Source organism: Cognatishimia activa (genome assembly GCF_001458335.1).
Classification (GTDB): Bacteria; Pseudomonadota; Alphaproteobacteria; order Rhodobacterales; family Rhodobacteraceae; genus Cognatishimia; species Cognatishimia activa.
Window position 1 is genome coordinate 362,944 of sequence record NZ_CYTO01000024.1, and the last position, 57,671, is coordinate 420,614.

A 57,671-nucleotide genomic window follows, 5' to 3' on the forward strand; every position below is an offset into this window, starting at 1 on the left:
CCAAGAAGCGATTGCAACGGTCATCAACGCAGACGCACCCGCGGCCATGGCAGAAGCCTGCACAGCGCTCGACATACCCTTCGTTCACATTTCAACGGATTATGTGTTTGACGGCAGCGGTGACACGGCAAGGTCGCCAAAGGATGCGACGGCCCCCCTTGGGGCCTATGGGCGCTCTAAATTGGCAGGGGAGGCCGCTGTGGCCGCCGCAGGAGGGCGCTTTGCCATTCTTAGAACCTCTTGGGTCTTTTCCGCCCATGGCAATAATTTCGTAAAAACCATGCTGCGACTGGCCGAAACGCGGGACAGTTTGACAATTGTCGCTGACCAAATCGGTGGCCCAACGCCCGCAGCCGACATTGCAGCGACCTGCCTAAAAATCGCAGACGCGCTCCAATCCGGTCACGGCCCAACGGGTGTGTACCATTATGCAGGCGCGCCCGATGTCTCCTGGGCAGGCTTCGCAAGAGAGATCTTTGCGCAATCCGGACGTGAGGTGGCGGTGCAAGACATCCCCACATACGCCTACCCAACCCCCGCGAAACGCCCATTGAATTCTCGACTGGATTGTACAGAGTTAGAGACAGCATTCGGAATCCCGCGCCCCGACTGGCGTGCGGGCCTTTCAAAAGTTCTGACAGAGCTAGGAGCAGCGTCCTCATGACACAACGCAAAGGCATTATCTTGGCCGGGGGTTCAGGAACGCGGCTGTATCCGATTACAACGGGCGTCTCAAAACAGCTCTTACCGATCTATGACAAACCGATGGTCTACTACCCGCTCAGCGTTCTGATGCTTGCGGGAATCCGTGAGATCGCGGTGATCACCACCCCAGAAGACAGCGTACAATTTCAACGCGCGTTGGGCGATGGCAGCCAATGGGGGCTTTCGCTGACCTTTATTGAACAACCCAGCCCAGACGGTCTAGCGCAGGCTTATATTTTGGCGGAAGAGTTTTTGGATGGTGCACCCAGCGCCATGGTGCTGGGCGATAACATCTTCTTTGGCCACGGTCTGCCCGAACATCTCGCGGCCGCAGACAAACAGCCAGAAGGCGGAACCGTCTTTGGCTACCGCGTGGCAGACCCGGAACGCTATGGCGTCGTGGACTTCGCAGCGGACGGCTCGGTCCAAGGCATCATCGAAAAGCCAGAGGTTGCCCCCTCCCCTTTTGCCGTCACAGGATTGTACTTCTTAGACGCAACCGCGCCCGACCGCGCGCGCGCGGTCAAACCCTCTGCCCGCGGAGAGTTGGAAATCACCACTTTGCTGGAAACCTATCTGGAGGACGGGTCTCTGTCGGTGCAACAAATGGGCCGCGGATTTGCTTGGCTTGATACCGGCACCCATGCCAGCTTGCTAGATGCCGGGAATTTTGTACGGACATTGTCGGAACGCCAAGGATTGCAGGTAGGCAGCCCCGACGAAATCGCCTTTAACCTTGGATGGATTGACCGCACCGCACTATCAGAACGCGCAAAATTACTTTCGAAAAGCACTTACGGGCAGTATCTTCAGGACTTGGTTGCAAACAGCGCACCAGGCGCTTGAGCTCATTGAAAGGTCACCACTCGTGCTGGATGTGACCCGTTTGGGGGTAAGATGGCATCCTAAGCCCTGAGATTTCTGCATTGCTGAATATGTCTGCTCCGAGCCCATGTTGTCTAGTGCTGCAAAGAGCGCGAATGTCGGCATTGACGTATACTGCAGACACTGTTCTCAATCAATAGTTCGCAGTGCCAAAGCCCAGCCACCCGTAAGCGTCATCCAGAATTCGGGCTCACATAGATTGGGTTTCGGTCCTCCGCATTGAAGGTAATGTCCATCACGAACAATCCAAGATCTTCATCGGATGCTGTTGTCTCGTACTTATCTCGAGGTGGCATGGGGCGCTTTTCCCAGCTAGGCTGAAAAGCGAAGCTCGACACTTTTCGCCCATCGACCAGAGCACCATTTCCAGCGCCCAAAGCGTAATCATAGTAAAGCTTTACGATTTCTTCTTCTGTTACCTGATTAGTTGCGTCGTGAGCCATGCAGGCGGCCCGCCATTTTTTGACGCGCGCATAGTCAGAACCAACCGGCAATTCGAACCCCTCGTAATAGTCAAGAAACCAGAACCGCTTGAATACCGGGGTGAAAACAGCTTCTGCCAGGCCAAAACTTTCGAACAAGAAGGTACCCTCGGGGCTATGCTCCATCAGGAAATTATTGATGTCACGGTAGAGCGAAAGCAGTTTTTCATTCAAAGTCTCGCGTTGTGTCTTGTCCTGATTCATCACGTAGACATAGCCCGCCATTGTGATCGGCCCCTCCTTGGCTATGAGCATAGACTCCACAGCGTGTTCATACGGATCGCTGCGCCGTAGGCGCTCGCCTTCTAGAGCCTCGTCGAGATAACGCAGGATCACCAAACTCTCCTTGAGGATTTTGCCCTCGGGGGTTTCCAGAACTGGCAACGCAGTCGTCCCGCGAGTTTTTGCCAATAGTGCAGGGTCGCGGGGTTTGGTGATATCAACAACACGGAATTCGACCGCGTCCTGCTGGCCGCGAAGGGCCAACAGAATTTCCAATCGCTGCGAAAAGGGACAGACGGGTATGTGGTACACGATGGGCTTGGTCATGATGCTCAATCCAATGGAGGGCCGGTAAAGGTCATGTTGTGGCGTTCGCCAGATTCCACGATGGCGGGCATGTCATCAGGGATTGCGAACTGACCAGCAGCCATATCAACGAAAAAACCTTCGAAGCCGCCCGGGGTCAGGATCACAAGGTGGCGACAAGCTTCATTGCCGATGACCTTGAATGTATGTTCCGAGCCGCGCGGAATGAAGGCGCTTTCCCCGGCTTGCAGCACCTTTTCCTCTCCTTCCAGCCACACTCGGCAAGTGCCGGTCAGAACGACAAAGGCTTCATCCTCGTTGTGGTGAATATGGCGAGGTGGGCCGCTGCCAACAGGTGAGGTGCTGTCTACGATGGACATGGCCCCACCAGTATCTTCTGGCGCAAGAATGGTTTTGTAGGTCACACCCAGCCATTCCAACTCGGCGTTGGTGTTTTCAATGTCCTTCATCGTTTCTCTCCTTAAAATTTGGATTGAAACGAAAGCGCTTTCGTTGACAGGAAGGTAGCAAAGGGTCAACCTATCAGGCAAACCGCAAAATCTGATAATGGGTATCGATCAAGTGAATTTCGCGACACTCGACCTGAATCTTCTGCGCGTGCTGGACGCCCTTTTTAGCGAGGGGTCGACCGTCAAGGCGGCTAACCGACTGGCCATGTCGCAATCGGCTGTTTCCGGAGCGCTCTCCCGTCTGCGCCATGCATTGGGCGATCAACTTTTCATCCGGCAGGGGAACCGGTTGGTTGCTACTGATTACGCAGCGGGACTCGAAGCCGGGTTGAGAGAGGAACTGGTGCGCTTGGAGGCCTTGCTTGCCCCGCCGGCCGTCTTTGACCCGCAAACCGCCAAGGGCACTTTCAGGATTGCGGCCAGCGACTTCTTTGCCGAACTCTTGATGCCACCCTTGGCAGATCTCCTTCAGAAATCGGCGCCACACATCAGGGCGCAGCTGGTCGATCTTGTTCCCAATGATTACGCGGCAAGCTTGGAACGGCGAAACGCTGACATCGCGCTGATCCCCGACTTGGCGCTGCCGGACTGGGTCAACCGGGCGCCGCTATTTCACTCGCCATTCCACGTGATCGCACGCAAGGGCAATCAAGGCATCGCGGAACTAAAGGACGGGATGCAGATGCCAATGGAGGTCTTTTGCGCCCTTCATCACGTCCTGTTCTCGCCCGAAGGCAACCTCGCTGCAATGGGAGATGCTGCCCTTCACCGGGTCGGGAAAAGACGACAAGTTGCGATGACCGTTCCCGTCTTCAGCGGCGTCTGCCGAGCGGTGAGTGAAAGTGACCTCATCGCGCTGGTTCCTGCGCAGCTCGCGTCGAAGGTAGCCGAGACATTCGGACTGCGCGTGTACGAGCCGCCGATGGAGATTGATCCAGCGCTGATCATTGGCATCTGGCACAAGCGATCGGACAACGCCCCGATGGCCACTTGGATGCGGAGCCAAGTCTTCGGCCTCATGAAGGTACTGGATGTAGATTCATAGTCAATTTACTCAGTACGACCCCTGCTTGCCCATAAAGATAAGTGCGGCAGAACGCCCGATTTGGTCGGGGTCTATATGCCAATGCGGTCATTGGAGCAGGCACAGAAAATGGCAGCTTTGTCCGCAAAGCAGAAATAGCCCCAACCGACCCGTCCCTCAGTTGCTCTTCCGACCCGGGCGGAATGGCAGCGGGGCAACCGGTACACCATCCTCTATCAGGCTCTTGGCTTCTTCCAGATTTGCCTCGCCATAGATCGCTCGTTCCGGCGCGTCGCCGGTGTGCATGGCGCGCGCCTCTTGGGCGAACTTGTCGCCGACATAGTCTGAGGTTTCTTCGACCTTTTTCTTCAGCTCTGCCAGGGCCTGCTCTGCCGGGTTGGCAGGCGTTGATAGCATTGCTTCGGTTTTGGGCGCGGGAGGTGTGGGTGTCGCTTCGGGTCCCGGTTGAGGGGCCGCTGCAGAGCGAGACGGGCGCACGCGCGGGGCCATGATCGCCTTTTTGACGTCAGATGACCCGCAGCTTGGGCAGGTGACCATGCCAGCGGACTGCAGCTTTTCAAATGCCTCAGCATTCTGGAACCAGCTGTCAAAGCGGTTTCCGTCCGTGCAGCTGCTGCAATTTAATGAGTATTGGATCATCCAAACCTATCCGTGTTCGCCGAGACTACATATTCATGCAGCAACGCGGGATCAAGTAAATGTCGTTTAACTCAAACGACAGAGCTCAGATCAGATTGTCAGGATTAAAGGACTTGATGAGTTTGGCGAGCTCTCGCTCTTTCACCAATTTTGCGGCTTTCTTTTGTGGAAACCATTTCCGCCGCCGTTGACCCGCTTCGGGGTAGTTGTTTTTCACGCGGCGCGCCTTAACAGGATAGACATTTACCAAACAGGGCAGGGTGCCGTTCTTGGTGTCAGTCTTATAATACGAATAAACCCCGATACATTGGTCGGTGACTTTCCCTTTGACGCCAGCTTCTTCCCACGCTTCTTGTGCCGCCGCCTCCGCTGGGCGCATGCCAAGCATGGGCCACCCTTTCGGAATGATCCAACGGCCCGTACCTCGACTGGTGATCAATAGGATCTGCAGCTCACCGTCCTTGACGCGATAAACCAAAGACGCAAATTGAGTTCTCAGGCTGCGCTTCTTGGCCTTGGGCAATCTTATGGGAAGTTGCACTGTCATCCTAATGGGCCTGTTTACCGCTCGTTTTTTTGTTGTTTGTTTCATTTTTATATGGCGACAAGATATACGAATTCCCCGCTTTTGCAATGAAATGCGCCCCCCATAAGCCTGCAGGGGCCTTATTTTTTGCTGTTTCGCGCGATTGGGTGCGCGTGAAAGTGGTTATGATAATTCGCAAATAGACCGCGCGACCGGTGCCGGCTCTGGGCGTATTCCCTGTTCGTGGGAATTCATGGCCCTTGAATGGGATGAGGTTAGGGAAGGTCTATTTCCAAGGTGCTGAAGTAAGGTGTTCTTCTTCTGTGATGGCGCTATTTCGTTCATAATCGCAAAATTTAGAATTTTTTCTGGGATTTCGAGGGAAATTCTTGCGCTATGTGGGTTTTCGAATATTTTGTGTTTGTTGTGGATGCTTGATCTATATGTTGTTGTTTCGAGGTGGGTTTCACCCCTATTTACAACATTTAGATAGGTGGCTCTGTGGATAAATTCCCAACTTTTCCCCAAAATTCCCAAAATTCCTGTTGATTTCCATGAATTCCCATGTCATCCCTATATGCAGATGAGGACGGGAGTTAAGGGGCGCTCAAGACCCCAATAATAAAAAACTCCAAGTCAGGTTTCATACAGGCCCCGCTTTCATCGAACCAAGAGATCCGGCGCGCGGGCGAGCAGACATCCCCCCAGGTGGCGCGCGCAGCTGGACATACCCCCGCACTGCGGGACGAGGGCGGCGAATTGGGCAGTGGCAGCAGCTCAATTCGCCGTTTCGTTTCTGAGGGTGCGAAATGTGGACAGGACAACAGAAGGGCGGGTCATACCGTGGCACGCAGGTTCAGAGGTGAAAGCCACCATAAGGTGGATACGAAAGGCAGGGTGTCTATCCCCGCCTCTTTTCGCCGTGTGCTTGAAGCGTCTGATCCCAGCTGGAAATCCGGTGAAGCCCCAGAGCTTGTGATTGTCTACGGCGACCACCGTCGCAATTACCTAGAATGCTATACCATTGAGGCCATTGAAGAAGTCGATGATAAGATCGACGCGCTTCCGCGTGGCTCTATGGAACGTAAGATGCTGCAGCGCCTTTTCCACGGTCAGTCTTTCCCGACATCGGTAGATGAGACTGGACGCTTGGTTCTTCCTGCAAAGCTGCGCCAAAAGATCGATTTGGATAAAGAAGCTTTCTTTATCGCCGCCGGTGACACGTTCCAGATCTGGAAGCCGGAAACCTATGAAGCGGAAGAGCTGTCTGCCACAGAAGAATGGCTTGATGACCTTCCCGATGATTTTGATCCGCTGATCTATCTAGACCAGAAATCGGAGAGTTAAGGTATGGCTTCGAGTGCATCAAACACGTCCGATGCTCCTCACATTCCTGTTTTGCTGCGCCCGCTCTTGTCGGGCGTTTCGCCCGTTTCAGGGACCTGGCTCGATGGAACCTTCGGGGCCGGGGGCTACACTAAGGGTCTGTTAGAAGCAGGTGCGGATAAGGTGATCGGCGTTGATCGCGATCCGCTTGCATTCCAGATGGCTGCGGATTGGATCGGTGAATTTGACGACCGTATCGAATTGGTCGCCGGTGTCTTTTCCAAGATGGACGAATACGCGCAAGACCTGGACGGCGTGGTTCTTGATCTTGGTGTCAGCTCAATGCAGCTCGATCTAGCGGAACGCGGCTTTTCTTTTATGAAAGATGGACCGCTGGACATGCGGATGAGCCAGGATGGGCCTTCAGCGGCGGATATCGTGAATAACGCTGAAGAAGCCGAAATTGCCGATATCCTGTTTCACTATGGTGAAGAACGCGCGAGCCGTCGCATTGCCAAGGCAATCGTGAAGGCACGCGAAGTTGAACAGTTTAGCTCTACGCTGCAACTTGCTGACCTAATTGAGAAAAACCTCCCGCGTACCAAGCCCGGACAAAGCCATGCGGCCACCCGCAGCTTCCAAGGTCTGCGCATTGCAGTGAATGACGAATATGGCGAATTGTTCCGCGGTTTGATGGCCGCAGAACGCGCGCTGAAACCTGGCGGTCTGCTGGCGGTGGTGACGTTCCATTCCATCGAGGACCGTATGGTGAAGAAATATCTGCAAGCCCGCGCCGGACGGACCGGTGGTGGCTCTCGCTATGCGCCGGAAGTCGAAAAAGAGGCGCCGGCATTTGACTTGCTCACACGTAAGGCGGTCGGCCCGGATGAGCAGGAGCTGTCAGAAAACCCACGTTCGCGGTCTGCCAAACTGCGCATTGCTCGGCGCACCGATGCGCCGGCAGGGTCCGTGGACGGCAAAAAGATAGGCATGCCGATGTTATCGGCGCGTAAAGCTGGGGGACGTCGTTAATGCGCGGCTTGATGTATGTGTTGACCGTTGGTTTGGTCATTGGTCTGGCCTTCTGGGCCTATCGTGAAAACTATACAACGCAAACAGCGTTGGATGATGCAGAAGAATTGCAGATCCAAATCGGCGAAGCGCGAGATCGTCTGGCGATGCTGAAAGCCGAGTGGGCCTATCTGAACCGGCCCGACCGGTTGCGCGATCTTGCAGACCTGAACTTTGAGCGCTTGCAGCTTTTGCCGCTGCGCCCGGATCAATTTGGCCGGATCGAGCAGGTGGCCTACCCGCCGCTAGAAGGGGTTGAGCTAGAGGATATCACCGAAGTCTCCAATCAGGAGGGCCTCTAGATGATCCGCACGCCGCTTCGACCTCTTGCGACCATTATGAAAGCCCGCGAACAGGGCGAGAACCCTGACGCGATTGAAAAAGAGAATATCCGCCGGCGTCACGAAGAGATGCGCGACAAGGCGCGGTTGCGTGCCGAAGGCCGTTTGTTGGTGCTTGGCGTGGCCTTCTTGGCCGCGTTTTCCGTGATTGGCGTACGTATGGGCACTTTGGCAAGTTCCGAGGCCGCAGAGCCGCGTGCCAGCGCAAGCGGTGCACGCATTCTGGCGCAGCGGGCTGATATTGTTGACCGTCAGGGTCGCATTCTGGCGACCAATTTGGAAACCTTCAGCCTTTATGCACAACCGCAACACATGATCGATAAAGAAGGTGTTGCCGAGCGTTTGGTTGAGATTTTCCCTGATCTCAACAAACAACGTCTTATCAAAGACTTCACGGGCAAGCGTAAGTTCCTTTGGGTGCGCAAGAAGCTGTCTCCAGAGCAAAAGCAGTTGGTGCATGACATCGGCGATCCGGGCCTTCTGTTTGGCCCGCGCGAGATGCGCCTTTATCCCAACGGAAAGCTTGCGGCCCACGTATTGGGCGGCGCAGGCTTTGGTCGTGAAGGGGTGAATGCCGCCGAGGTGATTGGCGTCGCGGGCGTTGAAAAGACCTTTGATGAAGCCCTGCGGGACCCGGCGAATGGCGGCAAGGCCCTGACCTTGTCTTTGGACCTGACGGTTCAGACCGCGACTGAGCGTGTGCTTTACGGCGGCATGAAGCTTTTGAACGCCAAGGGTGCTGCTGCGGTCTTGATGGATGTTCATACGGGCGAGCTGCTTTCGCTCGTGAGCCTGCCTGACTTTGACCCAAATGACCGTCCACGCCCTCTGACCGAAGGGGATGCAGGCGATAGCCCGCTGTTTAACCGTGCGGTTCAAGGGGTTTACGAGCTTGGCTCTACCTACAAAATTTTTGCCGCTGCGCAGGCGATGGAACTCGGTTTGGTGAATGCAAACACGGTTATTGACACCAAAGGCCCGATGAAAGTTGGGGGCCACCGGATTGGTGAGTTCCAGAATAAGAATTACGGCAAACTGTCTGTCACTGATATTATCGTAAAGAGTTCAAACCGGGGCACAGGCCGTATGGCGTTGGACATCGGTCCAAAGCGCCAACAAGAATTCCTGAAAACTCTGGGTCTGTTTGAACCAACACCCGTTGAGATTGTCGAAGCCTCTGGCGGTAAGCCATTGCTTCCGGCGAAATGGACAGACCTGTCTGCGGTCACGGTGTCTTACGGTCACGGTATGTCCAGCACGCCCGTGCATCTGGCGGCGGCTTATGCCGCGCTGGCCAATGGCGGAACCATGGTGAAGCCAACGATTCTAAAGCGTGAAACGCCGCAAAACGGTCCGCGCGTGATCAGTGCGCGGGTTGCCGCCGAAAGCGTCAACATGCTGCGTAAAGTTGTGACCGAAGGCACAGCGAGTTTTGGCGAGGTTCCGGGCTATCACGTGGCGGGGAAAACCGGCACTGCTGATAAACCAAAACCGACCGGTGGGTATTACGATGACAAGGTTATCAATACCTTCGCATCTATTTTCCCGGCCCATGACCCGAAATACGTGCTGATCGTGACTTTGGATGAGCCAGTGGAAACCTCCGGCGACAAACCGCGCCGCACCGCGGGTTGGACCGCTGTTCCAGTTGCGGCAGAGATCATCGAACGGGTCGCGCCGCTGTTGGGACTGCGTCCGCAAGTTGAACCTGTCGCCCTGACTGGTATAACGCTGGCATCAAACTAAAAGCCAAATAAGGGCACCAAATGGCAGCGCAGGCAAAGGCACTTTCTGAATTAGGTCTGACCGCTGCGGCGGGTCGCAATCCAACCATCACAGGCGTCGCTGTTGACAGCCGAGAGGTGAAAGAGGGCTTTCTGTTTGCCGCTCTGCCGGGCACGCGGGTGCATGGGGCCACCTTCATTCAATTCGCCCTGCGCATGGGGGCAAGTGCGATCCTCACGGATGCCGAAGGCGCGCGTATTGCGTCTTCTGAACTAGAGGCGTCCGATGCGGCGCTGGTAATTTGCGAAGATCCGCGACAGGCATTGGCATACACCGCTGCACTTTGGTTTGGGAAACAGCCCTCTGTCGTAGCGGCCGTCACGGGCACCAATGGCAAAACATCCGTGTCGACGTTCCTGCGCATGATCTGGCAAGAGCTGGGACTGCCGTCTGTGAACCTCGGCACCACCGGAGTTGAAGGCGACTTCGAAGCGCCGCTCAAACACACCACACCGGAACCCATCACATTGCACCGCACCCTGCGCGATTGTGCGGAAGACGGCATAGAATGCGCGGCCATGGAAGCAAGTTCCCATGGTTTGGAACAACGGCGTTTGGACGGGGTTCAGCTCACGGCGGCTGGGTTCACCAATCTTAGCCAAGATCACCTCGATTATCACGCTAACTTCGATGACTACTTCGATGCCAAAGCGGGTCTCTTTGCGCGGGTACTGCCAGAGGATGGCGTTGCTGTTGTCAATATCGACGATATGCGCGGTGCCGACATGGCGGCGATTGCCAAGGGTCGCGGGCAGAGGGTGTTGACGGTTGGGCGTCATGGTGCCGAGCTAGAGTTGATCGCACAAAGATATGATGCCACCGGTCAGGACATCCGCTTTTCCTTTGACGGAGAGATTTATCAAACCCGTTTGAACCTCATTGGCGGGTTCCAAGCAGAGAATGTTCTATTGGCGTCAGGCATGGCGATTGCCTGCGGTGCCGATCCGAAACGGGTCTTTGAAATTCTACATGAACTCAAAACCGTACGCGGCCGGATGCAACTTGCTGCGACGCGTGAAAACGGGGCGGCGGTGTTTGTGGATTATGCCCACACGCCCGATGCGGTTGCGACCGCGCTGAAAGCGATGCGCCCTCATGTGATGGGTCGCCTTGTGGCGATTGTCGGCGCTGGCGGGGATCGTGATCAAGGCAAACGCCCATTGATGGGTTCAGCGGCGGCAGAGAATGCCGATATTGTTTTCGTGACCGACGATAACCCACGTTCCGAGGTGCCTGCGGACATTCGTTCCATGGTGATGGAAGGTGCCCCCGAAGCCATTGAAGTCGGCGACCGTGCAGAAGCGATCTTGCGCGGTGTGGATGCTTTGGGGCCGGGCGATGCATTGCTGATTGCAGGCAAAGGGCATGAGACAGGACAAATCGTTGGCGATGATGTGCTGCCTTTTGATGATGTAGAGCAAGCCAGCGTGGCTGTGATGGCGCTTGATGGAGGATTGGCATGAGCCTGTGGACAGCTGCAGAAGCGGCGAAAGCGACCTCTGGCCAAGCAATCGGTGAATGGACCTGTGAAGGGGTGTCCATTGATACCCGGACTATAGAGCAGGGTGATCTCTTTGTTGCGCTCAAAGCGGCGCGCGACGGTCATGACTTTGTCGCGCAGGCCTTGGAAAAAGGCGCGGGCGCGGCTTTGGTGACCCATCGCCCCGATGGGGTCAGCGAAGAGGCTCCTTTGCTTCTGGTCGACGATGTTCTGACCGCGCTTGAGAATCTCGGCAAAGCAGCACGGTCGCGCATGAAGGGTAAGGTCGTTGCGGTCACTGGCTCTGTTGGAAAAACATCTACCAAAGAAATGCTGCGCACTGTTCTAAGCGGGCAGGGCAAAACCCACGCGTCTGTTGCTAGCTATAACAACCACTGGGGCGTGCCGCTGACCTTAGCGCGTATGCCGGCGGACACCGACTTGGCAATCATTGAGATCGGCATGAACCACCCGGGTGAGATCGCGCCATTGGTGGCTTTTGCGCGGCCTCACGTGGCGGTCGTCACGACCGTGGCTCCGGCTCATTTGGCGGCGTTTGAAAACATCGAAGGCATCGCGAAAGAGAAAGGGTCGATCTATTCAGGGCTTGAAAATGGCGGTGTTGCGATTTTCAACAATGACTTGGAAGTCACTGAAATCTTAAAAGATATTGCGTCTCAATATGCGGATACCCTTGTCGGGTTTGGCGAGGCTGAGACATCCGATGTTTGCCTGAGCAATGTCACCATCAGTGATACGACCACCGTGGGCGCTGCACGCATTTTTGATGAGGGTTACCTGTTCAAAGTTGCGGTTCCTGGGCGCCACTACGCCATGAACGCCATGAGTGTTTTGGCGACTGTCAAAGCGCTCGATCTTGATATGGCCATTGCCATTGCGGATCTTGGCCAATGGGCACCAGGCGCGGGACGTGGTTTGCGCAAGGTGATCTCTTTAGATTTGGCGGACCCGAGCGCCACGATTGAGCTGATTGACGATGCCTACAATGCAAACCCTGCATCTATGGCGGCATCACTAGAGGTGCTCGCAGGTGCCGACGTGAAAAACGACCGTGGGCGAATTAGCCAAGGGCGGCGGATCGCTTATTTGGCTGATATGGGTGAGTTGGGGGAGACCGAGGTGCAAATCCATCAATCCCTCGCCAAGCTTCCGTCCATTGACGAAATCGACCGGGTGCATTGCATCGGGCCACTGATGCGCAACCTTTATGAGGCTCTTCCGCTGCAAAAACGTGGCCGTTGGACTGAAGATGCCGCCGAAATGGTCACTGGCATTGCCAAGGATCTGGACGCGGGTGACGTCATTATGGCCAAGGGATCATTGTCCATGGGAATGGCCCGCGTGGTTGACGCCATAGAAAAATTGGGCCATCCCGCCCCGAAAGTTAACGAGGGAACATCCTAAATGTTATATTGGCTCACGTCACTTTCCGATGGCGGTGACTTCTTCAACCTGTTCCGCTACATCACATTCCGCGCGGGCGGGGCCTTTATGACGGCGCTGTTCTTCGGTTTTATTTTTGGTCGCCCGTTGATCAATGTTCTGCGTCGAAAACAGGGCAAAGGCCAGCCGATCCGCGATGATGGCCCAGAGGGGCATTTCGTCAAAGCCGGTACCCCGACCATGGGTGGTTTGCTGATTGTGGGCGCGCTTTTGACCTCGACTTTGTTGTGGGCGCGGCTGGACAACGGTTTTGTTTGGCTGGTGCTGTTTGTCACCATGGCCTACGCGCTGATTGGGTTCGCTGATGATTTCGCAAAGGTCAGCAAGCAAAACACAAAGGGTGTTTCCAGCCGAGTACGCTTGTTGTTGGGCCTTTTGATTGCGGCGATTGCCAGTTATTGGGCCACAACTCTGCATCCAGAAGCGTTGCAATTCCGTGTGGCATTGCCGATTTTCAAAGACGTTTTGTTAAACTTCGGGTTCTTCTTCATTCCATTCGCAATGATCGTGATTGTCGGTTCCGCGAATGCTGTGAACCTGACAGACGGTCTTGATGGGTTGGCGATTATGCCGTCCATGATCGCCGCAGGCACATTGGGTGTAATTGCCTACGCTGTGGGCCGCGTCGACTTCACCGAATATCTGGACGTGCATTACGTGCCGGGCACCGGTGAAATCTTGATCTTCACCGCCGGTCTGATTGGCGGCGGTCTGGGTTTCCTTTGGTACAACGCCCCTCCAGCGGCGGTCTTTATGGGCGATACCGGGTCATTGGCTTTGGGTGGCGCATTGGGTGCCATCGCGGTTGCGACCAAACACGAGTTGGTTTTGGCCATCGTTGGCGGCGTATTCGTCGTGGAAGCGCTGTCCGTGATTATCCAGGTTCTGTACTTCAAACGCACCGGCAAACGGGTGTTCTTGATGGCGCCGATCCATCACCATTATGAGAAAAAGGGTTGGGCAGAGCCGCAGATCGTGATCCGGTTCTGGATCATCTCATTGATCCTCGCGATGATCGGTCTTGCCACGCTGAAAGTGCGCTAGGCAAACGTCTTAGAAAATCGACCAATCCATTTGTTGGGCCAGACGTTTCGTTGTTCTCGCTGCACACGGAGTTGAGCACATTGCGGCATCGCCGGCGATCAACCTGCTGCCAAAGTTAATCGCCGCTACGGCCAAGAGCGATGACAAAGGTTGCGCCCTTTTTTGGGGATGAATTTCGTGCGAATTGCTGGCACTCTCGCCCCAAACCCGCTTACTGCGGAGAAAGACTTTCGGAGGCAAAAGCATGATACCAGTTCAGGGATATTCAGGACAGCGCGTCGGTGTTTTGGGCCTTGGCCGTTCTGGTCTGACATCTGCTCGCGCGCTGCGGGAAGGCGGCGCGGTACCGCTTTGCTGGGACGATAACCCTGCGGCGCGTGAGGCGGCTGCAAGTGAAGGGTTTGAGATCGTCGAGCTTGGCAAGGCCGGAGCGATGGACGGCTTAGCTTGTTTGATTGTCTCACCCGGCATTCCACATCTTTATCCCAACCCAAATCCAGTTATCCGCGCGGCGATGGTTGCGGGCGTGCCTGTCGACAATGATATCAGCCTGTTCTTTGGTTCATTTGCCACCAGTGAATGGGACAATTTGGATGTGGTGCCAAAGATCGTCGCGGTCACCGGGTCGAACGGTAAATCGACGACATCTGCACTGATCCATCATGTTTTAAAAAGCGTCGGGCGCAACACGCAGTTGGCGGGTAATATTGGACGCGGTGTTTTGGACATCGATCCTGCAGCGGATGGGGACGTGGTGGTGTTGGAGCTGTCCAGCTATCAAACCGATCTGGCCCGTAACCTAACGCCGGATATTGCGGTGTTTACCAACCTGAGCCCAGACCATTTGGACCGCCACAATGGCATGGGGGGCTACTTTGCAGCCAAGCGTCGACTGTTTGCCGAAGGCGGCCCTGATCGCGCCATTGTTGGTATAGATGAGGATGAAGGCCTGTACCTCGCTGGCCAACTTTCGCAGACGGCAGCAGATGATCGGGTGATCCGCATCTCTGTGGAGCAGAAACTGACCGGTCCTGGCTGGCAGGTTTTTGCAAAGAAGGGCTTCTTGTCTGAATACCGTAAGGGCCGGCAGGTGGGTTCGATTGACCTGCGCCCAATCAAAGGGCTTCCCGGCGTGCACAATCACCAGAATGCCTGTGCTGCTTATGCGGTGTGCCGCACACTGGGTCTTGCGCCTAAGGTGATCGAACAAGGTTTTGCGAGCTTTGGTGGTTTGCCGCACCGGTCTCAGATCATCGCAGAAGCGGGTGGGGTGACCTATGTGAACGACTCCAAAGCCACCAATGTGGACGCAGCTGCCAAGGCGCTGAGTGCGTTTAAGAATATTCGCTGGATTTGCGGAGGCTTGGAAAAAGAAGGTGGGCTTGAGGCTTTGCAAAGCGCCACCGGTGATGTGCGCAAGGCCTATGTGATAGGCCGTGAGGCGGCGAATTTTGCCATGCAACTTGGGAGCGTGGAGGCAGAAGTCTGTACCTCCATGGAGAAGGCCGTCAAGCAGGCGATGGCTGAGGTGGAAGAGGGGGATACGGTCCTACTCGCGCCTGCTGCGGCGAGCTTTGACCAGTATGACAGCTTTGAAAAGCGCGGTGAGCATTTTGCAGATTTAGTGAAGGCGGCACTCGCAGAATAGGGGCTTCGCCCCCAAGTGAACTGCGTTCACTCTCCCCCAGAGTATTTTTGCAAAGAAGAAGGCTTAAAGGCTTTTCGCGCGGATCGCAGTTCCCGCCGCAAAACCTGACGACCATGCCCATTGGAAGTTGTAGCCGCCAAGCCAGCCGGTGACGTCAACAGCTTCTCCGATGGCGTAAAGGCCGGGCACGGTTTTGGCTTCCATGGTCTTGGATGACAGCGCGTCAGTGTCGATGCCACCCAAGGTGACTTCGGCGGTGCGATATCCTTCGGTGCCCGCAGGGGTCACTTGCCAATTTGTCAGCGCATCACTGAGGGCGCGCAATTGGGCATCAGACTGATCGGCGAGGTTACCAGTAAGCTTGAGCTCGCTTGCAAAATGGTCGGCCAATTTTGCCGGCAGCTCATAGCCCAAGACCGTTGCGATGTTCTTGCGCCCATCGGATTTGCGTCGGGCTTTGAGGGCTTCAAAAATGTCTTTCTCTGGGAAGAAATTCACCGCAATCGGCTGGCTTTCACGCCAGTAACTGGAGATCTGCAGCATCGAGGGACCGGACAGCCCGCGATGAGTGAAGAGGAGTGCTTCGTCAAAGCTGGTGTGGTTGGCAGTGGCGCGGACCGGGTGGGCGACGCCGGACAGCGGTTTGAAGCGGCCATCGGGGAAGGTGAAGGGCACGAGGCCTGCGCGGGTTTCTAAGACATTCAAGCCGAATTGCTGTGCTATGTCATAGGCCAGTCCGGTCGCGCCCATTTTGGGGATGGATTTGCCGCCTGTGGCTATGACGAGATTTCGGCAGTGTAATGTTTCTCTTTTGCCATCGCGCTCTGTTTCAACCGCAAATCCAGCATCGGTTTTGGATACGCTCTGGATCGATGTCTTCAAGCGCAGCTCTGCACCAGCATCGCGCATTTCCGCCAGAAGCATTTGGATGATGTCTTTAGAAGAGTTGTCGCAGAAAAGCTGGCCCAGTGTTTTCTCGTGATAAGGGATGCCGTGTTTTTGCACGAGCTCGATGAAATCCCATTGGGTATATCTGCTCAGCGCGCTTTTGCAGAAATGAGGGTTTTCCGAGAGGAAGTTTTCGGGGCTCGCGTAGATATTGGTGAAATTGCAGCGCCCCCCACCTGCGATGCGGATTTTTTCGCCCGGGTTTTTGGCGTGATCGAGCACCAGCGTGTCCGGACCCGCGTGGATCGCGCACATCATGCCTGCGGCACCTGCGCCTAAGATGATCGTATTCCAACTCATGCCAGCGCCTTGCCTGAGCGTTGCGTTCAGGTCAAGCGCATGACGGGTTACAGCCAGAAGACCTTGGTGAGAAATGACTTGCAGAAGGACAGCTTTCTTGCCCTAGTTGCTTTGATAAGCGCCGAGAAAGGCGCGATCAAAATCAATACGGGGAAGTGCAATGAACATTGCCATGTGGTCTGGGCCGCGCAATTTGTCGACGGCGATGATGTATAGCTTTGGCGCGCGCGCTGATTGCGCGGTCTGGGATGAGCCGTTCTATGCGGCCTATTTATCGCTCACGGGCATCGATCACCCGATGGCCGCGGAGACTTTGGCGGCCGGTGAGATTGATCCAGCGAAGGTTGCCGAGGCTTGCAAGACCGTGCACGCATCAGGAAAAGAGCATTTCTATCAAAAACATATGACGCATCACATGGTGGAGGGCGTGCCCCGGGATTGGGTGGATGCGGTCAGCAATGTGTTTCTCATCCGCCATCCGGCGCGCGTTTTGGCGAGCTATTCCAAGAAGCGGGAAAATCCCACTTTGGATGACATCGGGTTCCGTCAGCAGGTAGATCTGTTTGAACGGATGAAGGCGGATGGTTTGCCGGTTGTTGTTGTCGATAGTTTTGACATACGGCAGTCGCCGGAAGCGATGTTGAGAGAACTTTGCAAGCGCATCGGAATTGCCTTTGATCCCGCCATGTTAAGTTGGCCCGCCGGTGGCCATCTTGATGACGGCGCTTGGGCACCGCATTGGTATGGAGCTGTGCATCGATCGACCGGTTTTGCTGGGCCGGAAGGCGCATTGCCGGAGGTGGACGAGACCTCGCAGGACGTGTTTGACGCGGCCATTCCTTATTACGAAACCATGTTGGCGGAGGCGATTTCAGTATGAGCCAGAACAATCAAACGGATCGCAAAACCACCCATGATGCCGAAGCGGATCCCCGCAATGATGAAATCCTGATTTACGTCAACGGTGAGCTGCTGCCCAAACATGAAGCCAAAGTCTCGGTCTATGACTCTGGCTTCATGCTTGGGGACGGTATGTGGGAAGGCATGCGGCTTTACGATGGGCATTGGGCGTTTTTTGATGAGCATATGGATCGGCTGTTTAACTCACTAAAGTCGGTGTCTTTGGACATTGATGAAACCCCTGAGGATATCAAAACCATTCTCAATAAAACCGCAGAAGCGAATGGTATGACCGGTGACGCCCATTGCCGATTGATGATCACACGCGGCCCAAAGGCAAAGCCTTTCCAGCATCCGAGCCTTTCCAAATGGGGCCCGACAATTGTCGCGATCCTTGAACATTCAAAGCCGAGAGAGACGCTCGCCACCAAAGGCATTCGCCTCGCGACTGTGCCGCAGGTGCGCGGCTTGCCGATGAGCCAGGACGCGAAGTTTAACAGCCATTCCAAACTCAATTGCGTGATTGCGTGTTTGCAAGCCGAGCAGGCAGGCGCCGATGAGGCGTTGATGCTGGACCCGCATGGGTTTGTGAACACCACCAATGCCTGCAATTTCTTCATTGTGCGGCGGGAGGAGGTTTGGACCTCCACCGGGGATTACTGCATGAACGGTGTGACGCGGCAGAAGGTGATTGATCTGTGTCGGGCCAACGGCATCCCAGTGAAAGAAAAGAATTATTCTCTGTATGAGGCCTATGGCGCAGATGAAGCGTTTTTGACCGGGACATTTGGGGCGCAAACCCCTGTTTCCGAGATCGATGATAAAGCGATTGGTGATGGTCAAAGGCCAATAACTGAGAAAATTCGCGCTCTTTATAAAAGCCTCATTGCAGAAGACATTGCTGCGCAAAAAGCATCGATCTGAATGCTTCCCAAGTGAGTCGCGACCTGTTAGAATCGGTGCAATGACCCGGAGAACCGGGCGTTTGAGGCATATTGTGGCAGGTTACGATGACAGAAATGGTCTATGGCGCGCTTCCGGCGCGTGACGTTGAGCCGATTCTCCCGAAATGGTGGCGCACTCTGGATAAATGGACCATGTCCTGCATCCTGATGTTGTTTGGTGTTGGCATTTTGCTGGGTCTGGCTGCAAGCCCGCCTTTGGCCGAGAAAAACGGATTTGCCCATTTCCACTATGTGATGCGTCAGGCGGTGTTTGGCGGGGCGGCTTTGATGGCCATGTTCATGACCTCGATGATGAGCCCCAAACTCGTGCGCCGATTGGCGGTGCTTGGGTTTATAGCGGCGTTCATGGCCCTTCTTTTCTTGCCTTTCTTTGGCACGGATTTCGGCAAAGGCGCGACTCGGTGGTACTCGCTTGGCTTTGCATCCGTGCAGCCATCAGAGTTTCTCAAGCCCGGATTTATCGTTGTTGCTGCGTGGCTTATGGCTGCGAGCCAGGAGATCAACGGCCCTCCTGGCAAACTGTGGTCCTTTATGCTGACCGTCACCATCGCGTTGATCCTCGTCATGCAGCCTGATTTCGGTCAGGCCTGCCTGATCCTTTTTGCGTGGGGCGTAATGTATTTCATCGCGGGTGCGCCGATGACTCTGCTTGTCGCCATGATGTGTCTTGTGATCATTGGCGGGATGATTGCCTATAATGCCTCTGAACACTTTGCGCGCCGGATTGGTGGGTTCCTAAGCGCTGATGTCGATCCGACCACCCAGCTTGGTTACGCGACCAACGCGATCCGCGAAGGTGGGTTCTTTGGGGTCGGTGTCGGTGAAGGCCAGGTGAAGTGGAGCCTGCCGGATGCCCATACGGATTTCATCATTGCGGTGGCCGCAGAAGAATATGGATTGATCCTGGTGCTCGCGATCATCGCGCTTTACGCGATTGTGGTGGTGCGCAGCCTGCTGCGCCTGATGCGCGAGCGGGACACATTCATTCGTTTGGCGGGCACGGGCCTTGTGGCCATGTTCGGTGTTCAGGCGATGATTAACATGGGGGTGGCGGTTCGCCTCCTACCAGCCAAGGGCATGACATTGCCCTTTGTCAGCTATGGCGGTAGTTCATTGATTGCTGGCGGGATCGCAATAGGCATGATTTTGGCCTTTACCCGCAGCCGTCCTCAGGGCGAGATCGGTGATATTTTACGGGGCCACGCAAGATGACAACACAACCGCTGCTGGTGATTGCAGCCGGAGGAACCGGCGGGCACATGTTCCCAGCGCAGGCTTTGGCAGAAGCGATGTTGGCCAAGGGCTGGCGCGTGAAACTGTCTACCGACGCGCGTGGCGCACGCTATACCGGCGGTTTTCCGGATCAGGTTGAGATTGAGCAGGTGGCTTCGGCCACCTTCGCCCGTGGTGGATTAGTGGCAAAAGTCATGGTGCCATTCCGCATTTTGGGCGGTGTTGTGGGTGCAGTGTTCAAGCTGCGCAAAGACAAACCTTCCGTTGTCGTGGGCTTTGGCGGCTACCCCACAATTCCAGCGATGGGGGCGGCATGGATATTGGGCTTGCCGCGCATGATTCATGAACAAAATGGCGTACTTGGGCGGGTCAACGAGCTTTTTGCCAAGCGCGTCCAGAAAATCGCTTGTGGCACTTGGCCCACCAATTTGCCGGACGGCGTAGATGGTGAACACACAGGAAATCCGGTGCGCGCCTCCGTTTTGGAACGTGCCGGGGCTGGGTACATCCCGCCCGGTGATTACCCGATGTCGATCTTGGTCATCGGCGGCTCGCAAGGCGCGCGCATTCTGTCTGATGTGGTGCCTCCGGCGATTGAAAATCTACCTAGCGAAATGCGCAAACATGTGCGGGTTAGCCATCAGGCGCGCGGCGAAGATTTTGATCGTGTCGCAAAGTATTACGCGGATCACGGCATTGATGCAGACGTGCAGGAGTTCTTTACGGATATCCCAGAACGCATGAGCGAAGCACAGTTGGTGATTTCACGCTCTGGGGCTTCATCCGTCGCAGATATTTCTGTGATTGGACGACCGTCGATTCTGGTGCCATTCGGCGCCGCAACAGGTGATCACCAGACCGCCAATGCGCGGGGTCTTGCCGATGCGGGTGCTGCGATTGTGATGCCAGAGAGCCTCTTTGAAGTAGACGCTCTTTCTGAGCAGATCGCCAATGTGTTGGGCAATTCTGACGGTGCTTTGCAGATGTCTCGCGCTGCGCTGTCCGTTGGCAAACCCGACGCTACCGAAAACCTTGTCGCGCTGGTCGATGCGCTTGCCGCAGGTCAAGAATAAGAAAGAATACAGATGAACGCAGCAGCTACAAAACTCCCCACCGATGTTGGTCCGATCCATTTTGTGGGGATTGGCGGGATTGGCATGTCTGGCATTGCTGAGGTTCTTTTGAAACACGGCTACACGGTGCAAGGCTCTGACCTGAAAGACAGCAAGATCACCCAACGATTGGCGGGGATGGGCGCGACGATCTTTATTGGTCAAAAGGCTGAAAATCTTGAAAACGCGGAAGTTGTGGTGATTTCCTCGGCCATCAAACCGGGCAATGCGGAGCTTGATGAAGCGCGGAGCAAAGGCTTGCCGGTTGTGCGCCGAGCAGAGATGCTGGCAGAGCTGATGCGTTTGAAATCCAACATTGCCGTAGCCGGTACGCACGGCAAAACCACAACCACAACCATGGTGGCCGCTGTTTTGGATCATGGCGGCATTGACCCGACCGTGATCAATGGTGGCATCATCCACGCCTATGGCTCTAACGCGCGTGTCGGTGACGGCGAATGGATGGTGGTTGAAGCTGACGAATCCGACGGCACGTTCAATAGACTTCCCGCGACCATTGCCATCGTGACGAATATCGACCCGGAGCATATGGAGCACTGGGGTACTGAAGAAGCTTTGCATAAAGGCTTCTATGATTTCGTTTCCAATATTCCGTTTTATGGTCTCGCGGTTTGCTGCACCGATGACCCTGACGTCCAGACGCTCGTCGGCAAGATCACGGACCGCCGCGTTGTGACCTATGGTTTTAATTCGCAAGCAGATGTGCGGGCGACAGAGCCTACTTACAAAGCTGGCATCGCTCATTTCGATATCCATCTCCAAAATGAAGATGTTGTTATTGAGGGCTGCACATTGCCAATGCCCGGAAACCATAACGTTTCCAATGCTCTAAGTGCCGTTGCTATCGCACGTCATCTGGGCATGAAGGGCGGCGAAATCCGCGAGGCTTTGGCGAATTTCGGTGGTGTGAACCGTCGTTTCACCAAGGTTGGCGAAGTCAACGGGGTCACCATTATTGATGATTACGGTCACCACCCGGTGGAAATTGCGGCCGTTCTAAAGGCCGCGCGCCAAGCCAGCGAAGGTCGCGTCATCGCCGTGCACCAGCCACACCGCTACACGCGCTTGTCGAGCTTGTTTGACGATTTCTGCACCTGCTTCAATGAGGCGGATGTGGTTGCAATTGCAGAAGTCTTTGCTGCTGGCGAAGATCCAATTCCAGGGGCCGGGCGCGATGATCTGGTGGCCGGTCTGATCGCGCACGGTCACCGTCATGCACGGGCGATTGTGTCTGAAGAAGACTTGGAACGTTTGGTGCGTGAACAAGCGGGGCCAGGTGATATTGTCGTCTGTCTTGGTGCTGGTACAATCAGCACATGGGCAAATGGCTTGCCGGATCGACTGAAGACCTAATCAAGGACTTTGACACCGGTCAAATTCCTATCCATCCCAATGTGCCAATATGAAGCAATCGTATTTGCGGGGGCTTTGGAATGGCGACCTTAAAGAGACGCGTTGGATTATGGCTGCTGACCGCCTATGGCGTGGGCGTCATGGTGGGCGCAGGCATATATGTGCTGGTGGGACTGGTCGCGGGTGAAGCGGGAGGTTGGGCACCGCTTTCCTTTCTTTTGGCGGGGCTGATCGTGGTCCCGACAGCGCTCAGCTATGCAGAATTTTCTGCACGTATCCCGGAGGCGGCCGGAGAGGTGGCCTATGCGGAAGCTGGGTTTCAATCACAAATCTCAGGCATATTACTGGGGCTCGCGATCGTCCTTGTCGGCGCGATCTCAGCAGCTGCGGTCCTGCGGGGTGGTGTCGGTTACGCTCAAGTGCTCTTTCCCATCAACGCATTGATTGCGACACTTGTGATTGGATTAGCGTTGACCCTTGTCGCCGCATGGGGGGTAATGGAAAGCCTGACCTTGGCGGCGATTTTTACTGCGATTGAACTCATTGGTCTTGGATTGGTAATTTGGGCTGGTTTTTCGGCACCCGCCATTACAGCGACGGCCACCGCGTCGCCATTGGTCTGGAGCGGTTTGGGTGCCGGTGCGGTATTGGCATTCTTTGCTTTTATTGGGTTTGAAGACATCGTTAATATGGCCGAAGAGGTTCGTAACCCAACGCGGGTTTTGCCCCGGGCCATTTTGATTTCACTTGGTCTTACGACCCTGATTTACATATTGGTCGCTGCGGCGGCTGTGCGGGTGGTTCCCGTCTCCCAATTATCTGGATCTGAACAACCCCTAACTTTGGTTTGGTCCATGTCCACCGGTGGGGATGCTACGTTTCTTGCGGGCATTGCGGTATTTGCTGCATTGAACGGTGTGCTTGCGCAAATTGTCATGGCGAGCCGCGTCCTTTTTGGTCTGGGTCGGCGTACAAGTGTGCTCAGCCCATTCAAACAAGTGTCACCGCGTCGTCAAACGCCGATCCGTGCGACCGTTGCCGTTGGTGGCTTGGTATTGGCCTTGGCATTGCTGGTTCCCATTCAACCATTGGCCGAAGCGACTTCTACAATCCTTCTCGCCGTGTTTGTCTTGATCAATGCCGCGCTTATCCTAGAGAAAAAACGCAAGCCCGAGGCTGTATTTCAGGTGCCAATGCTTGTACCTATAGCTGGATTGGTGTTGGCTATTTGCGCGTTTGGCTTGAGTGTGTTCGGAGGATAAACTGTGTTGGAATTTCTTGTAGGAATGAGCGGACTGTTTTCTTTACTCTTCATGGTATGGGGTTCTGCAGAAAAACCGGCCCCCGTTGTGGTGAAATCTATCTCGGCAGAAAAAAACGAACTATGAGCCTCTCCTTCATTGCAGCGTTGATTTGGATGGTTGTCGTGAATCTGCGCGGTATGTTTCCAAGCAAAGACCACCATTGGAAATTTGCCTACGCTATGATCGCGATCGGTGTGCCGATCCTGATTTGGGTTTATATTGATCACGGCCTACTGCTCGCCCTTATCCTGTTATTGGGAGCGATGTGGGTCATGCGTTGGCCGGTCATCTATCTCACGCGCTGGATACGTCGGCAGGTGGGTTTATGAGCCCCGACAACCTTCTCGTCATCGGGGCAACGATGTTTCTGATGATGGCGATTGCAGCCTTCGTGCTGACCCAGCGGGGCGCATGGCGGGCGGTTCTTTTGCTTGTTGCGCTGTTTGGCGGTTTGAATATTGGGGCCTTTGTCTGGTCAGAAATCCTAGAAGGATGGAGCGCGCGGCGTCTGATCCTCTTCTGGATTGCGGCGATCCTTCCTCCGTTGTTAGGGGTTGGTGTTGGTGCCATCGCAGGCGGATTGCTCAATTGGCGCATTGCAAATGTGCGACCGACCTATCCGGGTGCCTCGGTTTCGGGTAAGCCATCTAAGAAATCAAAACGTGGCAGCATTAAAACGGATATGGGTCCGGCGCTGTCACAAGACAAAAAATCAGGTACCAAGCCTGAAAAGCAGACAAAACAGCGGGGCAAAACGCTCCCGAAACCAAGGATCATCGACTAATGACCAACCTGCCTGAGGTGCGCGGCAAGCTGACGCGAAACCGAGAGTTGTCTGGGTTAACCTGGCTGCGCGTGGGCGGTCCAGCGGATTGGTTGTTTCAGCCAGCGGATGTTGAAGATCTGCAGCACTTCCTTGCCAATTTAGACAGCTCTATCGATGTGTTCCCGATGGGCGTGGGCTCCAACCTAATCGTGCGCGATGGCGGATTGCGCGCCGTTGTCATCCGCTTAGGGCGCGGTTTCAACGGGGTCAGCTGTGAGGCCAATCGTGCAACTGTCGGCGCAGCGGCGCTGGATTCACAAGTGGCCCGCAAGGCTGCAGAGGCGGGTATTGATCTTACGTTTCTACGTACAATTCCGGGCGCAATCGGTGGTGCTATCTGCATGAACGCCGGCTGCTATGGGTCTTATATTGCTGATGTTTTTGTTTCTGCGAAGGCCGTCACGCGAGACGGGAAACTGGTCGAGCTCTCTTCCGAAGATTTGAACTTCAAATACCGCCAATCCGACCTGCCACAGGGGTGGGTTTTGGTCGAAGCGACCTTGGAAGGTCCCTCGGGCGATCCGGAAGAAATGGCGAGCCGTATGCAGCATCAGCTCGAAAAGCGCGACGCGACACAGCCAACCAAAGATCGCAGCGCGGGCAGCACGTTCCGCAACCCGGCTGGCTTTTCCTCTACGGGCCGCGAAGATGATGTGCATGACCTAAAAGCTTGGAAAGTCATCGACAATGCAGGCATGCGTGGTGCAACCGTTGGCGGCGCTCAGATGAGCGAAAAACATTCTAACTTCATGATCAACACCGGTGGCGCAACTGCCGCAGATTTGGAAAACCTCGGCGAAGAAGTGCGAAAAAAGGTTTTGGAGAACAGCGGAATAACGTTAGAGTGGGAAATCAAACGGGTTGGCGAATTTTAACCAATTCCGACAAGCATTCGGCGAGAAATGACTGAGTGCACAAAAAATTAAAATGGTGGTGGGAACCGGAGAACCGATCTGCTAAGCCATCAAAAAAGCCCAAAAGGGCGACATAACAACAGGCCAAAAAGGCCGGTAATTTGAGGCGCTGGAGAGGGTATGTCGAGCAGGACAACCCCGAAAGTAGCGGTACTAATGGGTGGGCCTTCCGCAGAGCGTGAGGTTTCCATGTCCTCTGGGCAAGAATGTGCGGCTGCATTGAGGGAAAGTGGATTTGACGTTGTAGAAGTGATCGCAGAACGCGATTTGGCGTCAGAGCTACAGAAAATCAAACCGGATGTTGTTTTTAACGCCTTGCATGGTCGCTGGGGCGAAGATGGTTGCGTTCAAGGCATGCTGGAATGGCTTGGCATTCCTTATACACATTCCGGTGTGATGGCCTCGGCGCTTGCCATGGACAAAGAGCGTTCAAAAGCCGCTTACAAATCCGCAGGTCTTCCAATTGCTGACAGTGTATTGGCATCTCGTTCCGATGTGGAAGCACGCCATATGATGGCACCGCCTTACGTGGTGAAGCCTTATAATGAGGGCTCATCCGTTGGCATATATATTGTCGATGAGGCGGCGAATGGTCCGCCAAAACTGTCAGATGACATGCCTGACGAAGTGATGGTTGAGAAATATGTCGCGGGGCGCGAGCTCACAGCCAGTGTCTTGGGCGACAAAGCTCTGACGGTCACCGACATTATTACTGATGGTTGGTACGACTACGACGCCAAGTATAAAACAGGCGGATCTCGGCATGAAGTGCCTGCACAGATCCCGCAAGAGATCTTTGATGCCTGTATGGATTACGCTTTGCGCGCCCATAATGTTTTGGGGTGTCGCGGTCTAAGTCGCACGGATTTCCGTTGGGATGAAAGCAAAGGCCTTGATGGGCTGGTTCTTTTGGAAACCAACACGCAACCGGGCATGACCCCCACATCCCTTAGCCCCGAACAAGCGGGTGAAGTTGCCATGTCTTTCCCGGACCTGTGCCGCTGGTTGGTGGAGGATGCGTCATGCGATCGATAAGAGCGGTGCGCGAAAAGCCTAAGGCCGAAAAGCAGCGGTGTGAACCGGCTCCATCTCGCTTGTCGTATCGCTACGAACGCCTGATGCTGACGCCTGTCTTCCGTTTTGGTGTGCGCATCGTGTTGCCGTTTGCAGTAGCAGCTCTTGGCACAACCATTTGGTTCTCGGATCAAGATCATCGCGATCAGGTCAATATGGCCATCGATGACCTGCGAACAAGCATTGTAGAGCGTCCAGAGTTTCTGGTGAAAGCCATGTCGATTGAAGGGGCGAGCCCTAGCGTGGCTGACGATATTCGAGAAATCCTGCCCGTGGATTTCCCGGTCAGTAGCTTTGATCTTGATATCGATGCGATGAAGATGACGGTGGATGGATTGTCTCCGGTTAAATCTTCTAGCCTACGGGTGAAACCGGGTGGCGTGCTGCAGGTGAATGTTGTCGAGCGTAATCCGGTCATCCTGTGGCGCATGAATGACGGACTGCATCTTGTGGATGCGGAAGGTTACGTTGTGGCGGAATCCACCCAACGTGATTTGCATCCAAACCTGCCAATCATGGCAGGCGAGGGGGCGGACACCCAAACAACCGAAGCACTGCAATTGATGCAAGCGGCGGGACCGCTACGGGAACGCATGCGCGGCCTCGTTCGTGTGGGCGAGCGTCGTTGGGATCTCGTGCTGGATCGCGACCAACGCATTATGTTGCCTGAATGGGGCGCGGTGCAGGCATTAGAGCGTGTCGTCGCCCTAAGCCAAGTTCAAGAAATGCTGCAGCGCGACTTAAGCGTTGTGGATATGCGTCTGGGGGACAGACCAACAATAAGAATAGCAAAACGCTCGGTCGAAGCCTGGTGGCGCATCCGAGATATTCGAGTGGGGCAAGAATAATGTTTGAGTTGTATCAATCTCAACGGGCCATGCGCGCCATGCGCAAAGCAGCGATGCAGCGGGGCGTCGTGGCGGTGTTGGATGTGGGGACATCCAAAATCGCCTGTCTTGTGCTGCGATTTGACGGGGCCGACCATCTGTCCAATCTGGATGGGATCGGATCGCTGGCCGGTCAAAGTGGCTTCCGGGTGATCGGGGCGGCATCTACCAAATCACGCGGTGTGAAGTTTGGTGAAATTTCCGCCATGCAGGAAACTGAACGCGCAATTCGCACGGCTGTTCAGGCGGCACAAAAAATGGCGCAAATCCGTGTCGACCACGTGATCGCCTGTTTCTCTGGGGCCGGTCCGCGATCTTATGGTTTGGATGGCCGTATTGATCTCCAAGACAATATGGTCACCGAACAAGACGTGGCCAGCGTGTTGGCGAGCTGCGATGTGCCTGCTTATGGTGAAGGGCGCGAGGTGCTACATGCCCATCCCGTGAACTTTGCGTTGGATAATCGGTCAGGTTTGGCCGATCCACGTGGCCAAATGGGCCAACAATTGGCCTGCGACATGCATATGTTGACCGTGGACGCCAATGTGGTCGCGAACCTCGCACATTGTATTAAGCGATGTGACCTGGAGCTCGCTGGTATTGCGAATTCGGCCTACGTATCCGGTCTGGCTGCTCTGGTGGAAGACGAACTCGAACTGGGCGCGGCTTGTATTGATATGGGCGGTGGCTCCACCAGCCTGTCGATCTTTATGAAGAAACACATGATCTATGCGGATAGCGTCCGCATGGGCGGTGATCATGTGACCGGCGACATCTCTATGGCACTACAAGTGCCAACGGCAAACGCAGAACGGATCAAGACATTCTATGGCGGCGTGCACGCCACAGGCATCGATGATCGCGAGATGATCGAAGTTGGCGGAGAAACCGGCGATTGGGAACACGACCGCCGTACAGTCAGTCGTGCGGAACTGATCGGTATTATCCGTCCGCGCGTCGAAGAAATTCTCGAAGAAGCGCGCAGCCGGTTGGATGCTGCAGGGTTCGAACACCTTCCAAGTCAGAAAATCGTTCTGACCGGGGCAGGGAGCCAAATTCCGGGTCTGGATACGCTTGCGAGCCGCATCTTGGGTCAGCAAGTGCGCTTGGGTCGTCCGATGCGCGTGCATGGCCTGCCACAGGCCACCACTGGACCGGGCTTTAGCGCCGCCGTGGGCATGTGCCTCTTTGCCACCCGCCCACAAGATGAATGCTGGGATTTCGATTTGCCGGTCAACAACCCGCGGATGAAGTCTATTGGCCGCGCTGTGCGGTGGTTCAAAGCAAATTGGTAAGGGGCTGGGTGCCCATATCCGAGATGTCCTCATGAAGGAGAAGACACCGTCGACAGGTCATTGATTTTCGTCTAAGCTGGCGCTCAAGCACCGAAACAGGTGCGTTTATTGATGCAAAACGGCAGACCGAGCAGTTTGCCAAACATTAAGATTGAGTCGCCTTTCTGCAGGAAGATTTCTGCGGGCAGGGTTCTTATTGTTGTGTGTCATAGTCAGCTTTACCCCAATATCTACGCATATCGGCGAAATGCCGCGAATTATGGCAAAAATTTGGCCATATTTTGTGGCTCTACCCGCTTTTTGGCGTGACGAGACTCTTGCCAATCGCTAAGATTAGTCACGAGTAGACGAAAAACACGTGCCGAAACGGCATGGGACAACGACAGGCGGACGCTCTTATGGCTTTGAATTTGACCTTCCCAGAGCAGGAAGACTTGAAACCCCGTATTACGGTATTTGGTGTAGGTGGTGCCGGTGGCAACGCGGTCAACAATATGATCGCGAAGGAACTGGAGGGCGTCGAGTTTGTCGTTGCCAACACAGACGCGCAAGCGCTGCAGCAAAACCAATCTCAATCTCGCGTTCAGCTTGGTGTGAAAGTCACCGAAGGTCTGGGCGCAGGTGCACGTCCTGCGGTGGGGGCCGCGGCGGCAGAAGAAAGCATCGAACAGATTGTAGATCATCTGGCTGGCGCACATATGTGCTTTATCACAGCAGGTATGGGCGGCGGCACAGGGACAGGTGCAGCTCCAATCATCGCGCAAGCGGCGCGTGAGCTGGGCGTGCTGACCGTTGGTGTTGTGACCAAACCATTCCAATTTGAAGGTGCCAAGCGGATGCGCCAAGCCGAAGAAGGGGTTGAAGCCCTTCAGAAGGTTGTGGACACGCTAATCATCATTCCAAACCAGAACCTTTTCCGTCTGGCGAACGAAAAAACCACCTTCACTGAAGCCTTCGCCATGGCAGACGATGTTCTTTACCAAGGTGTGAAAGGCGTGACAGACCTGATGGTCCGTCCGGGCCTGATCAACCTCGACTTTGCTGACGTTCGTGCCGTGATGGACGAAATGGGCAAGGCGATGATGGGGACTGGCGAAGCAACCGGCGAAGATCGCGCGGTTCAAGCGGCAGAGAAGGCGATTGCCAACCCGCTGCTGGACGAGATCTCGTTGCGCGGTGCAAACGGCGTTCTGATCAACATCACCGGTGGTCACGATCTGACCCTGTTCGAACTGGACGAAGCGGCAAACCGCATTCGCGAAGAAGTCGATCCAGATGCGAATATCATCGTGGGCTCTACACTGGATACAGATCTGGAAGGCGGCATGCGCGTTTCCGTTGTTGCCACAGGCATCGACGCTGCGACTGTTCAGTCCGACATTCCTGTGCCACGTCGCTCTTTGAAAGAGCCGCTGAAACCAGCGACCATCGAAGAAGCGCCAGCAGCAGAAGCGGCACCAGCGGTTGAAGAAGTAGCGCCTGTTGCAGCAGAAACCGTGTCCGAGCCAAGCCTGTTTGAAGAAATGGACGCTCATGTTGAAGCGGTCGAAGAGCCGGCGGTTGTTGAGCAACCTGCTGCGCAAGACGATCTGCCGCCACCGGCATACCAGCCACAGGTTGCTCAGTTCCAGCCGCGCGTTGAAGAGTACGAAGAAGAGGCAGAAGCAGCCTTCGTCGCACCAAAAGCGCCAGCGCCAGGAACGCCGTCTCCGGAAGCTCTGGCACGTTTGCGCACAGCAGTGAGCAAAGCGCCATCCGCGCCTCAGGCGCGCCAGCAAGTGGTCGCCGAAGAGCCGGTTGAAGAAGAAAAGCCGCGTTTCGGCATCAACTCCTTGATCAACCGCATGACTGGTTCAGCGCAGGAAACACCAGCCGCACAACAGCCAGCGGCGCGTCAGCAGCCAAATCTGAGTGCAGCACCTGCGCCAGCGCCGGCGGAAGACCCAGAGCAAGAACGGATTGAAATTCCGGCCTTCCTGCGTCGTCAAGCGAACTAAAGCGTTACATAATATTTCAAATTTGGTCGCCCTATGGGCGGCCTTTTTTGTTTGTGAAACAGTGGTTTAATTACCATTGCGCAATTAACCGCTCAGACCCCACGGCCATGTTTCAGTTCGTTACAATGTTTGAGTTGAGAAATCTGTTTCCCCCGAATAGGTCTGTGGTGCGCTTCTGAGAGAGGCGTGGAAATTGGGGAATTTCTTTGCAGAAGACTGTCAAATCAGCGATCCGCTTTAACGGCATCGGTCTACACACAGGTAAACCTGTTCGAATGGAGATCGAACCGGCATCTGCTGGTTATGGCATTTGGTTCCAGCGTACCGATGTGCTGGACGGCGACAACATGATCCCGGCGCGCTGGGATGTAGTCGAGCAATCTCCCCTTTGCACCAAAATCAAAAACGCTGATGGTGTAACCGTTTCGACCATTGAACACATCATGGCAGCATTGGCAGGCTGTGGTGTTCATAACGCCTTGATCTCTCTGGACGGTCCTGAAGTCCCCATCATGGACGGCAGCAGCGCGGCCTTTGTGAAGACTATTCTGGCACGTGGCCTGGTTGAACAATCAGCGACGATCCGTGCCATCAAAGTACTGAAGCCAGTCAGCGTGTCTCGAGAAGACGGTGACGATGTGGCACGCGCCGAGTTGTACCCATCTGAGAATTTGGAAATCGATTTCCATATCGATTTTGAAGACGAAGCGATTGGCGCACAGCACCGTACGCTGAATATGGCCAATGGGACCTTCGTACGTGAACTCTGTGATTGCCGCACTTTCTGCCGTCAGGCAGATGTCGAAGCTATGCAGGCAAACGGTTTGGCTTTGGGCGGTGTTCCCGGTGAAAACGCCGTTGTATTCGATGGCGCTCGTGTTCAGTCCGGCAAAGGGCTGCGTCGTATGGATGAGCCGGTGCGCCATAAAATGCTGGACGCTTTGGGCGATCTTTATACTGCGGGTTTTCCGATCCTTGGTCGTTATGTCGGGCACCGTTCCGGTCATGCGATGACCAACAAACTCTTGCGCGCTTTGATGAGTGATCCAGAGGCCTTCCGCATTGTCGAATGCTCTGTAGAAACCGCAGCACGCCTGCCGGGCGTGGGCGCATCGATGGCGGAAATGCCTGCCGTCGCTTAAGATTAGCGTCAGCATTTCGTGAAATCCTACCAAAGTCATTTTGCCCCGCAAAAATCTATGCTAACAGCATTGGGAACGAACCCGCTTCGGGACTTTAAGAAGAAGGTTGAGCAGAATGGCGTGTCGCGACTCTCGTAAGATTGCAGTTGCAGCAACACTGTCCGTTGCCCTTTTGGCGGGTTGCGGCGGGGGCGGCGGAAATCAACCTTTGTTTGGTGCGCAGGTGCCTCTAGAAAACTACACGGCGGAACAAATCTTTGGTCGTGGTGAGTTTGAGCTCGAGCGCGGCAAGGCCGATGACGCGGCTTTCTATTTCTCTGAAGTCGAACGGCTTTATCCGTATTCCGATTGGGCCAAACGCGCATTGATCATGCAGGCCTATTCTTATCATCAGGATAAGGACTATGAGAACAGCCGCTCTGCAGCACAACGCTATATCGATTTCTTCCCGTTGGATGATGACGCGGCCTATGCTCAGTATCTTCTGGCGCTCAGCTACTATGATCAGATCGACGAAGTCGGTCGGGACCAGGGCCTGACCTTCCTTGCGCTACAATCTCTGCGCAAGGTGATTGAGACCTATCCAGATAGCGAATACGCGCGCTCTGCGGTTCTCAAATTTGACTTGGCCTTTGACCATCTTGCGGCAAAGGAAATGGAGATTGGGCGTTACTACCTGAAGCGCGATCAGTTCGCTGCATCGGTGAACCGTTTCCGGGCTGTGGTTGAAGATTTCCAGACCACAACTCATACGCCTGAGGCGTTACACCGTTTGGTTGAAGCCTACCTTTCCTTGGGGCTTACAAATGAAGCCCAAACCGCTGGCGCGATTTTGGGCCACAACTTCCGCTCGACTGAATGGTATGAGGATAGCTTCCAGCTTCTCACCAATAACGGTTTGAAACCGCGTGCCAAAGGCGACGGTTGGCTTGCGTCCATCTACCGCCAGACCGTCAAAGGCGAATGGCTCTAATCGCGCGAGGCCACTCTAGATGCTGCGTGCCTTAGAAATCCGAGATCTTCTGATCATCGACCATCTGGAGCTGGACTTTCAGCCCGGGCTGAACGTGCTGACCGGTGAAACCGGTGCCGGTAAGTCCATTCTGCTGGACTCCCTTGGTTTTGTGCTGGGCTGGCGCGGCCGCGCTGAGTTGGTGCGCGCCGGGGCCGAGCAAGGCGAAGTGATCGCTGAATTTGAATTGCCAGAGGATCACCCAGCGCATGCAATCTTAGAAGAAGCGGGTCTTCCCGGTGGGCAAGAGCTGATATTGCGCCGTATCAATCGCAAAGATGGCCGTAAAACCGCCTGGATCAATGATCGCCGCTGTTCCGGTGAGGTGTTGCGCACCCTGTCTGAAACCTTGGTAGAGTTACATGGTCAGCACGATGATCGAGGATTGCTGGATCCCAAAGGCCATCGGGACTTGCTTGATCAATTTGGTGGGCTGGATGGCTTGGTCACTGAGACGCGCCAAACTTGGTCCGCTCTTAGCAAAGCAAGAAGAACCCTGCGTGCCGCAGAAGACGCGCTTAAAGCGGTTCAAGACGAAGAAGAGTTCCTGCGCCACGCGGTAAGCGAGCTGGATGCCCTTGACCCGCAGCCTGGCGAAGAAGGTGAACTAGACAGCCGCCGACGCCTTATGCAGGCCGCTGAGAAGGTCAAAGAAGATGTGAGCCGCGCTCACGTTGCTCTTGGTTACGAAGGTGCAGAGGGGGCGATGGGAGATGCGCTGCGTTGGCTTGAGGGCGCAGGCGGTGAGGTTGGTGATGAGCTAGATGAGCCCTTGGCCGCCCTTGGGCGCGCCATGTCTGAACTGGGTGATGCGGTTTCCGGGGTGGAGCGCTGTATGGATGCGCTTGATTTCAATCCGATTGAATTGGAACAGACCGAAGAGCGGCTTTTTGCGATCCGTGGGCTGGCACGTAAGCACAATGTGGTGCCCGATGAGTTGGGTAATTTCGCAGAAGATCTGCGCGGCAAGATGGCGGCACTGGATGCGGGAGAGGGCGAAATTGCGTCTTTGAAACAAGCCGTTGCGGATGCAGATGCTGCATACTCAAAAAAGGCTACCGCACTCAGCGCTGCACGCAAAAAAGCGGCGACACGCCTTGATAAAGCGGTGATGACAGAACTAGCGCCGCTCAAAATGGAGCGTGCGGTTTTCACCACGCAGATCGAGGCGGATACGGCGGGACCTGATGGAACGGATGCTGTTTCCTTCACGGTGGCGACCAATCCGGGCGCGCCATCGGGGCCTTTGGCCAAGATCGCATCGGGTGGTGAACTTAGTCGGTTCTTACTGGCGTTGAAGGTTTGCCTGACCTCTGAAGATCGCAATACCACCATGATCTTTGATGAGATCGACCGTGGTGTCGGTGGCGCAACCGCAGATGCCGTGGGGCGGCGATTGTCCTCACTGGCGCAAGGCGGCCAGATTTTGGTCGTGACCCACAGCCCTCAAGTTGCAGCCTTGGGCGCGCATCATTGGCGTGTTGAAAAACGGGTGCAGGATGAGGTGACCCTTTCTACGGTGACCTCCCTTGGCACCGATGCACGGGTCGATGAAATCGCGCGCATGATTTCGGGCGATAAGATCACCGAACAAGCGCGCAGTGCCGCAGAGGCTTTGCTCGCAGGCTAGCACCTTCGCGCGCCCAATTTTGCAGCGCCGTTACAACATGTGATCGGCGCGCGTTCGGCAAAGCCTTTTCACTGCGCCCTCAAGCGCTTAAAGCTAAGACTTAACCTACCAATAGGACGTCATGGCACATCCGCTCGGATCATTCCTAGCTGACAGCGCTCGACAGGCCGGTCGTGCCTGCCGAGGGGGATGGAAGGTGCTTTTGACCCAAGGGCCAAGCAAATTCCAATTCTGGCTCATTGCGCTATTAATCGGGACGGCGTCGGGTTTTGCCGCGCTCACGTTCCGCCGTGGAATCGAGTGGTTTCAGGGCTTTGTTTATCGCACGGAAAACATCAACCGGTTGCACAGTTTTGCAGAGACGTTGCCGTGGTATTGGATCTTAATCGTCCCAATTCTTGGCGGGCTCGTCGTTGGGTTGTTGTTGGATCGCTTTTCAGACGATGCACGCGCCCAAGGACCTGCGGATGTGATCGCAGCTGCAGCTTTGAACAATGGGCGTCTGAGCCTGCGGGAAGGGTTCGCGTCAATTGCCGCGTCTTTCGTTACGCTAAGCACCGGTGGTTCCACTGGCCGAGAGGGGCCTGTGGTGCATTTCGCCGGAGTCATTTCGACCTGGGTAAGTCAGAAAATTCAGGCCAATGGGATCACGGGGCGCGATCTGCTTGGTTGCGCCGTAGCCGCTGCTGTTTCTGCATCCTTTAATGCCCCCATCGCCGGGGCACTTTTTGCGCTAGAAGTGGTGTTGCGCCACTTCGCAGTACACGCCTTCGCGCCGATTGTGATTGCCTCCGTTGCCGGCACAGTCATTAGCCGCTTGGAATTTGGCAATGTGACCGAATTCATGCTGCCTATGAGCGTAACAGCATTCTACCAAGAGCTACCAGCTTTCCTATTGCTGGGCGGTGTCTGCGGTTTTGTTGCCGTTGCTTTGATGTGGACCATCTTCTGGGCGGAAGACATGGCCCATCAGATCATGACCCACTCACCGTTGAAACGCTGGATGCGGCCGGTGATTTCTGGTGCGATGCTTGGCCTTCTGGCAATCTTCTTTCCACATATCATCGGGGTTGGTTACGAGACGACGTCTGCGGCATTGTCCGGCGAGATTCTTCTCCACGAAGCCATTGTTTTTGTTGCGCTAAAGATCATTGCCGTGGCCATCACGATGGCCGGGCGCATGGGCGGTGGGGTGTTCTCACCAGCCCTGATGGTTGGCGCGCTTACGGGTCTCGCCTTTGGCTTGATTGCAACATCGATATTCCCGGAGGTTTCAGGCTCTCATACCCTTTACGCCTTGGCAGGCATGGGCGGAGTTGCTGCCGCGGTTTTAGGGGCGCCGATTTCGACCACTTTGATTGTGTTTGAGCTGACCGGCGACTGGCAAACGGGCCTTGCGGTGATGGTGACCGTCTCAATCTCGACCGCATTGGGGTCTCGGTTGGTGGATCGATCCTTCTTCCTAACACAGCTTGAACGGCGCGGTTTGCACGTCGCTGCTGGCCCGCAAGCCTATCTGCTTGGCACGCGTTCCGTCTCCAGCATGATGCGCGAGGTTGAGGCCGACAAAGGGGCGACAGAAGAGGCCTGCTGGGCGCTCATTGAACAGAATGTCTACGCCAGCCCTAACGCCACCTTAGAAACGCTGATGCCCATGTTTGAGAACACCTCGACGGCGTTTATCCCAGTCATTCAAATGCGGGGCGAAGGCGCGGGGCCTGAGCTGCTTGGTGCGGTGCACCACGTTGATGCGCTGAAAGCTTACAACAAAGCCTTGGCCGAAACCGCAGCCGAAGAACACTCTTAAACAAGAACGCTCTGCTTGCTGCGCAGTCCCGCAAGGATCACATGCACCGTGATGGCTGCACTGAAGCAAACCACTAACATGCCGTAGATGCTCCAAGTGCCAAAGGCCGTGAACAGCGCGAACATGATGGGCGTGCTGACCAAATTGCCCATATTGCCCATTTGGGACATGGCCCCATTGGCGAGCGCTTGATCATTGGCGGTTTTGTTCAATTCCGGGAGCTCTGCAAATGCTGCAGATTGGATGATGCCCATGGAGGCAAAGAGGCCAAGCAACATCCAGCCTGATAGGGGCAGAACGAAACCTGACAGGCTGAAGAAAAGCGCGCTCATTAACCCGATAAGAAGCACGCGTACGGCCGATAGATAGCGCAAGAGCATTGCGGCGATGGTGAAAGAAGAGACAATGCCTGCAATCGGCAGAAGAGGCACCAGGACCGTGCGTTCAAACTCTGTCAGAAGCGGCGGGACCACAGTGATCACCGAAACAAAAGTACATGTGTAAAACAGCCAAACCGCCCCCGGCGCAAACTGATACGGGGAGCGGTAGGCCGCCCAATGCCGCTGTATGATCGCTGAAAACGGCGGGAAAGGCACGCGCTCTGCGGTGCCGCTTGGCAAGTAGCGGAGCACCAAAACACCGACCACAGCCATGAAAATCCCATGAGCCGCGAAAACGCCGGATGCGCCAAAGCTTGCGATGATCCAGGGGGCAACCGCAGTCGTCAATGCATAACCAACCGCGAAGAATGCGCTCCAAAGGGTCATCGCAAGGAACCGCAAACTTTCTGGCGCGATCAATGCAATCAAGGTCGGGGCGGCAACAACGATGCCCAGATGTGACATGCCTTCAAGCAGTCTGCCGATCATGAAGATTTCTATCGGCGGCAGGAAGGCTTGCACTGCAGACAGCGCGCCACCTCCAAACAATGCCCACAAGAGCATGCGACGAAACCCGTAGGAAGCCACCAGTAGCCCCGCAACAAGACCCAAGAGAACGCCAAGAAAACTAATGGAGGATAACATCAGCCCTAGCACAGTGTCGGATCCGTTATAAGCGGTGCGCAGCCCGTCCAAACTGACGGTGACTTTGGCAAATTGCATCGCCGCCCCAAGGCCTGCGCTCCAGAGGATCAGGATGAGAATAAGAGGGCGTGTCGTGGTCTTCGGGGGCATAATGCTGATACTAATTCTTGGGATAAAAACGCAAAACGGGGCGTGAGCGCCCCGTTTCACTCGTAACGATTTTGATAGGGTCAGATCTGTTCGACCGCAACCTCTTCGCTTGTGTAGAACGCAAGATAGTCTTTGATTTCTGCCACAGCTTCTTTCGGTTCTTCATAGGACCAAACAGCATTTTCGATCGTTTTGCTTTTTGTAACAATCGAGAAATAGCGCGCATCACCCTTATGCGGGCAGTGGGTTTTGTTATCGCTTTCGTCCAAAAACGCCATAGCGATGTCTTCGCGTGGGAAATAGATGACTGGCGGGTAATCACCCTCTGTCAGCTCGAGCGCGTTTGCAGTCTCTCCGAGAACGGCGCCTCCGGCACGAACGGTCCATTTTCCTGGCGCTTTGCGAATAGTGATATAGCTGTTCATCGTCGTTTCCTCGGTCCTCAAAACTTGGCGGTATCCTATGACAGATAAACTGTTACAGGAATATGTCGGTCTGCCTCAGGGAGGCGTTCGTATTAAAGCGGTTTCGTTGCCTGCGTGAGCCACGCTTTGGCTTCGTCATCGATCCGATCCACAAGTTTGTCGTAGCAATCTTGGTGGTAGGCATTCAGCCAATCTCGTTCGGCTTGGGTCAACATATGTGCTGAAATCAAGCGGCGATCAATCGGCGCGTAGGTTAAAGTTCTAAACTGGAGCATGGCGCGGTGGCTGTCGGCTCCGTCAAGGATGGGCGCTTTTTCCACCACAACAAGGTTTTCAATGCGAATGCCGAACGCGCCTGGTTTGTAATACCCAGGTTCATTTGACAGGATCATACCCGGCTTCAGCGGTACATCGCTGACTTTGCTCAGGCGCTGGGGGCCTTCATGCACACAAAGATAAACCCCAACCCCATGTCCAAGACCGTGATCAAAATCAAGCCCTGCTTGCCACAGCGGGACACGGCCCACGGCCTCTAGGTCACGCCCAGCTAGGCCAGCTGGCCAGCGAAGTTCAGACACGTTGATCATGCCTTTCAGAACAAGCGTGAAAGCACGCTTTTCTTCTTCGCCGACAGGGCCAATGGGCAATGTGCGAGTAATATCCGTCGTGCCGTCCACATATTGCCCGCCGCTATCAAGCACCATGATCTCGCCGCTTTGCAAAACGCGCGCAGTGTTGTGGGTGACGCGATAGTGGATCACAGCGCCATGCGGGCCGGTGCCAACGATTGAGTCAAAACTGATGTCGCGCAGTGCGCCGGTTGCTTGACGATAACCTTCCAGCTTTTCTGCGACGTCAATTTCATTGATCCCGCTTTCTGAATGCGCGTCAAACCAAGCCAGAAAATTGACCATTGCCGCGCCGTCTCTCAGATGTGCCTCTGTGGTGCCATCTAATTCGGCTGCATTCTTGCAGGCTTTTGGCATTGCACAGGGATCAGCGCCATAGCTGATGTCGATCCCTTTTGCTGCCAAAATGGAAGCAATAGCCATTGGAGCGCTGCTCTTGTCCAAAAGAACGGGGCCATGAAGCCCGCCCAGGCGGTCAATGAAAGTGTCCGGCGCAAAAACAGACACGTCTGGGCCAAAGTGATCTGCCAGATCTGCTACCTTGATCGGGTCCACAAATAGATCGACCTTCCCGTCGCTGTGCAAAACCGCAAAGGCCTGCATGACCGGGTTTCGCGGAATATCTGCGCCGCGAATGTTGAGCAGCCAGCAAATGCTGTCGGGCAGGGTGATCACCGCTGACGCACATCCATTTGCCCGAAGGCTTTCACCAAGCCGCTTGCGCTTCTCTTCATGGGGTTCACCCGCGAATTCAATCGGCTGCGCAAAGGCCTTTGCTTGTGGCGCCGCTGGTTGGTCATCCCAAACCGCATCAATCAGATTCGCAGACGCAGTCAGCGCAATGTCGTGGCCTTGCAGGGTTTTGGACAGTTGCTCTACCTGATCAACCGTGTGCAACCAAGGGTCAAACGCCAGTGAACCAGACGGAAGCTTCTCTTTGACCCAATCGCCAAGTTGAACCCCTGGCCAATCGACCGGCGTGAAGACATCTGCCACTTGATCGCGCACTTGCAGGCGATAGCGTCCATCGACAAAGACACCGGCGATGTCTTGTAAAACACAGGCAAAACCAGCCGACCCGGTAAAACCGGTGAGCCATGCGAGCCGGTCGTCGCGTGGTGCTACATATTCGCCCTGATGTGCATCCGCTTTTGGGACCAGGAAGCCGTCTACGCCAGCCTTTTGCATTGCCGCTCTGAGAGCGGTCAAGCGGGCAGGGCCGTTGCTGGGATCAGCGCTGGTTTCAAAGGATTGGAACATCAATGGTCTCGCGAGAAAACTGGAGGCCTATTGGTAGCGATCACATTGGAACAGGTCTAGCCCTTTGCGACAGGATTTCTAGGGCGCGCGAACTAACGTCGCGGCGCGGGCGTCAGCGACGTCCAATTCCCATCACGCGCGCACGGGCACGGGGGTCTGAGTCAAACAAGCTTGCCAATTGTTCCGTCATGGCACCTGCAAGCTGCTCCACGTCAGTGATCGTCACAGCCCGCTCATAGTAGCGGGTCACGTCGTGACCGATACCAATCGCCAGAAGTTCCACCAGCTTGCGTTTTTCAACCATCGCGATCACGTCACGCAGGTGTTTTTCCAAATAATTCGCTGGGTTAACGGACAAAGTTGAGTCATCCACCGGCGCGCCATCAGAAATCACCATCAGAATTTTGCGGGCTTCAGGACGGCCCACCATGCGGCGGTGCGCCCATTCCAGCGCTTCGCCGTCGATGTTTTCTTTCAGCAGGCCTTCTTTCATCATCAAGCCCAAATTCGGACGGGTCCGGCGCCAAGGGGCATCGGCTGATTTATAGATGATATGGCGCAGATCGTTCAGACGGCCCGGTTGTTGCGGCCGCCCATCCGCCAGCCATTGCTCGCGGCTTTGGCCACCTTTCCAAGCGCGTGTTGTAAAGCCGAGAATTTCGACCTTCACGTTGCACCGCTCTAGGGTGCGCGCCAGAACATCCGCGCAAATTGCAGCGATAGAGATCGGACGACCGCGCATGGAGCCTGAATTGTCCAAGAGCAGCGTCACGACGGTGTCGCGGAACTCGGTGTCTTGCTCGACTTTGAAAGACAAAGGTGTGGTTGGGTTTGCCACAACCCGCGCCAAACGACCCGCATCAAGAATACCTTCTTCCTGGTCAAAGGACCAAGAGCGGTTTTGTTGCGCTTGCAAGCGGCGCTGCAATTTGTTCGCCAATCGACTGACAGCGCCTTTCAGCGGTTCAAGCTGCTGATCCAGATAGGCACGCAGACGTTCCAGCTCTGCTTGCTCAGCCAGATCTTCGGCCATGATCTCTTCGTCAAACTCAGTGTTGAAAACCTGATAGTCTGGATCGGCATCGGAAATCGGCTGCGGGGCAGGCGGCTCTAATGGGGCCTCCCCATCGGGCATTTCCGCTTCTTCAGCGAAGTCATCATCGGACATATCGTCCATGGTGACCTGAGCTTCAGAGCTGTCTTGTTGGTCTTCTTGAGTGGACTCGGGCGTTGCTTCGTTATCTTCGTCGTCGCTTTGGTCTTCGCCGGTGGAGTCTGGATCATCTTCTTCGTCGGGCTGTTCTTCCGCCTCGTCGTTTTGATCTTCTTCCAACTCATCGGGGTCATCGCCCAGCTGATCGCCATAGCCCAGCTCTTCGATGATCTGGCGCGCGAATTTTGAGAACTTCGCCTGATCCGACAGCATGCCGTCCAGATTGTTCAGCATGTCGCCGTTATTCTGTTCAATGAAACCACGCCACAAGTTCATGACATTGTCAGCCGCAGGTGGCAGGTCGCGTCCGGTGGCCAGATGGCGCACCAGATAGTTTGCCGCCATATCCAAAGGCGCATCCGCAGCATCGGTGATCTTATCGAAGTTGCGCCCAAGCGCTTCGTTTTCGATCTTGGCGTCAATATTGACCGCAGTGCCGGGCATATCCCGAGCGCCCATGGCTTCACAGCGGGCCACTTCTAAGGATTCAAACAATTGCCGCGCCATGCTGCCGCCCGGAGGGGCATAGCGGTTGAAGGTTTGATCACTGTGGTAACGACGGTGCAAGGCGAGGCTGTCTGCGGTGCCGCGCGCCAGCATGACCTCATCGCGGGTCATACGGCGGGAAATCTGAGGCAGGCGCATCTGATCGCCGGACAGGCCAGATGGATCGACGGTATAGGTCACAGCCAGTTCAGGGTCATGAGCCATGACCTTGGTCGCCTCAGCCAGCGCCTTTTTGAACGGATCTGCCGGGTTGTCAGATGGTTTTGACATGCCGCCTATTTCCTCTGTGCTTGCGCACGCTCGTCCCCAAACTCAGATTACCCTTTCCACTTGCGGTGAGGGCAACGCCCGGCCCGCGGGTGGGTGCAAAGCGCCCGCCCATGGGGGGCGGGTCGGGCGCTGCCCGGCCTAACGACCGGGCGGGTCATTTAACCCAAGCTCATGCTTGCCGCAGATTCCGGCAGCTCTTCGTCAAATAGACGCTGGTAGAACTCGGCAACGGTCTGGCGTTCCAGTTCGTCACATTTGTTCAGGAAGGTCAGACGGAAGGCATAGCCCACATCGCGGAAGATCTCAGAGTTCTGCGCCCAATTGATCACGGTCCGCGGGGACATCACGGTGGATAGATCGCCATTCATAAACGCGGTCCGAGTGAGATCCGCCACAGTCACCATCTGACGCACAGTCTTGCGACCCGCCTCGGTGTTATAGTGCGGTGCCTTGGACAGGATGATGTTGGTTTCCGCATCGATGCTCAGGTAGTTCAATGTGCTGACCAAAGACCAGCGGTCCATCTGCGCTTGGTTGATCTGCTGCGTGCCGTGATAAAGACCTGTGGTGTCCCCCAGACCAACGGTGTTGGCCGTTGCAAACAGACGGAAATGAGGGTGCGGGGTGATGATCTCGTTCTGGTCAAGCAGCGTCAGCTTACCGTCTGTTTCCAGAACACGCTGGATCACAAACATCACGTCCGCGCGGCCCGCGTCGTATTCATCAAACACAATCGCAACCGGGTTGCGCAGCGCCCATGGCAGGATGCCTTCGTGGAATTCAGTGACCTGCTTGCCGTCTTTCAGCTTGATCGCGTCCTTACCGATCAGGTCGATCCGGCTGATGTGGCTATCAAGGTTCACACGCACGGACGGCCAGTTAAGGCGCGCAGCAACTTGTTCGATATGGGTGGATTTCCCTGTACCGTGGTAGCCTTGGATCATCACTCGACGGTTGTGAGAAAAGCCCGCCAGGATCGCCAGTGTGGTATCTGGGTCAAACTTATAGGTCGGATCAATCGGAGGCACCCGGTCCGTTGGCTCCGCAAAGCCTTTGACTGTCATGTCTGTGTCGATGCCAAACACCTCGCGAACGGAAATGTCCTCGGTTGGTTTTGCGGTGATGTCGATCATGCCGTCAGCCATGTCGCGGGATCCTTCTTAAATCGCGAAGCGTCGCGTCTTTGTCTCAATCGTTTGGGAGGCAACATATCGCGGGCTTTCCCGAGGGAAAGGGTAAAAGCGACGAAACCCTGCGGAACAAGACGAAAAACAGTGACTTTTGTCTGGGTGGACTCATAAGCAGTCTGAATTGGTCTGTCGAGACAAGAGGACAGGGGCACTGCAGCATGGCTCACGGGCTTGTGAGCGTTGTTTTCTTGTCAAATCGCAGGGTTAAGGGGAGACTCTGGGGTAGGGACAAAGTTTTAAGTGAGGAAACGTGATGAAACGGCGTGACATGCTAACAGGATCTGCCGCTTTTGCGCTGGTTGGGACGGGTTCTGCAACGGCTGCGGGGAGCTTTGAAATCACCCGCACGGATGCGGAGTGGCGCGCGATGCTCAATGGGCTTGAGTATAAGGTCATGCGTAAGCATGGGACTGAGAAAGCGTTTTCCTCACCGCTGGATAAGAACTGGGCGAAAGGCACCTATTATTGCCGCGGTTGTGACCAAAAGCTCTATTCTTCAAAGCACAAATTTGACAGCGGCACTGGGTGGCCGAGCTTTTATAAGGCTTTGCCAAAAGCAGTGGGGACGCAAGAAGATCGCTCTTGGATCCGGGTTCGCACAGAAGTGCATTGCAGTCGCTGCGGCTCGCATTTGGGTCACGTGTTTAACGACGGGCCTAAACCAACGGGAAAACGCCATTGTATCAATGGCGTGGCCTTGGTGTTCAAGGCGGCTTAAGGCGCGTTCGATAAATGATGTAGGGTGGGGTTATACCCCACCTTTTTTACAAGCGGTAGATGGTGGGGTGAAACCCCACCCTACTTGAAGCTTGTAGAGTCTTTGATCTGATCCCAAGCCCAAACAACTTCTTGCAGCTGTTCTTCTTGGCTCCGGTCGCCCCCGTTCATGTCTGGGTGCAGAACTTTGATCAGTTTCTTATAGGCCTTACGGATATCGGCCTTCGACCAGGTCGCTTCCGCCTCCAAAATATCAATCGCACGCTGTTCAGTAGGTGGCAGACGGCGCCCCGCAGAACGTCCCGGGTTCTGGGTCGCATTGCCACCTAGAACCTGATGGGGGTCTTCAATGCCAAGACGCGCCCACGCACGTGCCTCTGGGTCAACAAATTGCTTTGTCTCGCGTTCCCAAACTTTGTCTTTGGATTTCTGTGCGTTGGTCTCGGCCTCAGTTTTGCCGTCAAAGAAGCTCCATTGCGCGTTATACTCGCGCACGCATTCTTTGCAGAACCAGCGGAATTCATCCAATACATCAGGCGCTTTCGGCGCGCGGTATTTGCCCGGCTTTTCACAACCCGGTTTCTCACAAACCCGGGTGGATGTTGTGGATTCACCAGACATGCCGCGGCGGCCCCGAGGGTTTTTCTTCTTCGCAGAAGACACGGACATATCGAATCCGAAGGGATCTGGTTTAGGCATTCTCTCACCTTTTCGACTCGGAGCGGAGAGTTTAATCTATTGGGCGCGAGATTGAAGAGGGCAGGTCAAAAAAATGAGCGTAAGAGACGAAATTTATGAGCGATTGTCCGCCGCTTTCACACCGAGTGAGTTGGTGGTTGTGGATGACAGCGAGAGCCATCGGGGCCATGCGGGGTATCAAGAGGGCGGTGAAAGTCATTTCAACGTAAAGATACGTGCGCAAGCCTTTGAAAGCATGTCGCGAATTCAAAGGCATCGGGCGGTGCACGCTGCGATTGGTAAAGAGCTTGTCGCACGTATTCATGCGCTTGCATTAGACATCGACAGCTAAGCTTATTCTGCAGCCATATCTTTTTTGGCTCGTTTCTGGGTTGCTCGCTGACGCAAAGCTGCCGGAAGGTCGCTTGCGCCGGGGCGCGGAGGTGTTGTCGGGTTGGCGGAGAAAAATCCGTCATCTTCGTCCACATCAACCACCGAATTGTCGACCACTGACTTTTCCACCACCGGCTTTGGGCGGACGCGTTTTGGTGTGATGTCTTTGGCGACAGGTAGACCCTCTGCGGTATCTTCCGCGATATCCTGAACAGGATCTACTTTCGGAGCAGGTAGCGATCCTGGCATTGCCGCTTCAAGTTTTGGCTGCTCAGCTTCGGATACCTGCGAGGCAATCTCTTTGGAACGGCGAAACACTAAGACACTTCGATAGGTCGTTGAGGTCGCGGTTAGTCCCGCGCGTTCTTCATGGGGGAGCGTCTCGCTGCGCTGATATTCCCAACCCTCAAGGGCCATGTCGTTCATAACGTCTTCAACGGAAAGGGCAAATTTGTCCTGAGCCCGGCGAACGCCGCGCGCCTTGCGACCCTTCGTTGGGGCCGGAACAACCTTGTATTCAAACCGCTTCATAGCGCGTCTGCCTCTTTTTTTGGACAAGCATACCGGATTTTATCCACAATGTCTGGGGATTTATCCACAGGTTGTGCTCTCTGGCCAAACTGTTGCGCCGAGGTCGCGCCTTTCGGGAACAAAAAAGGTGGACCCGAAGGTCCGCCCGAAATTCAAGAATGGAAAGCTGCTTAGCCCTTGAGCTTCTGCGCCACCAATTGGTTCACCGCTTTCGGGTTCGCCTTGCCGCCCGTGGCTTTCATCACTTGACCAACAAACCAACCCGCCAGTTTCGGGTTCTCTTTGGCTTTTTCGACCTGAGCCGGGTTGGCGGCGATGATTTCATCCAATGCCGCTTCAATGGCGCCGGTGTCTGTCACCTGCTTCATACCCTCTGTCTCAACGATCTCTTCTGGGTCGCGATCCTGTGTGTAGGCGATTTCAAAGACTTCTTTCGCGATCTTGCCGGAAATTGTGTCTGATTTGATCAGATTGATGATCTGGGCCAAACGCGCCGGGCTGATTGGGCAGTCTTTGACGGTTTTGTCGTCTTTCTTCAGGCGACCAAACAATTCGTTAATGACCCAGTTCGCTGCCAGTTTGCCGTCCTTGGCATCTGCAACAACTGCTTCAAAGAATTCTGCATCGCGCGCTTCTGCGGTCAAAACAGAGGCGTCATATTCCGAGAGACCGAAGTCATTCACAAAGCGTGCTTTTTTCTCGTCTGGCAGCTCTGGCAAAGACGCCGCAATGTCATCGACCCAAGCTTGCTCTATTTCCAACGGCAGCAGGTCTGGATCAGGAAAATAGCGATAATCATGCGCTTCTTCCTTGGAACGCATAGACCGAGTTTCGTTCTTGTCTGCATCATACAGGCGGGTTTCCTGATCGACTTCGCCACCGGCTTCCACAATCGCGATCTGACGGCGCGCCTCATATTCAATCGCCGCTTGGATAAAGCGCATGGAGTTCATGTTCTTGATCTCACAGCGGGTGCCGAGATGAGAGAAGTCCTGCGTTTCCATGTATTTTTCATACTGACCCGGACGGCAGATCGACACGTTGACGTCCGCGCGCAGGTTGCCGTTTTGCATATTGCCATCACAGGTACCCAGATAGCGCAGAATCTGGCGCAGTTTGGTCACATAGGCCGCTGCTTCTTCTGGGCCACGGATGTCTGGACGAGAGACGATTTCCATCAACGCAACACCGGTGCGGTTCAGGTCCACGAATGACATGTTCGGGTCCATGTCGTGCACGGATTTACCAGCGTCTTGTTCTAGGTGGATACGCTCAACACGCACTTTGCGCGCCACACCGGGACCCATGTCCACGATGATTTCGCCTTCACCCACGATTGGGTGATAAAGCTGAGAAATCTGGTAGCCCTGCGGCAGATCCGGGTAGAAATAGTTCTTACGGTCAAAAGCTGACTTCAGGTTGATGTCGGCTTTCAGGCCCAAACCTGTGCGCACTGCTTGTTCGACGCAGTATTCGTTGATCACAGGCAACATGCCCGGCATGGCCGCATCAACGAAAGACACGTTGGCATTTGGCTCTGCACCAAATTTTGTGGATGCCCCAGAGAAGAGTTTCGCATTCGAGCTGACTTGGGCGTGCACTTCCATCCCGATGACCAGTTCCCAGTCATGTTTCGCGCCTGCGATGACTTTTGGTTTTGGGGTCTCAAATGTCAGGTCCAGCATCTGCCGTAGCTCCAATGTCTCGTATCAGATGGCGTTCTAGGACAGGGCGGGGGCAGGGGCAAGAGGTAGTCGCCCGCCTCAGGCGTTCATAAACGATGTTCGATGCTTCTCGACAATCTCCAAAAGGCCCTTCAGCGTTCTTATTTCATAGGTTGGCTCTATTGATGAATGGTTTGGCGTCCCATCAGGGTTGTACCAAACGGTCGAGAAACCAGCATGATTGCCTCCGTCAATGTCGGCAATCAGGGAATCCCCGATATGAAGGACTGAGCGTGCTGTTGGACATTCCATTCGCTGCATCATGAAAGCGAAAATTTCGCGATCTGGTTTCCGGTAACCGCAGTCTTCAGCGAAAATGACTTGTTCAAATAGGCCGGCCAAAGGGGTCTTCTCGGGATTGGTGTTTCCGTTTGTAACAGCTACCAAACGATTTTGTTCCCCAAGCGCAATAAGAACTGATAAGGCATCAGGATACAGGTGCATTCGCCCAAATCGAATGTCTGTGAAAATCGCCATCGCTTCTCTGATCAGAGTATCTGCTTCTGCGTGTTCCTTCAGGAAGAAAGAAAACGACCATTTGCGAAGCTCCAAGAGCGACATCGACTGTCCCTGAGAGGTTTGCGCCAGTGCATTCCTTTTGTCTTGCAGGTCCTGCGCATTGACACAGCGTTCACTGTGTCGAGAAATATGTTCTGCCACCAAGGACAGCGCCTCGTGAAGGGTCCGATCAAAATCAAACAAAGTATGATCTAGGTCGAATGATAGGATTAAAGAATTGTGCATGCGAGGCGACTAGCATTGCTTTACCACAACTCAATGACAGCAGGAACTTAGGGTGCAAGATCCCACGCCCCGATGTCTGGTGAAATGGTTCGCAGCAATGCGTGCGGGCACGCTTCCTACGGTTGAATTTCCGTAATCCCGTCTGGACCAAAATGAATGGTCAGCCCCTGTTCCAGACCTTTCATGAATGGCTGCGCCACCGCATTCATTGCAAAGGCACGGCCCTTTTGGGCAAGGCGCTCTAGGGAAACACTGCGCACGCCATTGTCAAAACCCATCTCTGCATGGCCCCAAATCAGTGGGTGCACTTCGCGCAATGATTTGTGGATCACAGTTTCAAACGCCGCGCGCAGGCTTGCCAGTTGCGCGGATCCATTTCCTGAATCACGGTAACGCTGACGTGCTGCTTGCCATGCGCAATAGATCTGCGCCGCCAAAAGGTTGGCGGTGGCCTGATCTGGTTGGCGTTCCAAAATGTCATGCACACCATCTACAAAATAGTCGATGTCGATATGTTCCAAGCCATTTGGATCCGCCAAGATCGCGTCAAACCAAACCCATGTGTAGGCCCCTGCGCCCCAAAGGTCGAAAGTGCGTGCAGCTGTACGGCGGGCTTGCAGATCGAGTGCAGGTAGATCTCCATACCACTGCGGCAGCATATATGTGCCTAGGGCACGCATATGGCGGGGGTTTTCGGGGTCCAGGTCGATAAGATCTTCAAAGTCGTCAGCAATGCGGTCGCCCGGGTGTTCAGTGCCCGGTAGCAGAGCGCAGCGCGCAGCCGTCAGTGCAGGAGAGCCCAGCTCATGGGCGCAAAAACCATCCAGGATCTCTCCAGCACGCGTGAAATGGGCCAAGAAGGCCTCGCGGTTTGCGTCTTGTAGGTCCGCCTCAGAAACCGTTCCGCGCCATGCCCAACCGATATCAATATGCATATGGGCGACGATCAACGCGATGGCGTAATCATCTGGGTTCTCAGACAGCACCATCTCGAAATCTTCAATGCCGTCAAAGAAGTTTGATCCTTTCGCAGGGCGACCATGTAGCAACGCATGTTCAGCCGCACTGACCACATCGGCGCGTGCGCCAAACAGCATAAGGTCAACAACGGGAGTACCCTGTAATGTGGTGTCGCGGGTCTGGTCTGCCATGCGAATACGTTCGCTCAAGGAGTCCCAACGTTCCTGACGGGCCAAGAACTGCGCATTCTCGCGCACTTCATTGTCGGCCTTTAGGCGCATTGTGGCATTGTTCACAGGGATTTTAACGCGATCAATCAAGTCTTCCTCAGACAGGTCCGCATCTGGCAGGAAAGCCAAAGGCGCGGAATCCGTTGGGGTTGAGAATTTACGCAACATTGCCTTGAGAGGCTCTGGAAGGCGTGGCTTCTGCAACACCGGTTTGGAAAAATCGAATTTCATTTCGCGCTCCGTCGTTCTTGGAGCCTTTGTGATGGCCAATTTGGGCACGAAAGGGGCGTCTGGGGGGAAAGTCCCGGTCCATTGCGCGCCAAGGGGTTCGCAATATCGGCGGGAATGGGGCAATTGGCGGTGAAGTGCCGCCTATTGCCATGTTTGAACGGGAATTGTTCCCAATACGGGTACAGTTAACGTGGGGTTAACGCGCGTATTCCGCGAGTCAGCCAAGGATACGTGAGATCATCTCGTTCGTGTCGCGACTCAAGTTTGGTGTCGCCAAAATACGCTCAAGCTGCGCCTTAATCAGCGCTTGCCGCCCTGCGTCATACCGTTTCCAAGTTTGGAAAGCGGTGCACATCCGAGCCGTGGTTTGCGGGTTCAGCGGGTCAAGTTTGATCAACCAATCGGCGAGTAGCGCATATCCGGCACCGCTTTCATGATGGAACCCTGCATGGTTGCCCGCCAGCGCCCCAAGCGTTGCGCGGAACCGGTTCGGGTTTTTCATATCAAAGTCTGGATGTTGAGTGAGCGCCTCAGTCACTTTCGCCGCGTCTTCAGGCTCAGCCAGAGAGATTTGCAAGCCGAACCATTTGTTGATGACCAATCGGTCCTCTTTCCATTGATCATAAAAGGCTTTTACGGCCTCAGCACCCTGACCCTCGCGGACCAATACAGCCAAGGCTTCGAATTGCTGGGTCATATTGTCAGCAGATGCAAACTGCGCTTTTGCGTGAGACAGATCACCGAGTTTTGCCATCAATGACATCGCGGCATTGGCCAGATCGCGTTTCCCGCTGCCTTCTGCGTCAGGTTTATAGGCACCTGTAGGTTGATTGTCCGCATAAAGGGCGGGCAGAATATCTGACAGTGTTTCCGCTTTCGCAGCCAGCAATGCACGTGAGGCGATATGGATCTTTGTTGGGTCCGGGATTTCACCCATGTCTGACAATGTTCCAGCGAGCTCTGTTTCACTCGGATGTTGTATCATCAGTCCGCGATAGGCTGGGTCCAAGCTTTCATCCGTTACGACACGACGCAGACCATGCAAATAGGCAGGGCTTGGGGCAGCATCCTTAAGGATCATGTTGATCAACGTGTCGCGGGCGAGGTCGCCGCCTGCTTCCCATCGGTTGAATGGGTCCGTGTCATTAGCCAAAAGAAACGCCCGGCGGTCGTTGTCGATCTCTTGTTCCAAAATCACTGGCGCTGAGAAACCTCGGAGCAGGGATGGCACAGGACGCGCGTCCAAGCCATCAAAGGTCAGGCTTTGCTCTGCGTGTGTCAGTTCAATAACATGCGTAGGGTGCGTCTCTTTCCCGCCCGGCGCGAGCAGGCCCAGCGCGATGGGGATCACGCGTGGGTCTTTGATGTCCTGACCCGGTGTTGGCGCGGTGGATTGAGAAAAGTGCAGGGTAAAAATGCCATTCTCAGCATCCCACTCTTCTTTCACGGACACTTTCGGCGTGCCGGACTGGCTGTACCAGCGTTTGAACTGCTGAAGATCACGCCCCGTACTGTCCTCAAACACCTGAATCCAGTCTTCAATCGTAGCCGCATCGCCATCATGGCGCTCAAAGTAAAGGTCCAACGCTTTGTAGTAAGCGTCATGACCCACAAGGGTCTTGAGCATGCCAATGACCTCAGCACCCTTTTCATAGACGGTCGCCGTGTAGAAGTTGTTGATCTCTTGGAATTCTTCCGGACGCACTGGATGCGAGAGTGGCCCCTGATCCTCTGGGAACTGACGGGCGCGCAAGGCAATCACGTCATCAATACGCTTGACCGGCTCGGAACGCATATCTGAAGTAAACTGCGCGTCGCGGAAAACAGTCAGGCCTTCTTTCAAACACAGCTGGAACCAATCGCGGCAGGTGATACGGTTGCCGGTCCAATTGTGAAAATACTCGTGCGCGATGATCGCCTCGATACGCTCAAAGTCTGCATCGGTTGACGTGGCTTGAGAGGCGAGGACACAGGAGGAGTTGAAAATGTTCAGCCCCTTATTCTCCATCGCGCCCATATTGAAGTCATCCACGGCGACGATGTTGAATATGTCGAGGTCATATTCCCGGCCATAGACATCTTCGTCCCATTTCATGGAATCTTTCAGCGCCTGCATGCCAAAGGCGCATTTGTCTTCATCGCCGGGACGCACCCAAATATTCAGCTCGACATCTGTGCCGGTGCGGGTGGTGAAGCTGTCAGGGTGATTGATCAAATCCCCCGCTACCAATGCAAAGAGATAGGCCGGCTTTTTCCAAGGGTCAGACCATTCCGCAAAGCCTTCGCCCGATGCTCCGGGGTTGCCATTGGACAGCAATACCTTTTCAGAACCTTCAATGCGCACATCAAAGGTCGCCATCACATCAGGGCGGTCCGGGTAATAGGTGATCTTGCGAAAGCCCTCCGCTTCGCATTGGGTGCAATACATGCCATTCGACATATAAAGCCCTTCAAGAGCCGTATTGGTGGACGGCGAAATCTCGACCTCTGCTTCCCACGTGAAGGGCGCATCTGGAGCGTCCACAGTTAGGCCTTCGTCGGTAACGGAGGGAGACACCTCTTTGCCGTCAATCGTAGCAGAAATCAGCTTTAGTTCTTCCCCATGTAAGAAGAAGGTCCGGTCTGTGGCCTCTGGATTTGGGCGAAACGCAATTTTTGAAAGCACGCGCGTTTCAGTGGGGTGGAGCTTGAACGTCAACTGCACCGAGTCGATCACATACCCAAAGGGTGTATAGTCTTTTAAGTAAATGGTCTGAGGGGCGGCGTCGCGCATAGGGTAGCTCCGGCTTAAATGTCGTTGAATAGGTGTAATGGGTGACGCCAGAGCTGCAAGCGGAATTGGTGCGGGACAGACGTCAATTCGTTGTGTCTCCCATCAGGCCCGCGTAAGCATAACCAGAAAAATTCTGACAGGAGAGACAGATGGCACGTGTTGAGATCCACGGAATGCAAGTTGCGGCGAAATATGCGGCCTTTATTGAGGCCAAAGTTCTGCCGGGCACCGGGGTGTCATCTGAAGCGTTTTGGGCGGGGCTCTCAAAGCTGGCCCATGAGTTCGGCCCTGAGAACCGGGCGCTTTTGGAAGAGCGCGAAGAGATCCAGCAGCAGATTGATGCATGGCATTTGGAGCGCAAGGGTCAGGATCATGATGCGGTTGCATACAAGTCCTTCTTGCAAGAGATCGGATATCTTGTGCCCGAAGGGGATGACTTCCAGATCGAGACGCAAAACGTTGATCCGGAAATCGCGACTGTGCCGGGGCCACAGTTGGTGGTTCCAATCACCAATGCGCGCTACGCGTTGAATGCTGCCAATGCTCGGTGGGGATCACTCTATGACGCATTATATGGAACCGATGCGCTGGGCGATGCGCCGAGTGCCGGGGACTATGACGACAAGCGCGGTGCAAAAGTTGTCGCTGCCGCGAAGGCTCACCTAGATGAGGCTGTGCCTTTTGATGGGATCGCTTGGGCCGATGTCACCGGCTTTGACTTCCGCAAAGGGGTGTTTGTTGCTGTATCGGGCGAAAACAGTGCGCCTTTGATGGATGGGGGCCAATTCGTCGGGATTACCGAAGACCTCTCTGAGCTGCTTTTCAAAAAGAACGGCCTGCACCTGCGCGTTGTGATCAATCCGAGCAGTGTGGTGGGTAAGTCCGACCCCGCGGGGATCGCAGATGTGATCGTCGAAAGTGCGGTCTCTGCGATTATGGACTGCGAGGACTCTGTGGCCTGCGTGGATGCCGAAGACAAGGTGCTGGCCTATTCCAATTGGCTTGGACTGATGAAGGGCAATCTTGAGGCGAGTTTTGAGAAGGGCGGCAAGACAGTAACGCGCAAACTTAATGATGATCTGACATTCAATACGCCAAAGGGAAAGAAAGTCGTCCTTAAAGGTCGCGCGTTGCTTTGGATCCGCAATGTGGGTCACCTGATGAGCAATCCCACGGTGCTGGATCGGGACGGCAATGAGATCATGGAGGGGCTGCTGGACGCCCTCACCACAGTCCTGATCGCGAAACATGACTTGCAGCGTGATAGCGGGAACTCGGTGCATGGTTCGGTCTATATCGTGAAACCAAAGATGCATGGGCCAAATGAGGTGGCTTTTGCCGACCGTATCTTTGATGCCGTGGAAGAGATCCTCGATCTGCCGCCTCACACCGTAAAGATCGGCATTATGGATGAAGAGCGCCGAACTTCAGTCAACCTGAAAGAATGTATCAGAGCGGCGAAATCTCGGGTGGCATTCATCAACACAGGCTTCTTGGATCGCACGGGGGATGAGATCCACACCTCTATGGAAGCAGGGCCATTCTTGCGCAAAGACGATATCAAGGCGCAGGAATGGATTGGTGCCTATGAAGCGCTGAATGTGGATATCGGTCTGGAATGTGGCCTAAAAGGCAAAGCGCAAATCGGCAAAGGCATGTGGGCGATGCCTGATATGATGGAAGCCATGCTTGAGCAAAAGATCGGGCATCCGCAATCTGGTGCCACCTGTGCCTGGGTCCCAAGCCCCACCGCGGCGACGCTGCATGCGCTGCATTACCACAAGGTAGATGTGCTTGCCCGTCAGGATGAGCTTAAGGCAGGAGGACGACGTGCCTCTGTCGATGGTATCCTAGCGATCCCATTGGCTGATGGGGCCAATTGGTCCGAAGAGGACATCCAACGCGAAGTGGAAAACAATGCTCAGGGTATCCTTGGCTATGTGGTGCGTTGGGTGGATATGGGGATCGGCTGTTCCAAAGTACCTGACATAAACAATGTTGGTCTAATGGAGGACCGCGCCACTTGCCGTATCAGTGCGCAGCACCTTGCCAACTGGCTGCATCACGAGGTTGTCGGCCAGCAAGAGGTCATGGCGGCCTTTCAGAAAATGGCTGCGGTCGTGGATAGGCAGAATGCAGATGACCCAGACTACAAACCTATGGCGCCGGGATTTGAGGGTGTTGCGTTTCAAGCGGCCTGTGATCTTGTGTTTAAGGGCAGGGCGCAACCTTCCGGGTATACGGAACCAGTGCTTCATGCGCGTCGCTTAGAGCTCAAGGCAACCTAGTACACAGAACGAAATTACGAAGAGAACGAATTGCACATGTCTCAATGGCCAGAACCAGTCACCCTAGAAGGTCAATATGTCCGGCTAGAGCCTCTCACTCAGGACCACCACGATGATCTGGTTAAGGCGACGGGTGATGGCGAGCTTCATAAGCTCTGGTACACAACCGTACCTGATGCGGACGGGATGTCCGCCGAAATTGATCGCCGGATTGCGCAGGCCAACATGCTTGCTTTCGCCATCATCGAACGCGCGTCTGGTCGCGCGGTGGGCATGACGACGTATATGAACTGCGCCCAAAAGGACAAAAGGCTAGAGATTGGTAGCACATGGTACCGGAAAGCAGTGCAACGCAGCCCTCTCAATACCGAATGTAAACGGTTGATGCTGTCGCATGCGTTTGATGCGCTGGGCTGTAACTGTGTGGAATTCCGCACCCATGTGATGAATGTGCAAAGCCGACGGGCCATTGAAAGGCTAGGGGCAAAACTCGATGGGGTACTGCGATCCCATATGGTGATGAGGAACGGAACGGTGCGCGATACCGCTGCCTATTCCATAATTGCATCGGAATGGCCTATGGTGCGAGCGCATCTGGACTATAAGATGCAGTCATACGAGTAGAATAAAATAGTAGCCCCGGGAGGCAATCATGGCAGACATCAACTTGCGCAAAGCGCGCTCTATCATCCGAAAAACCCTAGAGAAGGGCTCGGAGATGGAGCTCAAACCACTTTCGGTTGTGGTTTTGGATGCGGGTGGTCATGTGATTGCCTTTGAACGCGAAGACGGAGCTTCACCGGGTCGGTTTGCGATTGCACAAGGCAAAGCCTATGGCGCTGTAATGCTCGGGATGGCGGGCAAAGCACAGATGGCACGGGCGGAACAGCAAGCCTATTTTATGGATGCAATGAACGGTTTGTTTGGTGGCCAAGTTGTGCCAGTGCCCGGTGGCTTGCTGGTACGCGACAAAAAAGGCGCCATCATCGGTGCAGTTGGCGTGACAGGGGATACCTCTGACAATGACGCCGAAGCAGGCCTTGCTGGGATCGCGGGCGCTGGGCTGGAAGGCGAAGCCTAACTTAGCGGCAGTTTGGTTCTAGTGCAGAACTGCACAACAGCTTGCGCGCATTTTGCCTTTGGCAACGGGCGTTTCCTTGCATAAGTTGATCCTTGCGAAAGGATCAACGCGCGATGAAACGACCTGTCATTGGTATTATTGGCAACCAATATCTGCAAAACGAAGAGTATCCGGTGCATGCCGGGGGTAAGATGAATTCCGAGGCCATTGCTGGGGTCGCGGGCTGTATGCCGCTTTTGATCCCAGCAGATCCGCGTTTGGTGTCTGTGCACGAACTGATGGAAACCTGTGATGGTTTTCTGCTGACGGGCGGACGGCCCAATGTGCACCCCAATGAATATGGCGAAGACGCCACCGAGGCCCATGGCGAGTTCGACCAGGCGCGCGATGCGATCGTGCTTCCGTTGGTGCGCGCTTGCGTTGAAAAAGGGCAGCCGTTCTTAGGGATTTGCCGTGGCTTTCAAGAAGTGAACGTGGCCATGGGGGGCTCGCTTTATCCGGAAATCCGCGATCTGCCCGGACGCACAAACCACCGCATGCCGCCGGATGGTACTTTGGAAGAGAAGTTTGAGCTGCGCCACGAGGTGACATTCACCAGTGGCGGCGTTTTTCACGGGTTGATGGAGTCAGACAAAGTCATGACCAATACCTTGCATGGTCAGGGGATTAAGCGCGCTGGCGACAAAATCGAGATCGACGGCCACGCGCCCGATGGCACTCCAGAAGCGACCTACGTGGAAGGGGCCGCAGGGTTCACCCTTTCTGTTCAATGGCACCCGGAATGGAATGCGGCCAATGACCCTGTCAGCCGACCGCTCTTCACGGCCTTTGGCCAAGCAGCAAAAGATTGGGCGGATCAAAAACAGCCCTTCGATGTAAAGCAGCTCTGCGCCTAGCTTGTTTTTGGCTCGGGAATGCCGAGTTCGATACGCTTCTTCTTTGAGAGTCCCGCAGCGACCAAGTCATAAGACACATCCAAATGTGTCTTGAGCTCTGCATCGGATAGTCCCGGCGTGTCGTAGTGCTGAAGCCATTTCATCCCACGCGACGCCAAGTAAGGCGCAGGCCGAATGCCCGGCTGATCGCCGAGCACTTCAAAGGCCAAAGGGGTCACTTTGAATGTGAAAGCATCGCGCTCTTCAGCCCATCCGCAAATGGCGAAGACCTTGCCGCCGACTTTCCAAACATCTGAGTTTCCCCATTGAACGACATGAGATGTTGCGACTTTTTCGCCACAATAGGCGTTAAACTCTTCTCTGTTCATTGGGGTAACTTATGCAAATTGGGGGGTGTTACAAATAAGAAATAGATTGCTGCCATTGCACTGCTAACTGGAAAACTGGACGCGCCGTCATCTAAAATTCGGGCCAAGGTGATTAAATGCGGCGACGCAGCGGAACGGATTGCCTTATCCGTAGAACTACGCATGCTGCCTCTGCGAACTGGATCGCGCATGTCGGAATATGCTAAAAATGCGTGCTGAAAGATTGTCAATTGAGCGGCTTGAGTAAAGAATAATCGAGGAGGAAATTTCATTACTCGGAGGCTCTTGAGCTCATAAAAATAAGGGCCTTTTTCACATGGATTTAGAATTCCTTAGAGGATTCTAGTGTCATTGAATGTCGATTTGCCTTCAGATTGTGCAAAGACTGTCGCGTTCACAAACGTCCGAATTGGTTGTGTGACTCAAGGACGCGTAAAAGCGACATTGGCTTGTGGAAAGGCGACGTGCTTAGTAAATCATCACCCAAGCGGCAAAGACCGTTAAGGGGAAACTGAAAGTTCTGAATAGGGGGACTGGAAACGTGAAAATCGGAACGCCAAAGGAGATTTTTTCGGGGGAAGCGCGTGTTGCGATGACTCCGGACTCCGCCAAGCAGCTGCAAAAGCTTGGTTATGAATGTGCGATCGAAAAAGGTGCCGGCGTTGCTGCGGGCTTTGCGGATGCGGATTATGAAGCCGCAGGGGTGGAAATTATCAAAACCCCAGCTTCGCTTTGGAAGGGCGTAGATATCGTTGCAAAGGTTCGTCAGCCGGATGAAACCGAGCTGAAGCGCCTGACCAAAGGCAAAACGCTGATCTCTTTCTTCAATCCAGGTGCGAATGAAGACGGTATGGAAGCGGCGAAAGCCAAAGGCGCGAACGTGATTGCCATGGAAATGGTGCCGCGTATCTCTCGTGCTCAGAAGATGGACGCTCTGTCTTCCATGGCCAACATCGCTGGTTACCGTGCTGTTATTGAAGCGGGTAACAACTATGGTCGGTTCTTTACCGGTCAGATCACCGCGGCGGGTAAAGTTCCGCCTGCGAAAGTACTGGTTGTCGGGGCCGGTGTTGCGGGTCTGGCGGCGATTGGTACCTCTACCTCTCTTGGCGCGATCACCTACGCATTTGACGTGCGTCCAGAAGTGGCCGAGCAAGTTGAATCCATGGGTGCAGAGTTCGTTTATCTGGACTTTGAAGAAGAAGGCACCGATGGCGCCTCCACCGGTG

The 57,671-nt window shown here is 54.9% G+C and carries 52 protein-coding genes (1 of these 52 running past the window's edge); 35 read left to right on the forward strand and 17 right to left on the reverse strand.

All coding sequences use genetic code 11. The annotated features are described in order from the left end of the window. Both rfbD and rfbA read left to right on the forward strand, forming a co-directional pair. Positions 1-664 (forward strand): dTDP-4-dehydrorhamnose reductase (rfbD, locus tag TA5113_RS12865; protein WP_258953929.1); only part of this gene is annotated, 664 nt, incomplete at its 5' end. Continuing rightward, positions 661-1,551, forward strand: coding sequence for a glucose-1-phosphate thymidylyltransferase RfbA (gene rfbA / locus TA5113_RS12870; protein ID WP_058314802.1), 891 nt, complete (start codon positions 661-663; stop codon positions 1,549-1,551). The genes rfbD and rfbA, both read left to right, overlap by 4 nt. A gap of 212 nt (positions 1,552-1,763) precedes the next feature. Here rfbA and TA5113_RS12875 read toward each other — a convergent pair whose 3' ends face one another. Together TA5113_RS12875 and TA5113_RS12880 are read right to left on the reverse strand one after the other, a co-directional pair. After that, entirely contained in the window at positions 1,764-2,621 is an 858-nt protein-coding gene (locus TA5113_RS12875) for a glutathione S-transferase family protein (RefSeq protein ID WP_082625831.1), read from the reverse strand. A gap of 5 nt (positions 2,622-2,626) precedes the next feature. Continuing rightward, the gene (locus tag TA5113_RS12880; RefSeq protein WP_058314478.1) at positions 2,627-3,070 is read right to left on the reverse strand and encodes a cupin domain-containing protein; all 444 of its coding nucleotides are present in this window, start codon (positions 3,068-3,070) and stop codon (positions 2,627-2,629) included. A gap of 97 nt (positions 3,071-3,167) precedes the next feature. Between TA5113_RS12880 and TA5113_RS12885 the strand changes: the two genes are divergently transcribed. Then, positions 3,168-4,115, forward strand: coding sequence for a LysR family transcriptional regulator (locus TA5113_RS12885; RefSeq protein WP_245627134.1), 948 nt, complete (start codon positions 3,168-3,170; stop codon positions 4,113-4,115). 156 nt (positions 4,116-4,271) lie between these two features. Here the strand turns inward: TA5113_RS12885 and TA5113_RS12890 are convergent, their stop codons facing one another. Together TA5113_RS12890 and TA5113_RS12895 are read right to left on the reverse strand one after the other, a co-directional pair. Next, the gene (locus TA5113_RS12890; protein WP_058314477.1) at positions 4,272-4,754 is read right to left on the reverse strand and encodes a DUF1178 family protein; all 483 of its coding nucleotides are present in this window, start codon (positions 4,752-4,754) and stop codon (positions 4,272-4,274) included. An 85-nt stretch (positions 4,755-4,839) separates the two neighbouring features. Further along, complete coding sequence (locus TA5113_RS12895; protein ID WP_058314476.1) at positions 4,840-5,301, reverse strand: NUDIX hydrolase; 462 nt, start codon at positions 5,299-5,301, stop codon at positions 4,840-4,842. Positions 5,302-6,123: 822 nt separating this feature from the next. Here TA5113_RS12895 and mraZ point away from each other — a divergent pair. The 8 genes from mraZ (at position 6,124) to murD (ending at position 15,439) form a co-directional block, all read left to right on the forward strand. Beyond that, on the forward strand, positions 6,124-6,627 hold the full coding sequence (mraZ, locus tag TA5113_RS12900; protein ID WP_082625830.1) for a division/cell wall cluster transcriptional repressor MraZ: 504 nt from the start codon (positions 6,124-6,126) through the stop codon (positions 6,625-6,627). A gap of 3 nt (positions 6,628-6,630) precedes the next feature. After that, positions 6,631-7,638, forward strand: coding sequence for a 16S rRNA (cytosine(1402)-N(4))-methyltransferase RsmH (gene rsmH / locus TA5113_RS12905; protein WP_058314474.1), 1,008 nt, complete (start codon positions 6,631-6,633; stop codon positions 7,636-7,638). Next, complete coding sequence (gene ftsL / locus TA5113_RS12910; protein WP_058314473.1) at positions 7,638-7,979, forward strand: cell division protein FtsL; 342 nt, start codon at positions 7,638-7,640, stop codon at positions 7,977-7,979. Before rsmH ends, ftsL begins: the two co-directional genes overlap by 1 nt. Continuing rightward, complete coding sequence (locus TA5113_RS12915; protein ID WP_058314472.1) at positions 7,980-9,764, forward strand: peptidoglycan D,D-transpeptidase FtsI family protein; 1,785 nt, start codon at positions 7,980-7,982, stop codon at positions 9,762-9,764. It abuts the gene before it with no gap. 20 nt (positions 9,765-9,784) lie between these two features. Then, entirely contained in the window at positions 9,785-11,266 is a 1,482-nt protein-coding gene (locus TA5113_RS12920) for a UDP-N-acetylmuramoyl-L-alanyl-D-glutamate--2,6-diaminopimelate ligase (RefSeq protein WP_058314471.1), read from the forward strand. Beyond that, complete coding sequence (locus TA5113_RS12925; RefSeq protein WP_058314470.1) at positions 11,263-12,708, forward strand: UDP-N-acetylmuramoyl-tripeptide--D-alanyl-D-alanine ligase; 1,446 nt, start codon at positions 11,263-11,265, stop codon at positions 12,706-12,708. The genes TA5113_RS12920 and TA5113_RS12925 overlap by 4 nt, the downstream gene beginning before the upstream one ends. Continuing rightward, positions 12,709-13,791, forward strand: a complete 1,083-nt coding sequence (mraY, locus tag TA5113_RS12930; protein ID WP_058314469.1) for a phospho-N-acetylmuramoyl-pentapeptide-transferase — start codon at positions 12,709-12,711, stop codon at positions 13,789-13,791. Between the two features lie 244 nt (positions 13,792-14,035). Continuing rightward, entirely contained in the window at positions 14,036-15,439 is a 1,404-nt protein-coding gene (murD, locus tag TA5113_RS12935) for a UDP-N-acetylmuramoyl-L-alanine--D-glutamate ligase (RefSeq protein WP_058314468.1), read from the forward strand. A gap of 63 nt (positions 15,440-15,502) precedes the next feature. Here murD and TA5113_RS12940 read toward each other — a convergent pair whose 3' ends face one another. Continuing rightward, positions 15,503-16,687: a BaiN/RdsA family NAD(P)/FAD-dependent oxidoreductase gene (locus tag TA5113_RS12940; protein WP_058314467.1), complete on the reverse strand. Its 1,185-nt coding sequence runs from the start codon at positions 16,685-16,687 to the stop codon at positions 15,503-15,505. 160 nt (positions 16,688-16,847) lie between these two features. Here TA5113_RS12940 and TA5113_RS12945 point away from each other — a divergent pair, with 160 nt between their 5' ends. The 17 genes from TA5113_RS12945 to TA5113_RS13025 all read left to right on the forward strand — a co-directional run bounded on the left by TA5113_RS12945 (position 16,848) and on the right by TA5113_RS13025 (position 36,159). Continuing rightward, positions 16,848-17,567, forward strand: a complete 720-nt coding sequence (locus tag TA5113_RS12945) for a sulfotransferase-like domain-containing protein (protein ID WP_058314466.1) — start codon at positions 16,848-16,850, stop codon at positions 17,565-17,567. Next, positions 17,564-18,511 carry an aminotransferase class IV gene (locus tag TA5113_RS12950; protein WP_058314465.1) on the forward strand — a complete coding sequence of 316 codons (948 nt, stop codon included), beginning with the start codon at positions 17,564-17,566 and terminating at the stop codon, positions 18,509-18,511. Before TA5113_RS12945 ends, TA5113_RS12950 begins: the two co-directional genes overlap by 4 nt. A gap of 86 nt (positions 18,512-18,597) precedes the next feature. Continuing rightward, complete coding sequence (gene ftsW / locus TA5113_RS12955) at positions 18,598-19,764, forward strand: putative lipid II flippase FtsW (RefSeq protein WP_058316766.1); 1,167 nt, start codon at positions 18,598-18,600, stop codon at positions 19,762-19,764. Next, a complete protein-coding gene (locus TA5113_RS12960) occupies positions 19,761-20,858 on the forward strand; it encodes a UDP-N-acetylglucosamine--N-acetylmuramyl-(pentapeptide) pyrophosphoryl-undecaprenol N-acetylglucosamine transferase (protein ID WP_058314463.1) in 1,098 nt (365 codons plus the stop codon). The genes ftsW and TA5113_RS12960 overlap by 4 nt, the downstream gene beginning before the upstream one ends. A 12-nt stretch (positions 20,859-20,870) precedes the next feature. Continuing rightward, a complete protein-coding gene (gene murC / locus TA5113_RS12965; protein WP_058316767.1) occupies positions 20,871-22,271 on the forward strand; it encodes a UDP-N-acetylmuramate--L-alanine ligase in 1,401 nt (466 codons plus the stop codon). Between the two features lie 80 nt (positions 22,272-22,351). Beyond that, on the forward strand, positions 22,352-23,533 hold the full coding sequence (locus TA5113_RS12970) for an APC family permease (protein WP_058314461.1): 1,182 nt from the start codon (positions 22,352-22,354) through the stop codon (positions 23,531-23,533). 122 nt (positions 23,534-23,655) lie between these two features. Continuing rightward, positions 23,656-23,904 (forward strand): DUF2484 family protein, encoded by a 249-nt coding sequence (locus TA5113_RS12975; RefSeq protein ID WP_058314460.1) that lies wholly within the window; start codon positions 23,656-23,658, stop codon positions 23,902-23,904. Then, on the forward strand, positions 23,901-24,359 hold the full coding sequence (locus tag TA5113_RS12980; RefSeq protein WP_058314459.1) for a hypothetical protein: 459 nt from the start codon (positions 23,901-23,903) through the stop codon (positions 24,357-24,359). The genes TA5113_RS12975 and TA5113_RS12980 overlap by 4 nt, the downstream gene beginning before the upstream one ends. After that, on the forward strand, positions 24,359-25,276 hold the full coding sequence (gene murB, locus TA5113_RS12985) for a UDP-N-acetylmuramate dehydrogenase (RefSeq protein WP_058314458.1): 918 nt from the start codon (positions 24,359-24,361) through the stop codon (positions 25,274-25,276). Before TA5113_RS12980 ends, murB begins: the two co-directional genes overlap by 1 nt. 159 nt (positions 25,277-25,435) lie before the next feature. Next, positions 25,436-26,350: a D-alanine--D-alanine ligase gene (locus TA5113_RS12990; protein ID WP_082625829.1), complete on the forward strand. Its 915-nt coding sequence runs from the start codon at positions 25,436-25,438 to the stop codon at positions 26,348-26,350. Further along, positions 26,338-27,237, forward strand: a complete 900-nt coding sequence (locus TA5113_RS12995; RefSeq protein WP_058314456.1) for a cell division protein FtsQ/DivIB — start codon at positions 26,338-26,340, stop codon at positions 27,235-27,237. The genes TA5113_RS12990 and TA5113_RS12995 overlap by 13 nt, the downstream gene beginning before the upstream one ends. After that, a complete protein-coding gene (gene ftsA, locus TA5113_RS13000; RefSeq protein ID WP_181949470.1) occupies positions 27,237-28,571 on the forward strand; it encodes a cell division protein FtsA in 1,335 nt (444 codons plus the stop codon). The genes TA5113_RS12995 and ftsA overlap by 1 nt, the downstream gene beginning before the upstream one ends. Positions 28,572-28,969: 398 nt before the next feature. Further along, on the forward strand, positions 28,970-30,568 hold the full coding sequence (gene ftsZ, locus TA5113_RS13005) for a cell division protein FtsZ (protein ID WP_058314455.1): 1,599 nt from the start codon (positions 28,970-28,972) through the stop codon (positions 30,566-30,568). A 206-nt stretch (positions 30,569-30,774) separates the two neighbouring features. After that, on the forward strand, positions 30,775-31,710 hold the full coding sequence (gene lpxC, locus TA5113_RS13010; RefSeq protein WP_058314454.1) for a UDP-3-O-acyl-N-acetylglucosamine deacetylase: 936 nt from the start codon (positions 30,775-30,777) through the stop codon (positions 31,708-31,710). Between the two features lie 115 nt (positions 31,711-31,825). Continuing rightward, the gene (locus TA5113_RS13015; protein WP_058314453.1) at positions 31,826-32,683 is read left to right on the forward strand and encodes an outer membrane protein assembly factor BamD; all 858 of its coding nucleotides are present in this window, start codon (positions 31,826-31,828) and stop codon (positions 32,681-32,683) included. 19 nt (positions 32,684-32,702) lie between these two features. Beyond that, positions 32,703-34,352, forward strand: a complete 1,650-nt coding sequence (gene recN, locus TA5113_RS13020; RefSeq protein WP_058314452.1) for a DNA repair protein RecN — start codon at positions 32,703-32,705, stop codon at positions 34,350-34,352. A 121-nt stretch (positions 34,353-34,473) separates the two neighbouring features. After that, positions 34,474-36,159, forward strand: coding sequence for a chloride channel protein (locus TA5113_RS13025; protein ID WP_058314451.1), 1,686 nt, complete (start codon positions 34,474-34,476; stop codon positions 36,157-36,159). Here TA5113_RS13025 and TA5113_RS13030 read toward each other — a convergent pair. The 5 genes from TA5113_RS13030 to cobS form a co-directional block, all read right to left on the reverse strand. Then, positions 36,156-37,334: an MFS transporter gene (locus TA5113_RS13030; protein ID WP_058314450.1), complete on the reverse strand. Its 1,179-nt coding sequence runs from the start codon at positions 37,332-37,334 to the stop codon at positions 36,156-36,158. The two genes, TA5113_RS13025 and TA5113_RS13030, sit on opposite strands and share 4 nt — an antisense overlap. 80 nt (positions 37,335-37,414) lie before the next feature. Beyond that, positions 37,415-37,759: a DUF427 domain-containing protein gene (locus tag TA5113_RS13035; protein WP_058314449.1), complete on the reverse strand. Its 345-nt coding sequence runs from the start codon at positions 37,757-37,759 to the stop codon at positions 37,415-37,417. 92 nt (positions 37,760-37,851) lie between these two features. Beyond that, positions 37,852-39,648 carry an aminopeptidase P family protein gene (locus tag TA5113_RS13040; protein WP_058314448.1) on the reverse strand — a complete coding sequence of 599 codons (1,797 nt, stop codon included), beginning with the start codon at positions 39,646-39,648 and terminating at the stop codon, positions 37,852-37,854. Positions 39,649-39,760: 112 nt separating this feature from the next. Then, positions 39,761-41,638 carry a cobaltochelatase subunit CobT gene (gene cobT, locus TA5113_RS13045; RefSeq protein WP_058316768.1) on the reverse strand — a complete coding sequence of 626 codons (1,878 nt, stop codon included), beginning with the start codon at positions 41,636-41,638 and terminating at the stop codon, positions 39,761-39,763. Between the two features lie 158 nt (positions 41,639-41,796). Continuing rightward, complete coding sequence (cobS, locus tag TA5113_RS13050; RefSeq protein WP_058314446.1) at positions 41,797-42,783, reverse strand: cobaltochelatase subunit CobS; 987 nt, start codon at positions 42,781-42,783, stop codon at positions 41,797-41,799. Positions 42,784-43,081: 298 nt separating this feature from the next. On the opposite strand from cobS, the gene msrB reads away from it, so the two are divergent. Beyond that, positions 43,082-43,546, forward strand: a complete 465-nt coding sequence (gene msrB / locus TA5113_RS13055) for a peptide-methionine (R)-S-oxide reductase MsrB (RefSeq protein WP_058314445.1) — start codon at positions 43,082-43,084, stop codon at positions 43,544-43,546. A gap of 80 nt (positions 43,547-43,626) precedes the next feature. Here msrB and TA5113_RS13060 read toward each other — a convergent pair whose 3' ends face one another. After that, positions 43,627-44,244, reverse strand: a complete 618-nt coding sequence (locus TA5113_RS13060; RefSeq protein WP_058314444.1) for a J domain-containing protein — start codon at positions 44,242-44,244, stop codon at positions 43,627-43,629. 73 nt (positions 44,245-44,317) lie between these two features. On the opposite strand from TA5113_RS13060, the gene TA5113_RS13065 reads away from it, so the two are divergent. Next, complete coding sequence (locus TA5113_RS13065) at positions 44,318-44,575, forward strand: BolA family protein (protein WP_058314443.1); 258 nt, start codon at positions 44,318-44,320, stop codon at positions 44,573-44,575. Between the two features lie 2 nt (positions 44,576-44,577). On the opposite strand, the gene TA5113_RS13070 is transcribed toward TA5113_RS13065, so the two are convergent. The 5 genes from TA5113_RS13070 to pepN all read right to left on the reverse strand — a co-directional run bounded on the left by TA5113_RS13070 (position 44,578) and on the right by pepN (position 51,809). Continuing rightward, entirely contained in the window at positions 44,578-45,147 is a 570-nt protein-coding gene (locus TA5113_RS13070) for a hypothetical protein (RefSeq protein WP_058314442.1), read from the reverse strand. A 170-nt stretch (positions 45,148-45,317) separates the two neighbouring features. After that, positions 45,318-46,832: an Asp-tRNA(Asn)/Glu-tRNA(Gln) amidotransferase subunit GatB gene (gene gatB, locus TA5113_RS13075; RefSeq protein ID WP_058314441.1), complete on the reverse strand. Its 1,515-nt coding sequence runs from the start codon at positions 46,830-46,832 to the stop codon at positions 45,318-45,320. Positions 46,833-46,910: 78 nt separating this feature from the next. Next, positions 46,911-47,615, reverse strand: a complete 705-nt coding sequence (locus tag TA5113_RS13080) for an HAD family hydrolase (RefSeq protein WP_058314440.1) — start codon at positions 47,613-47,615, stop codon at positions 46,911-46,913. Positions 47,616-47,731: 116 nt separating this feature from the next. Then, entirely contained in the window at positions 47,732-49,036 is a 1,305-nt protein-coding gene (locus TA5113_RS13085) for a hypothetical protein (RefSeq protein ID WP_058316769.1), read from the reverse strand. 217 nt (positions 49,037-49,253) lie between these two features. Next, positions 49,254-51,809, reverse strand: a complete 2,556-nt coding sequence (pepN, locus tag TA5113_RS13090) for an aminopeptidase N (protein ID WP_058314438.1) — start codon at positions 51,807-51,809, stop codon at positions 49,254-49,256. Positions 51,810-51,958: 149 nt separating this feature from the next. On the opposite strand from pepN, the gene TA5113_RS13095 reads away from it, so the two are divergent. The 4 genes from TA5113_RS13095 (at position 51,959) to TA5113_RS13110 (ending at position 56,074) form a co-directional block, all read left to right on the forward strand. Further along, positions 51,959-54,097 carry a malate synthase G gene (locus TA5113_RS13095; protein ID WP_058314437.1) on the forward strand — a complete coding sequence of 713 codons (2,139 nt, stop codon included), beginning with the start codon at positions 51,959-51,961 and terminating at the stop codon, positions 54,095-54,097. A gap of 36 nt (positions 54,098-54,133) precedes the next feature. Then, positions 54,134-54,721, forward strand: coding sequence for a GNAT family N-acetyltransferase (locus TA5113_RS13100; RefSeq protein ID WP_058314436.1), 588 nt, complete (start codon positions 54,134-54,136; stop codon positions 54,719-54,721). A 28-nt stretch (positions 54,722-54,749) separates the two neighbouring features. Further along, the gene (locus TA5113_RS13105) at positions 54,750-55,178 is read left to right on the forward strand and encodes a GlcG/HbpS family heme-binding protein (protein ID WP_058314435.1); all 429 of its coding nucleotides are present in this window, start codon (positions 54,750-54,752) and stop codon (positions 55,176-55,178) included. A gap of 113 nt (positions 55,179-55,291) precedes the next feature. Beyond that, complete coding sequence (locus TA5113_RS13110; RefSeq protein WP_058314512.1) at positions 55,292-56,074, forward strand: gamma-glutamyl-gamma-aminobutyrate hydrolase family protein; 783 nt, start codon at positions 55,292-55,294, stop codon at positions 56,072-56,074. On the opposite strand, the gene TA5113_RS13115 is transcribed toward TA5113_RS13110, so the two are convergent. Continuing rightward, complete coding sequence (locus TA5113_RS13115; protein ID WP_058314434.1) at positions 56,071-56,442, reverse strand: MmcQ/YjbR family DNA-binding protein; 372 nt, start codon at positions 56,440-56,442, stop codon at positions 56,071-56,073. The genes TA5113_RS13110 and TA5113_RS13115 overlap by 4 nt on opposite strands. A gap of 541 nt (positions 56,443-56,983) precedes the next feature. Between TA5113_RS13115 and TA5113_RS13120 the strand changes: the two genes are divergently transcribed. Then, positions 56,984-57,671, forward strand: partial view of a Re/Si-specific NAD(P)(+) transhydrogenase subunit alpha gene (locus TA5113_RS13120; protein ID WP_058314433.1) — the start only. Its footprint extends 890 nt past the window's final position; only the first 688 of its 1,578 coding nucleotides appear in the window; its start codon is at positions 56,984-56,986; the stop codon falls past the right edge of the window.

Bases quoted from the DNA above. Each gene is read 5' to 3' on its own strand.
- murD (WP_058314468.1), top strand. From the start codon at position 14,036: ATGATACCAGTTCAGGGATATTCAGGACAGCGCGTCGGTGTTTTGGGC.
- TA5113_RS12980 (WP_058314459.1), top strand. From the start codon at position 23,901: ATGAGCCCCGACAACCTTCTCGTCATCGGGGCAACGATGTTTCTGATG.
- rsmH (WP_058314474.1), top strand. From the start codon at position 6,631: ATGGCTTCGAGTGCATCAAACACGTCCGATGCTCCTCACATTCCTGTT.
- pepN (WP_058314438.1), bottom strand. From the start codon at position 51,809: ATGCGCGACGCCGCCCCTCAGACCATTTACTTAAAAGACTATACACCC.
- TA5113_RS13065 (WP_058314443.1), top strand. From the start codon at position 44,318: ATGAGCGTAAGAGACGAAATTTATGAGCGATTGTCCGCCGCTTTCACA.
- TA5113_RS13110 (WP_058314512.1), top strand. From the start codon at position 55,292: ATGAAACGACCTGTCATTGGTATTATTGGCAACCAATATCTGCAAAAC.
- msrB (WP_058314445.1), top strand. From the start codon at position 43,082: ATGAAACGGCGTGACATGCTAACAGGATCTGCCGCTTTTGCGCTGGTT.
- TA5113_RS12915 (WP_058314472.1), top strand. From the start codon at position 7,980: ATGATCCGCACGCCGCTTCGACCTCTTGCGACCATTATGAAAGCCCGC.
- TA5113_RS12995 (WP_058314456.1), top strand. From the start codon at position 26,338: ATGCGATCGATAAGAGCGGTGCGCGAAAAGCCTAAGGCCGAAAAGCAG.
- TA5113_RS12990 (WP_082625829.1), top strand. From the start codon at position 25,436: ATGTCGAGCAGGACAACCCCGAAAGTAGCGGTACTAATGGGTGGGCCT.
- ftsL (WP_058314473.1), top strand. From the start codon at position 7,638: ATGCGCGGCTTGATGTATGTGTTGACCGTTGGTTTGGTCATTGGTCTG.
- TA5113_RS13035 (WP_058314449.1), bottom strand. From the start codon at position 37,759: ATGAACAGCTATATCACTATTCGCAAAGCGCCAGGAAAATGGACCGTT.
- TA5113_RS12925 (WP_058314470.1), top strand. From the start codon at position 11,263: ATGAGCCTGTGGACAGCTGCAGAAGCGGCGAAAGCGACCTCTGGCCAA.
- TA5113_RS12960 (WP_058314463.1), top strand. From the start codon at position 19,761: ATGACAACACAACCGCTGCTGGTGATTGCAGCCGGAGGAACCGGCGGG.
- TA5113_RS12880 (WP_058314478.1), bottom strand. From the start codon at position 3,070: ATGAAGGACATTGAAAACACCAACGCCGAGTTGGAATGGCTGGGTGTG.
- rfbA (WP_058314802.1), top strand. From the start codon at position 661: ATGACACAACGCAAAGGCATTATCTTGGCCGGGGGTTCAGGAACGCGG.
- TA5113_RS13085 (WP_058316769.1), bottom strand. From the start codon at position 49,036: ATGAAATTCGATTTTTCCAAACCGGTGTTGCAGAAGCCACGCCTTCCA.
- TA5113_RS12885 (WP_245627134.1), top strand. From the start codon at position 3,168: ATGGGTATCGATCAAGTGAATTTCGCGACACTCGACCTGAATCTTCTG.
- recN (WP_058314452.1), top strand. From the start codon at position 32,703: ATGCTGCGTGCCTTAGAAATCCGAGATCTTCTGATCATCGACCATCTG.
- TA5113_RS12970 (WP_058314461.1), top strand. From the start codon at position 22,352: ATGGCGACCTTAAAGAGACGCGTTGGATTATGGCTGCTGACCGCCTAT.
- TA5113_RS12875 (WP_082625831.1), bottom strand. From the start codon at position 2,621: ATGACCAAGCCCATCGTGTACCACATACCCGTCTGTCCCTTTTCGCAG.
- TA5113_RS13025 (WP_058314451.1), top strand. From the start codon at position 34,474: ATGGCACATCCGCTCGGATCATTCCTAGCTGACAGCGCTCGACAGGCC.
- cobS (WP_058314446.1), bottom strand. From the start codon at position 42,783: ATGGCTGACGGCATGATCGACATCACCGCAAAACCAACCGAGGACATT.
- murB (WP_058314458.1), top strand. From the start codon at position 24,359: ATGACCAACCTGCCTGAGGTGCGCGGCAAGCTGACGCGAAACCGAGAG.
- TA5113_RS12940 (WP_058314467.1), bottom strand. From the start codon at position 16,687: ATGAGTTGGAATACGATCATCTTAGGCGCAGGTGCCGCAGGCATGATG.
- gatB (WP_058314441.1), bottom strand. From the start codon at position 46,832: ATGCTGGACCTGACATTTGAGACCCCAAAACCAAAAGTCATCGCAGGC.
- mraY (WP_058314469.1), top strand. From the start codon at position 12,709: ATGTTATATTGGCTCACGTCACTTTCCGATGGCGGTGACTTCTTCAAC.
- TA5113_RS12895 (WP_058314476.1), bottom strand. From the start codon at position 5,301: ATGACAGTGCAACTTCCCATAAGATTGCCCAAGGCCAAGAAGCGCAGC.
- TA5113_RS13040 (WP_058314448.1), bottom strand. From the start codon at position 39,648: ATGTTCCAATCCTTTGAAACCAGCGCTGATCCCAGCAACGGCCCTGCC.
- ftsZ (WP_058314455.1), top strand. From the start codon at position 28,970: ATGGCTTTGAATTTGACCTTCCCAGAGCAGGAAGACTTGAAACCCCGT.
- TA5113_RS13100 (WP_058314436.1), top strand. From the start codon at position 54,134: ATGTCTCAATGGCCAGAACCAGTCACCCTAGAAGGTCAATATGTCCGG.
- ftsA (WP_181949470.1), top strand. From the start codon at position 27,237: ATGTTTGAGTTGTATCAATCTCAACGGGCCATGCGCGCCATGCGCAAA.
- TA5113_RS13115 (WP_058314434.1), bottom strand. From the start codon at position 56,442: ATGAACAGAGAAGAGTTTAACGCCTATTGTGGCGAAAAAGTCGCAACA.
- TA5113_RS13030 (WP_058314450.1), bottom strand. From the start codon at position 37,334: ATGCCCCCGAAGACCACGACACGCCCTCTTATTCTCATCCTGATCCTC.
- TA5113_RS13080 (WP_058314440.1), bottom strand. From the start codon at position 47,615: ATGCACAATTCTTTAATCCTATCATTCGACCTAGATCATACTTTGTTT.
- TA5113_RS12920 (WP_058314471.1), top strand. From the start codon at position 9,785: ATGGCAGCGCAGGCAAAGGCACTTTCTGAATTAGGTCTGACCGCTGCG.
- TA5113_RS12945 (WP_058314466.1), top strand. From the start codon at position 16,848: ATGAACATTGCCATGTGGTCTGGGCCGCGCAATTTGTCGACGGCGATG.
- cobT (WP_058316768.1), bottom strand. From the start codon at position 41,638: ATGTCAAAACCATCTGACAACCCGGCAGATCCGTTCAAAAAGGCGCTG.
- murC (WP_058316767.1), top strand. From the start codon at position 20,871: ATGAACGCAGCAGCTACAAAACTCCCCACCGATGTTGGTCCGATCCAT.
- TA5113_RS13015 (WP_058314453.1), top strand. From the start codon at position 31,826: ATGGCGTGTCGCGACTCTCGTAAGATTGCAGTTGCAGCAACACTGTCC.
- TA5113_RS13105 (WP_058314435.1), top strand. From the start codon at position 54,750: ATGGCAGACATCAACTTGCGCAAAGCGCGCTCTATCATCCGAAAAACC.
- TA5113_RS13060 (WP_058314444.1), bottom strand. From the start codon at position 44,244: ATGCCTAAACCAGATCCCTTCGGATTCGATATGTCCGTGTCTTCTGCG.
- TA5113_RS12890 (WP_058314477.1), bottom strand. From the start codon at position 4,754: ATGATCCAATACTCATTAAATTGCAGCAGCTGCACGGACGGAAACCGC.
- TA5113_RS13070 (WP_058314442.1), bottom strand. From the start codon at position 45,147: ATGAAGCGGTTTGAATACAAGGTTGTTCCGGCCCCAACGAAGGGTCGC.
- ftsW (WP_058316766.1), top strand. From the start codon at position 18,598: ATGACAGAAATGGTCTATGGCGCGCTTCCGGCGCGTGACGTTGAGCCG.
- TA5113_RS12950 (WP_058314465.1), top strand. From the start codon at position 17,564: ATGAGCCAGAACAATCAAACGGATCGCAAAACCACCCATGATGCCGAA.
- TA5113_RS12975 (WP_058314460.1), top strand. From the start codon at position 23,656: ATGAGCCTCTCCTTCATTGCAGCGTTGATTTGGATGGTTGTCGTGAAT.
- TA5113_RS13095 (WP_058314437.1), top strand. From the start codon at position 51,959: ATGGCACGTGTTGAGATCCACGGAATGCAAGTTGCGGCGAAATATGCG.